General features: G+C 37.8%; 46 protein-coding genes, 5 tRNA genes and 3 pseudogenes. 12 read left to right on the top strand and 42 right to left on the bottom strand.

What is annotated here, in order from left to right:
• From tuf to sat, 11 genes are all read right to left on the bottom strand, one after another.
• On the bottom strand, window positions 1-1,200 hold the full coding sequence (tuf, locus tag H529_RS0105290; protein WP_022855495.1) for an elongation factor Tu: 1,200 nt from the start codon (window positions 1,198-1,200) through the stop codon (window positions 1-3).
• A 36-nt stretch (window positions 1,201-1,236) separates the two neighbouring features.
• A tRNA-Thr gene (locus H529_RS0105285) sits at window positions 1,237-1,312 on the bottom strand.
• 21 nt (window positions 1,313-1,333) lie between these two features.
• A tRNA-Gly gene (locus tag H529_RS0105280) sits at window positions 1,334-1,406 on the bottom strand.
• A 25-nt stretch (window positions 1,407-1,431) separates the two neighbouring features.
• A tRNA-Tyr gene (locus H529_RS0105275) sits at window positions 1,432-1,514 on the bottom strand.
• Between the two features lie 57 nt (window positions 1,515-1,571).
• Window positions 1,572-2,768 carry a quinone-interacting membrane-bound oxidoreductase complex subunit QmoC gene (gene qmoC, locus H529_RS0105270; protein ID WP_022855494.1) on the bottom strand — a complete coding sequence of 399 codons (1,197 nt, stop codon included), beginning with the start codon at window positions 2,766-2,768 and terminating at the stop codon, window positions 1,572-1,574.
• Between the two features lie 12 nt (window positions 2,769-2,780).
• A complete protein-coding gene (locus H529_RS0105265; RefSeq protein ID WP_022855493.1) occupies window positions 2,781-4,982 on the bottom strand; it encodes an FAD-dependent oxidoreductase in 2,202 nt (733 codons plus the stop codon).
• A 3-nt stretch (window positions 4,983-4,985) separates the two neighbouring features.
• Window positions 4,986-6,224: a CoB--CoM heterodisulfide reductase iron-sulfur subunit A family protein gene (locus H529_RS0105260; RefSeq protein ID WP_028843072.1), complete on the bottom strand. Its 1,239-nt coding sequence runs from the start codon at window positions 6,222-6,224 to the stop codon at window positions 4,986-4,988.
• 115 nt (window positions 6,225-6,339) lie between these two features.
• Window positions 6,340-8,340: an adenylyl-sulfate reductase subunit alpha gene (gene aprA, locus H529_RS0105255; protein ID WP_022855491.1), complete on the bottom strand. Its 2,001-nt coding sequence runs from the start codon at window positions 8,338-8,340 to the stop codon at window positions 6,340-6,342.
• Window positions 8,341-8,380: 40 nt separating this feature from the next.
• Window positions 8,381-8,872 (bottom strand): adenylyl-sulfate reductase subunit beta, encoded by a 492-nt coding sequence (gene aprB, locus H529_RS0105250; RefSeq protein WP_022855490.1) that lies wholly within the window; start codon window positions 8,870-8,872, stop codon window positions 8,381-8,383.
• 204 nt (window positions 8,873-9,076) lie between these two features.
• Window positions 9,077-9,436, bottom strand: coding sequence for a DUF6955 family protein (locus H529_RS0105245; RefSeq protein ID WP_022855489.1), 360 nt, complete (start codon window positions 9,434-9,436; stop codon window positions 9,077-9,079).
• 33 nt (window positions 9,437-9,469) lie between these two features.
• Window positions 9,470-10,843, bottom strand: coding sequence for a sulfate adenylyltransferase (gene sat / locus H529_RS0105240; RefSeq protein WP_022855488.1), 1,374 nt, complete (start codon window positions 10,841-10,843; stop codon window positions 9,470-9,472).
• 265 nt (window positions 10,844-11,108) lie between these two features.
• Here sat and H529_RS0105235 point away from each other — a divergent pair, with 265 nt between their 5' ends.
• Both H529_RS0105235 and H529_RS0105230 read left to right on the top strand, forming a co-directional pair.
• Window positions 11,109-12,068 (top strand): polyprenyl synthetase family protein, encoded by a 960-nt coding sequence (locus H529_RS0105235; protein WP_022855487.1) that lies wholly within the window; start codon window positions 11,109-11,111, stop codon window positions 12,066-12,068.
• A 6-nt stretch (window positions 12,069-12,074) separates the two neighbouring features.
• On the top strand, window positions 12,075-12,713 hold the full coding sequence (locus tag H529_RS0105230) for an HAD family hydrolase (protein WP_022855486.1): 639 nt from the start codon (window positions 12,075-12,077) through the stop codon (window positions 12,711-12,713).
• Here the strand turns inward: H529_RS0105230 and H529_RS0105225 are convergent.
• Complete coding sequence (locus tag H529_RS0105225; protein ID WP_022855485.1) at window positions 12,644-14,953, bottom strand: UvrD-helicase domain-containing protein; 2,310 nt, start codon at window positions 14,951-14,953, stop codon at window positions 12,644-12,646. The two genes, H529_RS0105230 and H529_RS0105225, sit on opposite strands and share 70 nt — an antisense overlap.
• A 25-nt stretch (window positions 14,954-14,978) precedes the next feature.
• Between H529_RS0105225 and H529_RS0105220 the strand changes: the two genes are divergently transcribed.
• The 5 genes from H529_RS0105220 (at window position 14,979) to H529_RS0105200 (ending at window position 19,357) form a co-directional block, all read left to right on the top strand.
• Window positions 14,979-15,725, top strand: coding sequence for an RsmE family RNA methyltransferase (locus tag H529_RS0105220; RefSeq protein ID WP_028843071.1), 747 nt, complete (start codon window positions 14,979-14,981; stop codon window positions 15,723-15,725).
• A gap of 67 nt (window positions 15,726-15,792) precedes the next feature.
• Complete coding sequence (locus H529_RS0105215) at window positions 15,793-16,281, top strand: hypothetical protein (RefSeq protein WP_022855483.1); 489 nt, start codon at window positions 15,793-15,795, stop codon at window positions 16,279-16,281.
• 3 nt (window positions 16,282-16,284) lie between these two features.
• On the top strand, window positions 16,285-17,121 hold the full coding sequence (locus H529_RS0105210; protein ID WP_022855482.1) for a DUF4198 domain-containing protein: 837 nt from the start codon (window positions 16,285-16,287) through the stop codon (window positions 17,119-17,121).
• 148 nt (window positions 17,122-17,269) lie between these two features.
• Window positions 17,270-18,268, top strand: coding sequence for a ketol-acid reductoisomerase (ilvC, locus tag H529_RS0105205; RefSeq protein ID WP_022855481.1), 999 nt, complete (start codon window positions 17,270-17,272; stop codon window positions 18,266-18,268).
• Between the two features lie 228 nt (window positions 18,269-18,496).
• The gene (locus tag H529_RS0105200; protein ID WP_022855480.1) at window positions 18,497-19,357 is read left to right on the top strand and encodes a universal stress protein; all 861 of its coding nucleotides are present in this window, start codon (window positions 18,497-18,499) and stop codon (window positions 19,355-19,357) included.
• Here the strand turns inward: H529_RS0105200 and dnaB are convergent.
• The 7 genes from dnaB to purB all read right to left on the bottom strand — a co-directional run bounded on the left by dnaB (window position 19,338) and on the right by purB (window position 23,686).
• Window positions 19,338-20,720 carry a replicative DNA helicase gene (dnaB, locus tag H529_RS0105195; RefSeq protein WP_022855479.1) on the bottom strand — a complete coding sequence of 461 codons (1,383 nt, stop codon included), beginning with the start codon at window positions 20,718-20,720 and terminating at the stop codon, window positions 19,338-19,340. The genes H529_RS0105200 and dnaB overlap by 20 nt on opposite strands.
• Before the next feature lie 9 nt (window positions 20,721-20,729).
• Window positions 20,730-21,176 (bottom strand): 50S ribosomal protein L9, encoded by a 447-nt coding sequence (gene rplI, locus H529_RS0105190; RefSeq protein ID WP_022855478.1) that lies wholly within the window; start codon window positions 21,174-21,176, stop codon window positions 20,730-20,732.
• Window positions 21,177-21,195: 19 nt separating this feature from the next.
• Window positions 21,196-21,447, bottom strand: a complete 252-nt coding sequence (gene rpsR / locus H529_RS0105185) for a 30S ribosomal protein S18 (RefSeq protein WP_022855477.1) — start codon at window positions 21,445-21,447, stop codon at window positions 21,196-21,198.
• 13 nt (window positions 21,448-21,460) lie between these two features.
• A complete protein-coding gene (gene rpsF, locus H529_RS0105180) occupies window positions 21,461-21,805 on the bottom strand; it encodes a 30S ribosomal protein S6 (RefSeq protein WP_022855476.1) in 345 nt (114 codons plus the stop codon).
• A 63-nt stretch (window positions 21,806-21,868) separates the two neighbouring features.
• Window positions 21,869-21,940, bottom strand: a tRNA-Val gene (locus H529_RS0105175).
• A 27-nt stretch (window positions 21,941-21,967) separates the two neighbouring features.
• Window positions 21,968-22,360, bottom strand: a complete 393-nt coding sequence (locus H529_RS0105170) for a (deoxy)nucleoside triphosphate pyrophosphohydrolase (RefSeq protein WP_022855475.1) — start codon at window positions 22,358-22,360, stop codon at window positions 21,968-21,970.
• Window positions 22,361-23,686 (bottom strand): adenylosuccinate lyase, encoded by a 1,326-nt coding sequence (purB, locus tag H529_RS0105165; RefSeq protein ID WP_022855474.1) that lies wholly within the window; start codon window positions 23,684-23,686, stop codon window positions 22,361-22,363.
• A 159-nt stretch (window positions 23,687-23,845) separates the two neighbouring features.
• Here purB and H529_RS12160 point away from each other — a divergent pair.
• A pseudogene (locus H529_RS12160) lies at window positions 23,846-25,015 on the top strand (MFS transporter).
• 87 nt (window positions 25,016-25,102) lie between these two features.
• Window positions 25,103-25,783, top strand: coding sequence for an HAD-IA family hydrolase (locus H529_RS0105145; RefSeq protein WP_022855470.1), 681 nt, complete (start codon window positions 25,103-25,105; stop codon window positions 25,781-25,783).
• On the opposite strand, the gene H529_RS0105140 is transcribed toward H529_RS0105145, so the two are convergent.
• Complete coding sequence (locus H529_RS0105140) at window positions 25,766-26,218, bottom strand: putative metalloprotease CJM1_0395 family protein (RefSeq protein WP_022855469.1); 453 nt, start codon at window positions 26,216-26,218, stop codon at window positions 25,766-25,768. The genes H529_RS0105145 and H529_RS0105140 overlap by 18 nt on opposite strands.
• 105 nt (window positions 26,219-26,323) lie before the next feature.
• Between H529_RS0105140 and H529_RS0105135 the strand changes: the two genes are divergently transcribed.
• Both H529_RS0105135 and H529_RS0105130 read left to right on the top strand, forming a co-directional pair.
• A tRNA-Leu gene (locus tag H529_RS0105135) sits at window positions 26,324-26,406 on the top strand.
• A gap of 275 nt (window positions 26,407-26,681) precedes the next feature.
• Complete coding sequence (locus H529_RS0105130; protein ID WP_022855468.1) at window positions 26,682-27,200, top strand: hypothetical protein; 519 nt, start codon at window positions 26,682-26,684, stop codon at window positions 27,198-27,200.
• A gap of 167 nt (window positions 27,201-27,367) precedes the next feature.
• Here H529_RS0105130 and H529_RS0105125 read toward each other — a convergent pair whose 3' ends face one another.
• From H529_RS0105125 to ruvB, 13 genes are all read right to left on the bottom strand, one after another.
• Window positions 27,368-27,919, bottom strand: a complete 552-nt coding sequence (locus H529_RS0105125; RefSeq protein ID WP_155984466.1) for a hypothetical protein — start codon at window positions 27,917-27,919, stop codon at window positions 27,368-27,370.
• A gap of 3 nt (window positions 27,920-27,922) precedes the next feature.
• Complete coding sequence (locus H529_RS0105120) at window positions 27,923-29,407, bottom strand: hypothetical protein (RefSeq protein ID WP_022855466.1); 1,485 nt, start codon at window positions 29,405-29,407, stop codon at window positions 27,923-27,925.
• Between the two features lie 3 nt (window positions 29,408-29,410).
• The gene (locus H529_RS0105115; protein WP_022855465.1) at window positions 29,411-30,307 is read right to left on the bottom strand and encodes a PilW family protein; all 897 of its coding nucleotides are present in this window, start codon (window positions 30,305-30,307) and stop codon (window positions 29,411-29,413) included.
• An 11-nt stretch (window positions 30,308-30,318) separates the two neighbouring features.
• The gene (locus H529_RS0105110; protein WP_022855464.1) at window positions 30,319-30,678 is read right to left on the bottom strand and encodes a hypothetical protein; all 360 of its coding nucleotides are present in this window, start codon (window positions 30,676-30,678) and stop codon (window positions 30,319-30,321) included.
• Window positions 30,679-30,721: 43 nt separating this feature from the next.
• Window positions 30,722-31,246: a GspH/FimT family pseudopilin gene (locus H529_RS10255; RefSeq protein WP_022855463.1), complete on the bottom strand. Its 525-nt coding sequence runs from the start codon at window positions 31,244-31,246 to the stop codon at window positions 30,722-30,724.
• Window positions 31,247-31,668: 422 nt separating this feature from the next.
• Window positions 31,669-32,025, bottom strand: coding sequence for a MerR family transcriptional regulator (locus tag H529_RS11230; protein WP_022855462.1), 357 nt, complete (start codon window positions 32,023-32,025; stop codon window positions 31,669-31,671).
• On the bottom strand, window positions 32,015-32,308 hold the full coding sequence (locus H529_RS0105095; RefSeq protein WP_022855461.1) for an HU family DNA-binding protein: 294 nt from the start codon (window positions 32,306-32,308) through the stop codon (window positions 32,015-32,017). Before H529_RS0105095 ends, H529_RS11230 begins: the two co-directional genes overlap by 11 nt.
• Window positions 32,305-34,707, bottom strand: a complete 2,403-nt coding sequence (gene pheT, locus H529_RS0105090; protein ID WP_022855460.1) for a phenylalanine--tRNA ligase subunit beta — start codon at window positions 34,705-34,707, stop codon at window positions 32,305-32,307. Before pheT ends, H529_RS0105095 begins: the two co-directional genes overlap by 4 nt.
• Before the next feature lie 38 nt (window positions 34,708-34,745).
• Window positions 34,746-35,759, bottom strand: coding sequence for a phenylalanine--tRNA ligase subunit alpha (gene pheS / locus H529_RS0105085; RefSeq protein ID WP_028843067.1), 1,014 nt, complete (start codon window positions 35,757-35,759; stop codon window positions 34,746-34,748).
• Window positions 35,759-36,115 (bottom strand): 50S ribosomal protein L20, encoded by a 357-nt coding sequence (rplT, locus tag H529_RS0105080; protein WP_022855458.1) that lies wholly within the window; start codon window positions 36,113-36,115, stop codon window positions 35,759-35,761. Before rplT ends, pheS begins: the two co-directional genes overlap by 1 nt.
• Before the next feature lie 33 nt (window positions 36,116-36,148).
• Entirely contained in the window at window positions 36,149-36,355 is a 207-nt protein-coding gene (rpmI, locus tag H529_RS0105075; RefSeq protein WP_022855457.1) for a 50S ribosomal protein L35, read from the bottom strand.
• A 70-nt stretch (window positions 36,356-36,425) separates the two neighbouring features.
• Window positions 36,426-37,265, bottom strand: a complete 840-nt coding sequence (gene panB, locus H529_RS0105070; protein WP_022855456.1) for a 3-methyl-2-oxobutanoate hydroxymethyltransferase — start codon at window positions 37,263-37,265, stop codon at window positions 36,426-36,428.
• The gene (gene ruvB / locus H529_RS10245) at window positions 37,247-38,245 is read right to left on the bottom strand and encodes a Holliday junction branch migration DNA helicase RuvB (protein ID WP_022855455.1); all 999 of its coding nucleotides are present in this window, start codon (window positions 38,243-38,245) and stop codon (window positions 37,247-37,249) included. Before ruvB ends, panB begins: the two co-directional genes overlap by 19 nt.
• Before the next feature lie 200 nt (window positions 38,246-38,445).
• Between ruvB and H529_RS12000 the strand changes: the two are divergent.
• Window positions 38,446-41,664, top strand: a pseudogene (locus H529_RS12000) (ribonucleoside triphosphate reductase).
• 229 nt (window positions 41,665-41,893) lie between these two features.
• On the opposite strand, the gene xth reads toward H529_RS12000, so the two are convergent.
• From xth to H529_RS0105000, 9 genes and pseudogenes are all read right to left on the bottom strand, one after another.
• Window positions 41,894-42,697, bottom strand: coding sequence for an exodeoxyribonuclease III (xth, locus tag H529_RS0105045; protein ID WP_022855452.1), 804 nt, complete (start codon window positions 42,695-42,697; stop codon window positions 41,894-41,896).
• 11 nt (window positions 42,698-42,708) lie between these two features.
• Window positions 42,709-42,879 carry an RCKP-type rubredoxin-like domain-containing protein gene (locus H529_RS11580; RefSeq protein WP_022855451.1) on the bottom strand — a complete coding sequence of 57 codons (171 nt, stop codon included), beginning with the start codon at window positions 42,877-42,879 and terminating at the stop codon, window positions 42,709-42,711.
• Window positions 42,880-43,092: 213 nt separating this feature from the next.
• Window positions 43,093-44,244 (bottom strand): carbohydrate porin, encoded by a 1,152-nt coding sequence (locus H529_RS0105035; protein ID WP_022855450.1) that lies wholly within the window; start codon window positions 44,242-44,244, stop codon window positions 43,093-43,095.
• A gap of 90 nt (window positions 44,245-44,334) precedes the next feature.
• Window positions 44,335-46,479, bottom strand: a complete 2,145-nt coding sequence (feoB, locus tag H529_RS0105030; protein WP_022855449.1) for a ferrous iron transport protein B — start codon at window positions 46,477-46,479, stop codon at window positions 44,335-44,337.
• Entirely contained in the window at window positions 46,476-46,706 is a 231-nt protein-coding gene (locus tag H529_RS0105025) for a FeoA family protein (RefSeq protein ID WP_022855448.1), read from the bottom strand. The genes feoB and H529_RS0105025 overlap by 4 nt, the downstream gene beginning before the upstream one ends.
• A 16-nt stretch (window positions 46,707-46,722) precedes the next feature.
• Complete coding sequence (locus tag H529_RS0105020; RefSeq protein WP_022855447.1) at window positions 46,723-47,397, bottom strand: HD-GYP domain-containing protein; 675 nt, start codon at window positions 47,395-47,397, stop codon at window positions 46,723-46,725.
• A gap of 5 nt (window positions 47,398-47,402) precedes the next feature.
• Window positions 47,403-48,160: pseudogene (locus H529_RS10985) on the bottom strand (GGDEF domain-containing protein).
• Window positions 48,161-48,180: 20 nt separating this feature from the next.
• Window positions 48,181-48,513, bottom strand: a complete 333-nt coding sequence (locus H529_RS10225; RefSeq protein ID WP_022855446.1) for a FeoA family protein — start codon at window positions 48,511-48,513, stop codon at window positions 48,181-48,183.
• A 61-nt stretch (window positions 48,514-48,574) separates the two neighbouring features.
• Window positions 48,575-48,853, bottom strand: coding sequence for a DUF2325 domain-containing protein (locus H529_RS0105000; protein ID WP_022855445.1), 279 nt, complete (start codon window positions 48,851-48,853; stop codon window positions 48,575-48,577).
• Between the last annotated feature and the right edge of the window lie 205 nt (window positions 48,854-49,058).

The following is a 49,058-nucleotide window of genomic DNA, read 5'->3' as shown; positions in this document are numbered from 1 at the left end:
TTATTCTATTATTTTAGTTACTACGCCAGCACCAACTGTCCTTCCACCTTCTCTAATCGCAAACCTCAAACCCTCTTCCAACGCAACAGGCTTGATCAACTCAACCTCTAACTCCACATTGTCACCTGGCATCACCATCTCAACCCCATCTGGTAACTTAACCACTCCTGTCACATCCGTTGTCCTAAAATAAAACTGTGGCCTGTACCCGTTAAAAAACGGTGTATGCCTTCCTCCCTCCTCCTTCTTCAACACATACACCTCTGCCTTAAACTTTGTATAAGGCTTAATACTACCAGGCTTTGCCAACACCTGTCCCCTCTCTACCTCATCCTTCCCTATACCCCTCAACAACACCCCTACGTTGTCACCAGGTAATGCCTCGTCCAATATCTTCCTAAACATCTCCAAACTCGTTGCCACCGTCTTCACCGTAGGCCTAAGCCCTACTATCTCAATCTCCTCCCCAGGCTTAAGCACTCCCCTCTCTACCTTCCCTGTTACCACCGTTCCCCTTCCAGATATGCTAAATACGTCCTCAACTGGCATCAAAAACGGCTTGTCTATATCCCTAACAGGCTCAGGTATATAATCATCCATCGCCTTGATCAACTCCCATATCCTACCACACCACTCACATTCCTCCTTACCACATCCACACTCAAGAGCCTTCAACGCACTACCCCTAATCACCGGCACATCATCCCCTGGAAATCCATACTTGCTAAGCAACTCCCTAACCTCTAACTCCACCAAATCCAATAACTCTGGATCATCTACCATGTCCACCTTGTTCATAAACACCACTATCGCAGGTACGTTAACCTGCCTCGCAAGCAACACATGCTCCCTCGTCTGTGGCATAGGACCATCTGTTGCCGCAACCACCAATATAGATCCATCCATCTGCGCCGCACCAGTTATCATGTTCTTTATGTAGTCAGCATGCCCAGGACAGTCTATATGTGCATAGTGCCTCCTGTCACTCTCATACTCAACATGGGCAAGCTGAATCGTTATCCCCCTTGCCTTCTCCTCAGGTGCCTTGTCTATGTTGTCAAATGGAATCCACTGCGCATAACCCTTCGTAGACAATACCCTCGTCATCGCACTGGTTAATGTGGTCTTACCATGGTCTATGTGCCCAATCGTCCCCACGTTTAAATGCGGCTTCTTCCTCTCAAACTTTTGCTTGGCCATCTTCCCTTCCTCCTATCCTAAAATAGGTTTAAAAACTGGAGCCCACGACCGGACTCGAACCGGTGACCTCTTCCTTACCAAGGAAGTGCTCTACCTCCTGAGCTACGTGGGCACCCAAAAACCTCTATTCAAGAGCGGGCGACGGGACTCGAACCCGCAACCCTCAGCTTGGAAGGCTGATGCTCTACCACTTGAGCTACGCCCGCTTCAACTTCTAAAAATAAATAAAAGTGGAGGGGGGAGGATTTGAACCTCCGAAGGCGAAAGCCACCGGGTTTACAGCCCGGCCCCTTTGGCCGCTCGGGTACCCCTCCTTGTTTTAGTCTCTATAAAATTAACTTAATTTTACATTTTGTCAAGAGAATGAAACACTATTGAGCCATCTTTTGATTTATGTCCTTATAGTATAAATCAAACATAACTGCAGTTGTTCTAAAGGCTAAATGAGCAAACTTAGAATAGGCTACCCCTAAAAATAAGATAAACACCGCAACCAAATGAGCTAAATAGACTAAAGATACTATAGATTCTAAAGAAGGTATACTACGTACCACCTCTATACCAAAACCGGTTAAACCGATAATTAAGATAAGATTGATCAAGAAACTGTCAGCATAGCTTGTCTTTACACTCTTTTCAGCCTCAGCCTTACCTCTTCCCACCATTATAGCTATGATGGAATAAAGAAGCAAAAGACCTCCAAAATTGCCTAACCATTTAACAGGATGGGTAAGAGGATTCCAGGGAGTATGGAAACCTAAAACATCAGCCATAAAGAAAACAATCGCTGTAGTAATGGCTAAGATAATAAAAGCATAAACCAACAACATATGAGGATTTGCCCTCCAGTGGTTAGAATTACACTTTTTAAACCTTGCATGAGATAAAATCTCTACTATAGCAGGAATAAAATAATTTTTTAAGATAGTCCACATCCCATACCTGTAGGCCTGAGGTATCTTATACGTATCCACATAGGCATTCCATACTTTGTTTATCGCAGAGGCAAGCATTATAACCACAAAAGCTGCAAGAGGTAAAAATACAACGTCTATCATCAACACCCTTGCTGGCAAATGAAAAATCCAAATATCATAGGTAGGACCACCGTAAGGGAAGGAGTTGGCATCAAAAAAGTTGGGAAGTCCTTGAAAAGTAGCCAAAGTTGCTAAAAGAATAAACAATAAAGCAATAGCAGGTAAAACCAAAATCCCCCAGCTGTTGTTATAAAAGGTATGCAAAAACTTTAGAGGCACTGCTTCTTTAATCACCATCAACCTTAAGGCTCCTAAAACATCTCCTGGTTGAGCCTCTCTTGGACAATATTTACTACAATCACCACATTGGTGACACAACCAAACTGCAGGATCATTTAAAAGTCTTTCTTTAAACCCCCATTGGGCAAGGATCATCTGTTTACGAGGAAAAGGAGCCTCTTCTGGAGAAAGAGGACATACAGTTGCACATGTAGCACATTGATAACATTTTTTAACAGTATCACCACCTATTTCTTGTAGCTTTTGAATAGCCTTTAAATCTGGATCTACTTTTAAAATACCATTACTCATAGTCTATCCTCCTTACCAGCCTTTAAATGGGTTTTCACCAAATCCTTTAATTTCTTCAGTAAATTTTTGCATCTTCTCTACTACTAAATCTACTTCATCTATCGCTACCGTATGTATTGTAACCCTTTCTGACTCTAATGCAAGCTGTTGTAATGTTTCAGCTACATTTTCCATACGTCTATTAGCAAGTTCACTACCCTTTATAAAGTGACACTGATAGTTTTCCCCATACTTACAACCTAAAAGAAGAATACCATCATATCCTTTACTCATAGAATCCTTTATAAAAGCTACGTTAACCGCTCCTAAACATCTTACAGGAATGATCCTAAAAGCTACAGGAAGAGGCTTTTTGTTGTAAGCAACCATGTCTAAAGCTGGTAAGGCGTCATTTTCACAAACAAAAGCCATAAGCCTGTATTGTTCATACCCCTGTTCAGGCATCTCTGTAGCCTTGATCATCGTTGAAACCATATCGATAGAATAGTCTTTGAAATTAATAATCCTTTGAGGACATGCACCAAAACAGGTCCCACAACGACGGCACCTGGTAATATTAGTAAGAGGGTTTCCTTTCTCATCTTCATTTAAAGCACCAAAAGGACACTCCTCAGTACATCTTTTACATTGAGTACACATCTTTAAGTCCCATTCAGGATAAGCATAATCCCAAGTCCTTGGATGGACTGCGTGACCTTCTTCAATGGCAACCAAACACTGAATAGCCTTCAAAGCCGCTCCCTTAGCATCCTCTATCGCCTGTTGAATGGTCATAGGTTGATGGATAGCACCTGCAGCATAGATTCCTGTTCTTCTGGTTTCATAGGGGAAACAAATAAAGTTTGAATCTGCATAACCATAGAAAAGTTCAAGTTCAGGCAATCCTGGACCTTGTCTGTATTCTAAATTAAGCACAGACTCTTCAGCTGTAACTGGAACCATACCTGTAGCTAATACTACCAAATCAACCTCAACCTCGATCTTCTCTCCTAATAAGGTCTCATCTACCAATACCTTAACCTTACCGTTTTCTCCTTCAGTTATAGAGACTACCTTACCTTTGGTTAAAAACACCCCTGGGTCATTTTGTAAAGTTTTATAGAAATTCTCAAAAATACCCATGGTTCTCATGTGATCATAAACGATAAAAGCTTTGGCTTCTGGGTCTGCCTCTCTTACATATTGAGCCTGCTTAAGAGAAGCTAAACAACAGAAACCAGAACAATAAGGAAGATGGTTTTCATCCCTTTGACCGGCACATTGAATAAAAAGGACACTCTTTACTGGAGCGCCATCTGAAGGTCTTACCAAAGCTCCATTCTTAGCCATTTCTTCAAACTTAACGTTAGTCACTACGCTTGGGATAACCCCATAACCTAAATCTGCAAGCTTGCTTGCGTCATATGGTTTAAAACCAGCTGCTAAAACTATAGAACCTATCTTTATCTCTTCCTCTTTGCCACCCTGTTTTATCTTTACCTGGAATAAACCAGGAGCACCTGCGATGTTGGTTACAACTGCACCTTTATATACTTTTATCTTGTCATTTGCCTCTACCTGCGCAATCAAATCTTTTACTACAGGAGGAACGAGTTTTTGAAAAGGAGGATTTACCTCACAATGGGCCTTCATCTTGGCCACAAAACCACCAAGTTCCTTTTCCTTCTCTACCAAAACCACCTCATAACCTGCTTTTGCTGCCTCTAAAGCAGCGGTTAACCCTGCGACACCACCTCCTATAACCAAGATAACCTTAGAAATTTCTTCCTCAGGTTTAAAAGGCTCTGGCTTTTTGTAGGTCTGAAGTTTAGCCACACTCATTCTCACATAGTCTTTAGCTAAAGCCATCAATTCGTCTTTAAAAGTAACCCCGCTAACATACTCAGCAGTATCTTCTAATATCTCCCCGTTTTCTCCTAACAAAAATCTACTCCAAACCACTCCCTCTCTTAAACTTACCCTATCAACCGCTACTTGATCAAAAGAAAAGACCTCGTAATTTACCCTTTGAGAACAAGCACATATAGAAACAGCATCTAACCCATCTTGAGCTATCTTTTCTTCGATAAAAGCTTTTCCTTCTTTTGAACATAAAAATTCTTTTGTATAAACAACTGCGGCACCTTGGTCTTTAGCTGCATTTTCTAAATCCGCCAACTCCAAACGATCACCTATATTACAAGAAGAGCATATAAAAACTCCTATTTTTTCCATTTTTTACCCCCTTTTTATGATTTGAATGGCTTTTAAAGCTGCGCCAGTAGCAGTCTCATTAGAAGTCATAACATCTAAAGGCATTTTCGCACAACCACAACTGATCATACCTTCTTCCTCAACCACAAATCCGTTTTGATCGATCTTTATACCCTTAATCTCAGCAGAAGCTAAACTTGGTTGCATTCCTAAGGCTAATACCACTAAATCAACCTTCTGACTGATCTTTTTACCAGAAAGGGTATCCTCTGCAGTAACGATCAAGTCATTGGTTTCAGGATCTTCCTCTATTTTGGCTACTTTCCCCTTGATAAAATTAATCTTAGCCTCAGCTTCAGCTTTCTTTAAAAACTTTTCATATCTACCAGGGGTTCTAAGGTCTATATAAAAGATATAAGATTCTGCTTCAGGGTCTTGTTCTGCCAAATAAAGGCTATGTTTTAAAGATGCCAAACAACAGATGTAAGAACAGAAGGGCAGATGATTTTCATCACGAGAACCAGCACACTGAACAAATGCCACCTTTTTAGGTGGTTGATTATCAGAAGGTCTTACAATCTTTCCTTGCGTAGGTCCCCAAGGAGAAGCCATTCTTTCCATCTGCATATTAGTGATTACATTAGCATATTTTCCATAACCTAAATTATCAAGTTTGGTAGCATCATAGGGCTTCCAACCTGTAGCCCAGATGATAGATCCTACCTCTAACTCCAAAATCTGTTCTTTCATCTCTGGTTCTATGGCATTATATTTACACGCTGCCATAATCCTTTCTAAATCCCCAGGGGCCAAAGCATCTTTATCTAATACATATTTCATAGGAAAAGCTACAGGATGAGGAAGATAGATGGCCTTTGTTTTAGAAAGGCCAAAATCAAAGTCACTTATCCTTTCTCCTTCACAAACCTTCTCACACTCCCCACAGGCAGTACAGTTATCATTCACATACCTGGGAGCTATCTTGATTTTAACATTATAATTTCCAGGTGCCCCGTTTACCTCTAAAACCTCTGCCATTGTATATACTTTAATCCTGGGGTTACTCTTAATTCTCCTGTAGTTGATCTCTAAACCACAGGTAGGAGGACACAACTTAGGGAAATAATACCTAAGTTGAGCTACCCTTCCACCTAAGGTAGGTTGTTTTTCTATTAAAACAACCTCAGCTCCAACCTCTGCTGCCTCTACCGCAGCGGTTACTCCACTTATACCCCCACCTACCACCAATATAGGTTTACCCATGTTATAACCTCCTAAACACTTTTTCAGAATAAAACCCTTTTTCCTAAAGGGCTTTATTCTGAAAAAATAAAAAAAGAGGGGGACCAAGCCCCCTCCCTTATTACTATTTAACTATTTACGGTCCAAGTGGATCAGGAATGATCTGGACATAAGGATAGGTTTCTAAGGTCCATTCTTTGGTTTCAGGATTCCAGCTGGAAAGGGTGAAACATCTCCAGTTAGCATCATCAAGGGCGTTAAAGTCAGTTCTGTAGAAGTAACCAGGATAACGGGTCTCTTCACGGAAGAGGATATGCAAGAGGTGAGCCTCAGCAGTCCATACACGGTGCCTGTTTTCCCAAGCTCTCATAAGTTCATGCAAATCTCTGGCTGCAGCATATTCCATGTCTTCTTTAAGCATTCTGAGAAGGTCAAGACCTCTCTCGAGCATGACCTTGTTGGTCTTGTAGAAAGTAGAGGCACCAGCCACATATTCGTCCATAAGCTTCATAAGCCTGGCCTGAATATGACGAGGAATGAGATAGTTGGGGTTGATTTCATAGTGGGTAGAAGTATTCTTAAATTCTTCAAACCTATACCAAGGACCATAGATCTCTTTCTTTAACTCTTCAGCAGTTTCCTTGATGGTAGGTGTATAGTCTTTATTGTCAAGACAGTACTGAACCATAGCCTTGGCTGCAATACGTCCTTCTACGTGAGAACCAGAGGAGAACTTATGCCCAGAAGCTCCAACGGTGTCACCAGCACAGAAAAGACCTTTTACAGTAGTCATTCTGTTGTAAAGACCGATTTCTTTCCAAGGAGCCTTGTATTCCTCAGGTACCCAATCTTCATTAGGACCGCATACCCAAGCACCGGCACAACCAGCATGGCTACCGAGGAGATAAGGCTCAGTAGGCATGATTTCAGAAGGCAATTTTTCAGGTTCGATGTTCAAACAAGCCCACAATCCAGCCTGGGTTACACACATGTCTAAGAAGTCTTCCCAAGCCTCAGCAATGAGGTGTTTAAACTCTTTTTTGTCCATCTTTTCAGCGGCTTCCTGAAGAGCCCATTCAGTGTGCATATAAATAGGACCACGACCCTGTTCCATTTCGATAAGCATTGCATGGTTTCTCAAACAGGTACCGATGTGAGAAGCCTCTCCATAAGGAGCAAACTTCTTGAGTTCATCCTTATGTTTGGCTACATAGTCCTCACCAAAAGCATTGGTTGCTCTGGCCTTGAAAAGCAAGAACCAAGCACCCACAGGACCATAACCATCTTTAAAACGGGCAGGGATAAACCTGTTTTCCATAAGTACAAGCTTAGCACCAGTCATAGCACACATAGCATAACCAGTTCCAGGGTTCCATACAGGATACCAGGCACGACCCTTTCCTTCGTCTATAGACCTAGGACGGAAAATGTTAACTGCCCCACCAGTAGAAAGAAGGGTAGCCTTGGCCTTGATGATGTAAATCTTGTTTTCTCTGACAGAAAAACCTACTGCACCAGCACAGCGGCTCTTATCATTTGCATCCAACAAAGGCCTTACGATAAAGCATCTTTCGATGATCTCAGCCTTATCATAGCTGGTAAGAGCATTTTTAGCAGCCTCAGCCACGATAACTTTATAAGACTCTCCGTTAATCATGATCTGCCAACGACCAGAACGAACAGGCTGAGCACCACCCTTTAAGGTTAAACCCTTGGCCTTAGCCTCAGCTCCGTCTAAGGTTTTACCTGTGTTAGGATCTTTTTTCCAAATAGGAAGACCCCATTCTTCAAAACACTGAACGGTATCGTCTACATGACGACCAACATCAAAAACCAAATCCTCACGAACAATACCCATCAAGTCACAACGAACCATTCTTACATAGTCATCAGGCTTGTTTTCTCCTATATAGGTGTTGATAGCAGAAAGACCCATAGCCACAGCACCAGATCTTTCCATAGCAGCCTTATCACAAAGGATAATTCTTAACCCATGAGGCTTAGCCCACTGAACTGCCTCTACAGCGGCACCGCAAGCAGCCATTCCGCCGCCAACAAACAAAATATCTGTTTCTTTTTCTACTATTTCAGGCTCTGCACAAGCCAAACCAGGATTATAAAACCAAATCTTAGGCATAGCTGCCACCTCCTTTTATTTTTAAAATTTTTTAAATTTTTTAGTATTTCGCAACCTTACCAAGGGCACCAACTTCAAATTTCTTATTAAGAACAGCTTCAGGTTTCTTGGGCTCTACCCCATCAGCTATCTGAGTAAAGAGCTGGTTGGTGTTGATCTTAGATGGATCAGGAGCAGGTTTACCAACTGTAGGATCGGCAGAACCTTCGGGTGTAGTTCTGATAGGAAACTTAAACCTTACTACCACACCGTTTCTAAACTTGATGGTCCACATAATGTCAGTGGTACCGCGCATAGGCTGACAAGTTCCGTTTAACGGAGCAAAATCAGCATAGTGCCTGATAGCTATAGCACCCTGAGGACAGCTTTTTACACAGCTGTAGCATTCCCAGCACTGATCAGGCTCCTGGTTGTAAGCCTTCATAGCCTCAGGGTCAAGGATCATAAGGTCGTTAGGACAAATGTACATACAAACTGTCCTGTCACCACCCTTGCAACCGTCACACTTTTCAGGGTTCACATAACTTGGCATAGCCAACCTCCTTTTTAGTTTTATTCTTATAAACTTTTATATCTTTATAAACAACTTTAATTAAAAGTCAACTTGAAAAAACAACCAAATTTTTCTAAAATTTTCTATAAAAGCCTTTAAAACTTATTTTATCTCTTTTTTTCTCTTGTTATCTTTTTAAAGAACAAGGGAAAGGATCGACCCCTTTCCCCAACAAAATTTATTTTACTCAGTTTCTATTTCAGGAGCAGGAAGGTATTCAGCTTCCTTAGCAGCTAATTCTTTGATTTTGTCGATGTTAGCCAAAACTGCCTTAACTACCTCTTCACCTAAACTCTTCTGATTAACAATCTCTTCAAAAAGAGCTCTTTTGAAAGCTACAGGAGTATCGGTGATACAGGCACGAGAATCAATCCTTGCGGTTTCAAAAGCTTTTAAGATATCGTTTTTAACCTCCTCTCCTACTTTTACTCTAACTACCTTTAACTCTCCACCAAAAACAGCCTCTATATTGGCCTCTACAGGAGTGCCCTTAAGTTTTGCCAACCTGTAATCATCTAAAAATACTTCTAAAATGTATTCCATGTTTTCACCCCCTATGTTTTTAAAAGTTTTTAACTAATCAATATCAGGAACATCAACTTCTAAAGTCTCTTCTTTATATTGTACATATTTTTCGTTAACAAAAGGATAGTTAAACTTTTTCCACCATTTAACGATGGTCTTAAATACCTCAGGTCTCATGATAATAGCTGGAGGCTGAACACCCTCAGCAACCAATCCTCTTATCAAGCTACCGCTGAGTTTTTGTTTTTCTTTGTCATGCCCACAGTTTTCACTGTAAGCCATTTCCTTACATTTTGGACAATACCAGAATTCTCTCATGTTTTGAGGCCTAATCTGCAAGCCACCTTCGACCTCTGTAGGAGGTTTATCAAAACCGTAGCTAGGAATACCCTTAAGCCATAGAATCTGGGTAGCAAACTTATCATAGTATTCACCTACAGCTGCATGGTCTCTACCAAACATGTGGTGAGTACAACCCATGTTTTGCCTGATGATACCATGGAGCAAACTTTCTAAGGGGTTACCATATCTCATATCCCAAAGGGTAAAGGAAACAAGATGTCTGTTAGGTTTGATGTATCCTGCCTTATTAACCATGTCATGGGCTTCTAAGATAGCCTCATCAGGATAATCTCCTCTTCTTTTAACACCGATGATAGCATTTACCAGAATACCATGACAAGGCTCCACATCACCGGTAAAAGCAGCAGCCTTCATAAGCATCTCGTGTCCAACGTGAGGAACGTTTCTTGTCTGGTGAGCGATGGCAGTTCTCCAACCTCTTTCGTCGAAAATCTCCCTACATTTTCTTGGAGGAATCCAAAATCTGTCAAAAGGTGGTTTAAAAATAGGCTCGTTGATAATGGTAAACTTCCCAGCCAAAATGATAGGCTGATGGCTTCTATAAATAACCCAACCAGGATGTTTATCGTCAAACTTTTCTTTTACTACTTCAGGATTGGTTTCAGGGGTACCAAAAGTTCTGTCCGCAAGCTCAGCAGGGTCAATCTCATAAACTTCTTCGATGTCTAAAATTGCAAAAGGCTTACCCTTAAGCCTAAGAAGCAATCTGTCTCCAGCATCAACCCCAAGTTTTTGATAGTCTTCTTTGGAAATGTCAAAAAGAATAGGATAAGGAAAAACCCATCCGCTTAACAACCTTCTTTTTGAAAGAACAGACTCTAACTCAGCAGAGGTCATAGAACCTTCTACAGGGCTAAAAAAACCATAACAAACAGACATAATCTCACGATAAACGTTTCTTACAGGTGTGCCTCTTTTGTAGTGCAAGGTAGGCTTGATGTCATAAACAGCACCAGCCTTTTCACAAGCCTGGACGATCTTTTTAGCTGCCTTCTTGTCTTTAAGAACCCTTTCTACCAACCGCCCACCATGAGGCATAGGCCTGTTAAAATAAAGCTCCATAGCAACCCTCCTTTCAGTTGAATTATTTTACCTACATTATTGAATTATTTTCAAATTATTAAACAATTAAGAATTAAAGTCAATGGAGTTAAAAGGCGTTTAACCTGTTTTTTTGTTTAATAAAGACGATTATTTTTATTAAATATTCTTTTTTTTAAATTTTCAAAAATTTTCTTTCTTTTTTTATTTTTCAAAATTATGAAAATTATGATTGTCAAAAAAGAGTTTATACTTTATAATTCCACAAAAAAGTTTAAAAAGCAAAATGGTTGTTGAAGAAATCAAAAAAGAACTTCTTTTGATAGAAGAGGCTCTAAAAAATTTTCTTAGTTCTCAAGTACCGTTTATCAATCAAGTAAGTGAATATGTCCTCTTTGCAGGAGGAAAAAGGATAAGACCTCTTCTTGCCGTAATCTGTGCTAAGCTTTTCTCTCCTTCTGTTTCTGAGGTTTTATATCGGTCTTCTATTCTTTTTGAGTATTTACATGCAGCAACCCTTCTTCATGACGACGTAGTAGATTCAGCAGAGTTTAGAAGGGGGAGAAAGGCTGCAAGAAATCTTTGGGGCAATCAAGCCACCATTTTAGTAGGCGATTATCTTTATGCCAAGGCTTTAAAACTTGCCAGTGAGCTAAGAAACCCAGAGGTGATGGAAATCATTACTGAAACCACCCTTATCATGAGCGAAGGAGAGGTCCTTCAGCTCTTAAACCTTTATCAAACAAACCTCTCGGAGGAGGTGTACGAAGAAGTTATTTTCAGAAAAACAGCGGTTCTTATCTCTGCTTGTTGTGAAGTAGGGGCGATTTTAGGAGGTGCCTCTGATAAGGAACGAGAAAGCTTAAAAATTTTTGGGAAATACTTAGGTCTATCTTTTCAAATCATAGATGACCTTTTAGACTACTTAAGCACTGAAACAGGAAAAGACTTGGGACGAGATTTTAAGGAAGGGAAAATCACCTTGCCGGTAATCTATGCTTTAAAACAAGCCTCAGAGGCGGATCAGAAAAGGCTCTTAGAGTTGTTAAATCTCCCTGAGCCTAAGGAGGAATTTTTTGAAGAAGCTAAAAACCTTATAGAAAAAAATCAGGGGTTTAAGCTTGCCCAAGAGAAAGCCTTATCCTATATAAATAAGGCTAAAAACGCCCTAAATGGATTACCAGAAAACATCTACAAACAAATGCTCTTTTTCATTACAGATTATCTGACTAACAGAAAAAAATAAAGGGTTATGAATACACTCAAACTTTTGGTTTTAGATTGTGATGGAGTGCTTTTTGATTCAAAACAGGCCAATACCTATTTCTATAATTATATCCTTGAAAGGGTAGGAAGACCTCCTATGAGCCCTGAAGAGATAGAATTTATTCATATGCATTCAGTAAACGAATGTTTAGCCTATCTTTTCAGGGACATACCAGACAAACTTGATTTAGCTAAAGATATCCAAAAAGAGATTTCTTACTCGCTTTTTTTTGACTACTTAGTTATGGAAAAAGGTTTAAAGGAGTTTTTAGGTTGGGCCAAAAATTACTTATACATTGCTTTATGCACCAACCGTACTACTTCTACCTATCCTTTGTTATCTCACTTCAACCTTACCGATTATTTTGATTATGTTATGGATGCAAGCATCGTTCCCAAAAACGACCCTCGAGCCCTTCTCCAGATTTTAGAACATTTTAAAACTGCCCCTTATGAAACTCTTTATGTAGGAGATTCTAAGGTAGATGAAGCCCTTTGTAAAGCTTGTAAAGTTCCCTTGGTAGCGTTTAAAAACCGAAAACTTGATGCAGATTATTACGTAGAAAGCTTTGATGAACTTAAAGAATTGCTGCTTTCCAGATTTTCGCTTTCCAAAAGGTCGTAAACCTTTCTAAAGATCTTTACTAAAGGAGAAAACTTAGTTTTTTCTATATGGTCTGGAAGGAGAACAAACAGATTTTTCTTAGCCCTGGTAAGGGCCACATAAAGTAGGTTTAAAAGTTCAAGCCGGTTTTTAGCTTTTTCCAGATACCAACCTAACTTACCCTCTTCAGCAAGGTCATTTTTTTTCCCGTAAAATACTTTTCCGTTATGAAAAACCAGCTTTAGGTCTATAACAAACCTTTTTTCCTTCCAAATTAACGGAAAAATCACCGTTTCAAACTCTAACCCTTTGGCTTTATGAATGGTTAAAATTTTTATGCAATCTTCCATCTCGGGGATGTCCATTTCATCTTCTGAATATTTTTCCCAGTATAACAAAAATTCTTCAAGTCCCTCCCCTTTTCTGTCTAAGTTAAAAACTACCGTCAAAAATTTAGAAAGTGCTGCTATTTCTGTCGAAAATTTCTTTTCTATTTCCAAGTTTTTAACTATTTCTATACAGATTTTATACAAAGAAGCATCTTTCTTAAGGTCCAAAAGAGGCAATATCTGCGTTTCCCAAAACTCTTTTCTATGTTCTTTCAAAAACGCTGCAATACTTAAATAGGATTTAGTTAAAATCCAATTTAGGTATTCTTCTAAAATTTTTTTTCCTTCTGGAAGGATAGCACTTGAAAGGAAACCTGCAAGGGCAACCTCATCCTCTGGATAGGCTATAAACTTAAGTAAAGATGTCAAGGCGTTTGCTATCAGCGACTCTTTAAGATGCAAAGAAGAAGTGGCTAATACATTAAAACCCTGAGAAATAAGAAAGGAAGAAAGATCTGCTACTTCTTCGTTTTCTAGCATCAAGATAGCTACATCCTTTAACTCTCCTTGAGATTTAAGCTCGTTTAAAATTTTGAGAACCTCTTCTTTTGTTTTTTCTATAGCTTTATCTTTAGATGATTCATCAATATTAAACCTTCGTATCTCAACTCTACTTTTATCTTCTCTCTGTTGTGTATTTGATGGATTTTGAAGGACATGCCTAAAATTGTTTTTAAACTCATCTACAAGTTCATCTACAAGTTTTTTAAGAACTTTATCCTTTTCCTCTTCTTTATTTGATTTAGAAAAAACAAGTTCTATCAAAATCTCATGGGCATGGCTTATAAGTTTGCTAAAAAATCGGTTATTAAACTCTATTATTGTTTTACTACTACGATAGTTGTAGTCTAAAACTTCTTCTTTAACATTGTAAGAACGCAGCCTTAAAACCTCTTCAAACAGTTTAGGATCTGCCCCTCTCCATTGGAAGATAGATTGTTTAGGATCTCCGGCACAGATTAAAAATCCCTGTTTACTTATTAAATCCTCTACAATAGGGTTTAACGCTTCCCACTGAAGGCGGTCTGTATCCTGAAACTCATCTATGATAACCCCTCTAAGGCTTCCAAGCTTGACATATACCCAAGGAAGAAGTCCATCCTCTTCTTTAAACAAAATATCTGCTATCTTTTCTTTCCAGAGTCCTATAACAAGCTCTTTTTCTCGAAAAAAAGTTCTTTCCAAGAAGTTTTTTAAGACAGAATAAAACCCAAAATAGGTTTTTATTTCTCGATCTAATTCGTTCTCATCCTTGTTTAAGCTATTCAAAAGGGTTAAAACCTCTTTATGATAAGTAAGTTTTGCCAGAAGTTTTTTTAATTCAGAAACAAGGCTGTTCTTAAAATTAATTTTAAGCGATTCCTTCTCTGTAATTAAGGTGTTCACAAAATTATCTAAAATGCTTTTTAACGACTGGTCCTTTTCTGTCTGTTGGTAAAAATCGGTAAGAGCCTTTTCTATAAGTTCTTCTCTAAGGTAGGTACTTACCCTGAAATTTGGTTCCAAACCTACCTCATAAGAAATAGCCTTATACAAGGTTAGCAAAAAACTATCTATGGTTTTAACCTGAAGATAGTCGTAGTTTAAAAAAAGGTGATTTAGGATTTGTTCTGCTTTTTCAGGTGAGAGATTAAGCTGAGAGCTTAAAGTTTTTCCTTTTTCTGTTTGTTTTATTATTTCTTTCAAAAACACTATTATCCTTTGTTTCATCTCAAAGGCGGCTTTGTTGGTAAAAGTGATCGCAAGAAATTTTTTGAGTGAATCCTTTCCTTCTTGAGAGATGAACTTAAGATAGTTTAAAGCTAAATTATAAGTCTTTCCGCTTCCTGCACTGGCTTTGTATATGATGATATTAGGCTCTTTTGACTCCATCAAAATTTATTGTATTATAGATTTTATGAACCTTCAAGGAGGAAATAGGTTTTTTTTTGAATTTTCTGGAGAAGAAGGCTTCCTTTCAGAAGAAGAAAGTTTTCACTTAATTAAAGTACTTAGGAAAAAACAAGGGGACAAACTTTTTCTAATAGACGGACAAGGCAAAGAGTTTGAGGCTAAAATTGAGGAAATTTTAAAGGATGGTAAAAACTTTAAGGCCAAGGTTAAAATCTTAAAACTTTTAAGAGAAGAAAAACCAAGGATACCTAAGATTATTGGGATATTACCTATTTTAAAAGGGGAAAAAACCGAGTGGTTAGTAGAAAAAGGAACAGAGCTTGGGATAGACATTTTTATACCTTTTTACAGCAGTTTTAGTGTAGCTAAGCCTTCTAAAAACCTAATCCCCCGTCTTATAAATAAGGCTAAACAGGCATTAAAACAGTCGGGACGGCTATTTATGCCTGAAATATTGGCTCCGGTAGAACTGAAAACTTTCTTAGAAGATTTTCCCTGGAAGGAGAGTCTTAAACTGTTAGGAGGCCTTGGGGCTTGTCTGAAAGTAGAAGAGCTGCGCCTGAAGTTTAAGAAAAACAATACCGTGGTTTTTATAACCGGGCCTGAAGGAGGTTTTGAAAAAACCGAAGAGGAGCTGCTATCTAAAGTTGGATTTCTATCCTTATCTCTTGCTCCTTATGTATTAAAAGCAGAAACTGCTTTTTTAGGGTTAGCAAGTGTTATCAGCTTTTTATCTACATCTATGGATTAACCAGTTGAAAAAAAACTAAAATGTGGTTTTATAGAAAAAGGGTTAATTTTTTAAAGAGGGAGAGATTATGGGTGGACGCTCACGAAAGTCTATATTAAAGCAAAAACTGGCAAAATATTATAGAGAAAGGGAAAATCCGTTAGCCTTGCTTGCCCTTCAAGACGAAATCATCAGACAAAACCAAGATAAACTGGTTATTTTAGAAAAAAACTTAGAGGCCTTGAGAGAATTAGAAGAAAAAGAGGGGAGTAGACCAACCACGGTATCCAAACTTAACATCAGAAAGATCTCAAGCGAACAAGATAAAAAGTTTGCTAACCGTGCTTTTTATGAAGTTCTTTATCCTATTACCTTGGAATACAGGTTTATGCCTCTTCAAGCTATTTTTATCTGGTATCTAAAAGCCTTAGAACTAGTCTATGGAGACAAACCTCCCAAGCTTCATGTCAACCGACTACAAAAATGGATAAAATACTGGTTAACAAGTCTTACCCCTGAACAGGAACTTCAACTAAAGAGTGCGATCATCTCCTGGATACTTAACAGGTTCACCTAAAAAATGCCTTTTTTAGGTTTAATTTTTCTTTTTATCTTTTTATTTTTTCCTGAGATAAGTTTTGGATATAAGATTTTTTTGATCAGCCTTCCTGATAATTATGGAGCCTTAAAAAAAGAGAAAACTTTTTATGTAGGGGCAGCAGAGCCTGCCTTTGGTCTAATCTTAGATCTTAAAACCCCTAAAAACCTTTATGTTTTACTACCTAACGGGACTACAGAAAAACCTACTTTTCTAAAAACCGAATTTTTTGACCGTTCACTTAACACCAAAAGGGTAGGTTATAATTTTAAGTTTACCCCTAATAATGAAGGAGACCATCTCGTTTGTTTAGAAAGCGATTATACTTTGTTAAGAGACAAAACCGTAGGTAAATTTTTGGTAAAAACCCCCTTACATGTGTTAAAGGAAAATAAGGAGCCAACCCTTTGTGGTTTTGACTTAGAAATCAAACCTTATACCAGACCCTATGGGTTTAAAAAACATGGAGTTTTTTGGGGACAGGTTTGGTATCAAAACAAACCCCTATCCTCAGGTGAGATAGAAGTTGAATATTTTTCTCCGGTGTTTTTACGCGAAGAAGATCTTCCCAAAGACAGCTATGGTCAGATAAACTATCCTTACCTTAAAAATAAGGTTCGCCTTTCAAAAAACGGATTTTTTGTGGTTTCCTTCGAGAACCCTGGATGGTGGGTTATAACCGTTAAGGTCCGTTCTGGAGAAAAGACCTATGGCAATCAAAAATATCCTTTTTATCTGATACATCATCTCTGGATATATGTATTTTCTGACAAAAAAGAACAAAATACCTACGAATACTTTGAGCCTCGTTCTAATTAAAAAACTCAAAATTTTTATAGCCTATTTTTTAAGAAAATCTATATTTTAAACTTCCTCTTTTTACACTTCAGTGGATTTAAAATTTTCAAAAAAGGATTAAGTGTTAAAATATAGTTCAGCATCTTAAAACTTATTTAGGGGGTGTTTTATGAAGGTCTACAAAGACGAGGATGTAAGTTTGGAGGTTTTAAAGGGGAAGACCATAGCGGTTTTAGGTTATGGGAGTCAAGGGCATGCTCATGCCTTAAACTTAAGAGATTCTGGATTAAACGTGATAGTTGGTGTAAGAAAAGGTGGAAAAAGTTATGAAAGGGCTAAAAAAGATGGGTTTGTCCCTCTTTCAGTTAAGGAAGCTTGTGAAAAAGCCGACATTATCATGATCCTTCTTCCAGACCAAGACCAGCCATTGGTTTATAAAAACGAAATAGAACCGGTGTTAACTCCTGGCAAAATGTTACTTTTTGCTCATGGATTTAACATTCATTACAACCAGATCGTTCCTCCGGCTGATGTGGATGTAGCCATGGTTGCACCTAAAGGTCCAGGGCACTTAGTTAGGAGAGAATTCACCAAGGGGGCAGGAGTTCCTTGCTTAGTAGCCATTCACCAGGATGCCTCAGGAGAAGCCTTCCAAAAAGCTTTAGCCTATGCAAAAGGAATAGGAGGAACCAGAGCTGGGGTGATAGAAACTACTTTTAAAGAGGAGACAGAAACAGACCTGTTTGGAGAGCAGGTTGTGCTTTGCGGTGGAGTTACCGCGCTTATAAAAGCTGGTTTTGAAACCTTGGTAGAAGCTGGATATCAGCCTGAGGTGGCTTATTTTGAATGTCTTCATGAACTTAAGCTTATCGTAGACTTGATCTATGAAGGAGGGCTTTCTTTCATGAGATATTCTATCAGTGATACCGCTGAATATGGAGACCTTACCAGAGGTCCAAGGATCATCAACGAGGACGTAAGGTTTGAAATGCAGAGAATCCTTGAAGAGATTCAAACAGGTGAGTTTGCAAGAGAATGGATTCTTGAAAACCAAGCTGGGAGACCTGTATTAAACGCTCTTCGCAAAAAAGAAAAAGAACATCTGATAGAAGAGGTAGGAAAACAACTCCGTGCTATGATGCCCTGGATTAAGAAACCTGAAGAATAACAACCATTTACTTCTTAGCCCCTAAGGAGGCCCCTTAGGGGCTTCAGTTTGTCTCCTTTCCTTTGTTTCCTATCTCAAACCTCAACTCATATTTTTTTCCGATGAATGGTATGAGGTTAAATAATAAAACTCAAGATTAAACTTCCAAATCATTGTTGCTATCTTGACTATTTTTAAATTTTTTATAAAAATAAAAAGTATACAACAATTAAAAAGAGGAGGTAGAAAATGTGTAAGTTTAAAAGAATACTGGTTGCACTTGATGGATCAGATGCAAGTAAACATGCCTTTGAAGAGGCTTTAAACTTTGCTAAAAACGAAGGTATAGAGCTTATGGCTATAAGTGTTATACCTCCCTATAAAGGTTTAGTGAGTTCTCTTTCTATCTTTGGGCATGTTAAAGAAAACATCAAAAAAACATATATAAAAGCTTTAGAGGAGGCTAAAATTTTTGCTGAAGAAAATCAGATAGAACTTAAAACCTTTTTAGAAGAAGGGAGACCTTGTGAAAAAGTAATAGAAGTAGCCATCAAAAACAACTGTGACCTTATAGTAACAGGACGTAGAGGGGTTACCAGTTTTGAAAAAATCCTTATAGGAAGTACTGCAGCTAAAATCATCAACGACAGTCCTATAGACGTACTTATAATACCCAGAAAAACCCTTTTAAAGATTCAAAAAATACTGGTAGCTACAGATGGTTCGATCCCTGGTAACAATGCAGTTAAACGGGCAGCAAAGATAGCTAAGGCGTATGGCGCTACCTTGGATATTGCTTCAGTTATTCAACTTCCTCCTGAAACTATCATAGGAGAAGAAGAACTTTTAAACATATTAAAAGAAGAAATTTCTAACCAATTAAACCCTGTTGTAAAGGAAATCGAGGCATTAGGCCTAAAACCTCGGGTCTTTATAGAAAAAGGAGAACCCTATGCAGTTATCGTAAACATCATTAAAAATCTTGGGGCCACTCTACTTGCGATAGGAGCTGACGAAGAGACGGGGAAGAAACTTATCGGGAGTGCTGCTCAAAAAATAATTGCTAACTCCCCGGTACCTATTTTAGTCATTAAGAAAAACGGAGATTAGGGTCTAAATTTCCAAAAGAAGTATACTGGGGAAAGTAGGCAAGTTTTACTACGCCCATTGGGCCATTACGCTGTTTACCGATGATGATTTCAGCTATACCTTTTTCTGGGCTTTCTTTGTTATAAAACTCATCTCTGTAGATAAAAAGAATTACATCTGCGTCTTGCTCGATAGCCCCTGATTCTCTTAAATCTGCAAGCTGGGGCCTTTTATCTGGACGTTCTTCTACCTTTCTGTTTAATTGAGAAAGGGCAACCACCGGAACGTTAAGTTCCTTAGCTAAAGCCTTTAAACCAGAAGATATTTCTGATATTTCTTGTTCTCTTCTTTCCTTTCTTTCAAGTCCTTTCATCAACTGAAGGTAGTCTATCACGATCAGCCCTAATGGGGTTTCTTTAAGCAGTTTTTTGGCCTTGGCTTTTACTTCTAAAATGTTGATCCCTGGAGTTTCGTCTATATAGATAGGCAGTTGACTTAAGGTGGAAGCTGCCTGAGCTATCTTTTGCCATTCTTGAGGCTCCAGTTGTCCAGTCCTAAATTTTTGGAAATTTACCTTGGCTTCAGCACAAAGCATCCTTGCACAAAGCTGTTGTTTACTCATTTCTAAAGAAAAAACCGCGGCCCCTATGTTTGCTTGTTTGGTAGCGTTTCTCACTATGTCTAAGGCTAAGGCTGTTTTACCCATACCAGGACGAGCAGCTATGATAACAAGGTCTCCTTTTTGCAACCCCGCGGTCATTCGGTCTAACTCATAAAAACCTGTAGGTATCCCGGTTATAAGATCTCCCTTTTGATAAATGTTTTCTAAATACTTGATGGTATCTTTTACAATATCTTTTAAAGGAGAAAAACCCTCTTTTTTGCCATAATGCGACAATTCAAAGAAGGACTTTTCTGCGTAACTTAAAAGTTCTTGAGAATCTTCTGTAGAATAATAGGCTCTATAGATAAGGTCTTGTGAGATGTTGATGATTTCTCTTAGAACGCTTTTTTCTTTTACTATTTTAGCATAATAGAGAATATGGGCAGAGGTAGGAAGAAGACTAACCAGCTCAGCTAAATATACCGCCCCACCAACTTTATCTAACTCTCCTCTCTTTTCAAGCTCGTTATGTACGGTTACGATGTCAATAGGTTCATCCCTTTCAAAAAGAGAAAGAAAAGCACTATAGATCAACCTATGGGACAAGGCATAGAAATCTTCAGGTTTGATGATGTCAAGAACTTTTACTATTGAGGGAGGATCTACAAAAATACTTGCTAAAAGATGCTTTTCTGCCTGTAGGTCTTGAGGGGGCAAGAGCTCAGGTGGTAAACCCTCCCCAAGCTCTTGTTTAGATTTTAAGTTTTTTTTGGGTGGCATTTAAAAATATTACTTTTCTTCTACTACTTCTAACTTTATGTTTACTACCTTATCAGAAGAAAAATTCACAGGTACCTCATAAACTCCTAATTTTTTAATAGGCTCGTTTAGGTGGATAAACTTTTTATCTACCTCAAACCCTTTTTCTTTTAAGGCATTTACTATGTCAGCTACCGTAACTGATCCAAAAATTCTATCCTCTTCTATTTTACGCCTATAAATTACCAATTCCAATCCTTCAAGTTTTTCAGCCAAAGACATAAGTTTTTTACGTTCTCTTTCTGCCTTAGCCAAGATAATCTGTCTTTCTTTTTCTAAGGCTTTTATGTTTTTCTGGTTGGCTGGGATGGCAAAGCCTTTTGGTATTAAATAATTCCTGGCATATCCATCTTTTACCCTTACGATATCGCCTGCTTTACCTAATTTGGGAACATCGGTTCTCAATATTACTTCCATCGGTTAGCCTCCTATCTGATTATTCTACCTCTACATCAGCTACAAAAGGCAAAAGAGCCATTATCCTTGCTATTTTGATAGCGTTAGTAAGACGCCTCTGGTGGTAGGCACAGGTGCCAGTTTGTCTTCTATGAATGATCATCCCCTTTTCGTTTAAAAACTGTTTAAGGAGGTCTGCGTTTTTATAATCTATCTTAACGCTTGGGTCAGCGCAAAAACGACAAAACTTTTTCTTAGCAAAGGCCTTCTTTTTTATAATCGTGTTTTCCATTTTATCCCTCCTGTTAACCTTCGTTCGCTGCTGTTTCTGGATTATATCTATCTTCCAACTTAACCACGATAAATCTTACTACACGTTCATCTATCCTAAAGTAATCCTCTAATGCCTTAGGGGTATCTGCTAACCCGTAAAACTCCATCAAGACATAGTAACCATTTTTACGCTTGGCAATAGGATAAGCAAGTTTTCTTAAGCCCCATTCATCCACCTTAAGTACATCTCCTTCTTTAGAGTTGATAATTTCTTTGACCTTTTCTAAAACCTGGTCCTTTTCAGGTACCCTATCAGGATGGATGATAAATAGGGTTTCCCATTTACGAAACCTTTTAACTGGTCGCCACAAAGCCATCTTTACCCTCCTTTTGGTCCTATTTTTGGGCCCCTTGAATCTTCAAGGAGCAAGGAGGCAAAATGGGCGGTGCAGGATTTGAACCTGCGACATCCACCGTGTGAGGATGGCGCTCTACCCCTGAGCTAACCGCCCAAAAAAGCCTCAGTCTATAAAATTAACCTATTTTTTGTTTTTGACAAGGGTTAATTTTGATAACAAAACCTTATCAGCAGGACACAGCTCTAAATGTTCTAATTCTTTTAATTTTAACCATTTAACCTCAAGCGATTCTTTTAAACCAAGGTCTCCGTTTACAGCTGCTGACAGAAGATAAAGCTCTATTTCTTCATCAGGATAGACATATTTTATTTTTTCTAAAACCTCTCCTACCCTAACCTCTAATCCCAGCTCCTCTTTTAACTCTCTCTTTAAGGCTTCTTGTAAACTTTCACCAGCTTCTACCTTTCCACCAGGAAACTCCCAAAGTCCTCCTCTCTTTTTGTCTGTAGGCCTTTTTACTACTAAAACCTTACCATCTTTTTCTATAAACCCTGCTACTACCTTAACCGCCATCTATCCAAAAACTCTTTCAAAAATCTGGTCTACATACCTTAAGTAATATTTTACGTCAAAAATATGCTCTATTTCTTCTTGGGTTAAAAAGTTTCTTATTCTTTGGTCTGACAACACCAAATCTTTAAAGTTCAAATTCGTATCTTTCCACACATTCATAGCCAACTCCTGTACGATCTTGTAAGCCTCTTCTCTTATCATCCCCTTTTCTACCAAGGCTAACATCACCTGTTGAGAAAAGGTAAGTCCTCTTAAAAGATTAAAGTTTTTTATCATGTTTTCAGGATAGACCACTAAATTTTTTAACAAACCTTCTAAACGGACTAACATAAAATCTGCGGTGGTGGTAGCATCAGGCACAATCACCCTTTCAGCAGAAGAATGACTTATGTCTCTTTCATGCCATAGAGCAACGTTTTCAAGAGCAGGAACCAAATAACCTCTAAGAAGTCTTGCAAGACCACAAAGGTTTTCAGAAAGAATAGGATTTCGTTTATGTGGCATGGCAGAAGAACCCTTCTGTCCAGGAGAAAAAAATTCCTCTGCTTCAAGCACCTCAGTCCTCTGCAGATGTCGGATCTCTGTAGCTATTTTTTCTACCGTGGTTCCTAAAATAGCCAAAGAAGCCATATACTCAGCGTATCTATCCCTTTGGATTATCTGATTCGATACAGGAGCAGGCTTTAACCCTAATTTTTCACAGACATAAGCCTCTACCTCAGGGGGTACATGGGCAAAAGTGCCTACAGCTCCAGATATTTTCCCATAGGAAATACACTCAAGGGCATTTTTTAACCTTCTTTCGTTTCTTTTCATTTCTTCATACCAAAGCGCAAGTTTTAATCCAAAGGTAATAGGTTCTGCATGAATCCCATGGGTTCTTCCTATCATTAATGTATCTTTAAATTCATAAGCCCTTGCTTTTAAAACCTCCTTTATTCTCGTCAGGTCTTCGAGGATTATTTCCATGGCTCTTTTCATCAACCAAGCCATGGCAGTATCAAGCATATCAGAAGAGGTCATACCAAGGTGAAGGTATCTGGCTGATGGACCTATGATCTCAGCCAGATGGGTTAAAAAAGCTATCACGTCGTGTTTAGTTTCTTTTTCTATCTCTTCCACCCTTTTTACGTTGGCTTCGGTAAACCCTCCTTCTTCTAGATAAGGAAGAAGCTTCTCTTTAATCTTTTGATAGTCCTCTTCTGGCACTTTGCCCAACTTATACCAAGCCTCGCAGGCATAAAATTCTACCAACCCCCAGGCCCTCAATCTCTCTTCTGGACTCCAAAGCTTAGCCATAACCGGACGTGTATACCTTGGTATCATGTGCCTCCCCCTTCTTTCTTTAATATTCGTATTATAACATGATTTGAAGACGTTGCCATCATAACAACCATAAAACTTAAATTATTCAGTGTTTAAGTTGATTTTTCTATTTTTTTTAGCTATATTCTTACGACTAACTCCTTTATAAAGAATGACAAAATGTTAAAGATTGATTTCAAAAAACCTGCTTTTTTCATAATCTTACTTGGTTTTGTAAGCCTTTTTTCAGACCTAACCTACGAAGGGGCAAGAAGCATTACAGGGCCTTTTCTTTTAACCCTTGGTGCCTCAAGCTTGGTTGTAGGTTTTATCGCTGGATTAGGCGAGTTTTTAGGGTATGGGCTAAGGATTATTTCAGGGTGGATAACTGATAAAACAGGTAAATACTGGGAGATTATAATAGCAGGTTATCTTATCAACCTGCTAAGTGTACCGGCTTTGGCGTTGGTAGGACGATGGGAATTGGCGGTTATGTTGCTTTTTATGGAAAGGATTGGTAAAGCGATAAGAACTCCGGCAAGGGATGCTCTACTTAGTCATGCAGCCGGGAAAATAGGATATGGATAGGGCTTTGGGCTTCACGAGGCTATGGATCAAATAGGAGCCATGCTTGGTCCTCTCATGATAGCCCTCGTTTTTTACTTTCAAGGAGGTTATAAAGAGGCTTTTGGGGTTTTGTTGATACCGGCGGTTTTAGCGATTTCAATCTTAATGATAGCCAGGTTTTTATACCCTTCGCCTTCTTATTTAAAAATCAAAACCATCTAGGTTAAAACTGAAGGATTTAAAAAAGTCTACTGGATCTATCTTATAGCAGTTAGTTTATACGGAGCAGAATATGCAGACTATCCCCTGATTGCTTATCACTTTAAAAAGGTAGCTACCGTCTCAGAAACCTGGATCCCTGTTTTTTATGCCATAGCTATGGGAGTTGATGCCTTGGCTGCCATCTTATTCGGCTATTTATTCGATAAAAAAGGTTTCTTTGTCCTTCTTTTTTCGGTAATAATCTCAGCGGGATTTACCCCTTTATGCTTTTTAGGAGGATTTTACGGAGCAATCTTAGGGATGATTTTATGGAGAATAGGTATGGGGGCCCAGGAGTCTATCATGAGGGCAGCGGTTGCCCTATTAGTACCTCAGGAAAAAAGAGGGACAGGATATGGTGTATTTCACACAACCTACGGGTTCTTCTGATTTTTAGGTAGCACCATCTTAGGGGTGTTATATAACTTTTCTGTTTATGCCCTTATCATGGTTTCGGTAATTCTTCAACTTTCGGCCATACCTTTACTGTTAAAGATAAAAAAGGCCTGTACCCAGAACTAAAAGAGTTTTTTTTAACTACAAAAGCTACTATGAGATTTCACTTAATCAAAGGTTGAAAAAATCTCAAAGGTATGAGAAAATAAGTTTATGGAGAAAAAGATAAAAGCAGTGTTTTTTGACGTAGAAGGTACTTTTTTACATATCTCTCCGTCGGTAGGTGAGGTCTACGCCAGATTTTGGAAAGAAAAGGGATATGAAGTGTCTCCTTCAGAGATAATGCAAAGGTTTATACCAGCTTTTAGGGATAAATTTAAGCACGACAAGGTTGAACGTTGGACCCAAGAGCTTTGTAAGAAAAGCTGGTATCAAATATTTGAAAAAACCTTTGAGCCTTTGAAAAAAGCCCCTTGTTTTGAGGAGGTTTTCTGGAAAAGTTGGGAGTTCTTCGCAACCAAGGACTGTGTGATTTTAGCCCAAGATTTTCCAGAGATGTTATCCCTTTTGAAAAAACAAGGTATTAAGACAGCGGTTATTTCTAATTGGGATGCCAGACTAAGAAACATTTTAAAACAGCTTGGGTTAGGCGAACTTTTTGATGAAATTTTTATAGGGTGTGAAGTAGGATATCTTAAACCAGATTTAAAGCTTTTTCAAACAGCCTTAGAAATCTTAAAAGTGGATCCACACGAAGCCTTGATGATAGGAGACTCTTTAAAAAACGACATAGAACCTGCTAAAACCATAGGGATGCTTACCTATCACTACCAGGGAGAGCCTTTTTTTGAGGTTTATCGTAAAATCTTTTATGATTTAAACTTTGATATCTAAAATTTTTCCTTTAGATAGGTATTGTTCCTTTTCTTTCAAAAGACTCAATTCTCTTCTTGCTTTTATTTCTTTAACTGTGGCAGTTTGTGCTACCTGTAGGTCTTGAGGGGAAGGGTCTGCCGGAGCTAAGGCTGCAGCCCTTACGATTTCCATTTTTTGAATGGTTTTTTCAGGGGAACTTTCTTCAGAAACATCTATGCTTACTTCTCCTCCAGAAATGTAAAACTTTCCGTATGGGCCTCGTGTATACTGATAATGCACACTTCCTGCATACTTTCCTCCCACGATTTTATGAGCCATCTCGTGGGCTATAACCTGTTTTTCTCTGATTTTAAGTTTTTCTATCAACACCCGGATTTTAAGTTCTTCGAGGTTTTTTTCTTTAGGAGTATTAAAAGATTGAATCGAAGTTGAACCTACAGGCGCAACGTTCATGTTTTTATTATAACTCTAAAATCATTTATGGGAAAGGTAAAGTAAATCAATCTTGAAAAGAGCGGTTTTATCTATTAAAATATGGTTAAAATGCTTGAAATTTTTGCGGGAGTGGCGGAACGGTAGACGCTCCGGACTTAGGATCCGGTGGGGATTTCCCCGTGAGGGTTCAAGTCCCTCCTCCCGCACGTTTTTTTTAATTTGAGTTTATCCCTGTAATCATCCTAACTACCTTACCACACCACATAAAATTTAATAAATACAAATATAATCAAAAAGTGGTACTTTATGAAACAACAAACTATTCATTTGAAAAGATCCCTCAAATTTTTTCTTAGGCAAAACTTCCTGTCAACTCTATTGCCTATATTTGCCAGAAGGATTCTATATCGAGAAACACTTTTGACAAATGAAGACAAAAACATAGGATTTTCTACTTGCAATTTTAAGTTAAAATATAGGTATGCGTAGAGAAAAACTTTTGTTTTTAGTAGTGTTTCTCCTTTTTATAGTGTATGGTATTTATTGGGTTATCATATTTTATAGCCCTAAATATGCAAATGTAAGTTTTGAGGTAAAGATTGCCAATTTTATATCTACAATTTTATCCTTTTATGTAAGTTTTCTGGTTTGGAGGTTCAGGGTAAAACAAAAGATAAGAGAGATAGGACATCCAGATATGCTATCTAAAGTTTACTCTCCCGAAGGTATGTGGGGTGCTGTTGGCTTTTTTGTAACTTACAGTGCTTTTACCCTGATAAATATAAAGTTATTTGGTTTTGTCATACGTCCTTTACCTCCCAAAAGAAGCCATCAATGGAAGCACGTTTTAATAACCCCGGATGATGCAGTAACTGTGGTTACTCTGTTACTTATCTTTTCTGTCTTTCTTCTTTCAATGTATTTCTTTCTTAGCAAATGGTTTTATAAAAAAGAAAGGATAGATAAAATAATCTCAAAAGAAAAAAATCTGTCCCTATAGGAACCTTATAGGGAAGATATAGAAACCTTATAGGGAAGAGTTTTAGCTATTTTTTCATTTTGTGAGACCAAACATTATCAAGAAGTACTTAATTTGTATATCCTTTCTCAAGGCAGGTCTTTATACTACAAATTTAGAAATCACTTATATATAACAACCTATACCATCTACCAAGTAGTCATCCTGGTTATTATAGAAAAATAAGCTGGGGTTGATTTTTCTCTAATACAGTTAACCTTCCTTACAAACCAAAAACCGCTTCGAGACACAGGGTCATATCTCATGGAGTTGATTGCGTCTAACTTAAACTGAAAATTAGTATTATCTGTAAAACCTATTTGAAGTGAAAGATTGGAGGGGAAATTTCTCACAAGAAATCCTTTTATAACGTTTGTACTCCCTACTAAATAATTAACGTCCTGACCAAAATAAATTCCAGCTATATAAAAACTGGAAGATCTAACGATAGAGTTGTTGTTTATAACAAGAGAAGTCAAGGGAGTCCCATCTGATAACACATAGGTTCCGTTTCCATACATACCTACATAGGCGTTATAACTACCTCCATACCAGCCACATCTGTAGGTATTACTTCCTGTATAACTACTTCCTGTATAACAGGGATTTTGATTGAGATCACTTGTGTTTCTCACACAGTTAGGACAAGCATGGGCGTAGAGGTATAAAAGGGTCCTGAAAATTAATAAAAGTTCTATCAAATTCTAATAAATTTTAATAGTGGTTAAACGATACAGATTACCTATATTACCCTCACCGCAAGAAGGAGATTTTAATATGTTAAACCCTGTATTATGAAATAAACTATAAAGCCTCTTTAAAACTTCAAAGTTAAAACGTACTTCAAAGTTACCTGAAATATTGATATTATTGTTGTTTAAAGAGTTGCTTATAACCGCTCCATGGATTTTAAAATTACCATTTCCTGAACCTATATTAAAATTGTTATTAGCATCAGTAACAAAAATAACTCCCCAAATATCTGCATTCCCATTTCTTGTTACGTTTATATTATTGTCAGAAATAATAAGTACAGGACTATTTTGTGTCCCCAATTGAGAATTTGAACCTAAGTTTATATCTAAATTTCCTACACCCTTTCCTCCACTATAAATTAGTGAATTTTCTATCTTTAAATTATTAGAGTCTATTAAATAATTTTGTGAAAACATATAAACATTGGCAACTTCTATATTGTTTGTACTCATAACTATTTGATTTTTTGCAACAAGAACAATAGGTTTCGCAGGTTTTATATCTCCTTTAAAGTTCATTCTATTTGCTAATATATAACCTCCTCCTGAAAAGTTATCAAAATCTATGTTAGTATTTTGTCCAAAATTAATCTTAGGTTTACAATTACTTGGATTATTATAATAATAGCAAGAATCATTAGAATTCCAGGTTATATTTATACTACCACATTTTATTGTAGTACCTTTTGCTTCACAGGAGTTTAAGTTTTCTCCTGAAAAATCTATTATATCATTGTTGTTTTTTAAACCTACAGGCGTTCCATCTTGAAATTCTACTTGAAAGGCTTCATTAAAATCATAAAATAATGCCGTTCTGTTTTCAGCATTAAAAAGTTTCGAAGTTAAATCTGTATAATTAAGGGTGGGATCATATTTATATGGTTCTACCATAGATATAAGTCCGCTTCCAAGATTATTTGGATTTATATAACAAGCTTGTACTATATTTTGTGGAGAAAGGGAATTCCCTGTCATAAGCGCTGGAGCGATGCAAGAATTAGGATCATCACAACTATTTTCTGGACTATCATACCCTACAATAGCTGCACTCCCTTGCATCCCAGACAGGTTGTCTAATTTTCTAAACATAGCAGCTGCCCAATTAGAACCTTTTAAGGAAAACAAAGATACTTTCACTACTCTCGCACCGTTAAAAGTCCCTTCTGACCATACAAAACATAAATTATATCCTTCATCCTTAATAGTTTTTACATTAATGCCTTCATCTTGATAATTGGTACACTTTCCATTTTCTAAAACTACCATTAAGCCCTTGTTTGCTTTTTTTTCAGCAATTTGATACTTAGCTTCCGCATTTATAGAAAAATATCCTATTTGAAGTATATAAAAGATACCTGTACTTATTAAAATAAGAACTAAAGACAAAATTAAAACATATATAAGAGCAAAGCCTTTGTTGGCCTTTTTCCTCATTTTTTATCTCCCAAAATATCTTTCTATTTCTAAAGTTTGAGTAGGATTTGATTGACTTTTAAAATTCACTTTAACTTTTACAGAAGTTCCATTTGTTACATATACCTGAAAAGATTTAGCATTTGCAATATACTGTTTTCCTTCTGTTTGATTATTAGCTAAATCGTATAACTCCATTTTTATAGCCTCGTCTTCCAAAAAAATCCTTACTTGATGAGGAACTCTTGTAATGAGGTCTCCTGTTTTAAGAATATAAGATTCATTACAATTATAACTATTAAGATTTCTATCATATTTACACATTTTTCGAGAATTCAACATTAAATTAGTAGTGCCTGCAAAATTTATACAATCTATAGAAGAAAATTTAGATTCAAATCCGTAAACAGTTGGTAAAGTTGAGTTATAATTAATTACTTTTTCTCCAGTCCATATGTAATAAAAATTTTGATAAGAAGATTTCGAATCTAATCTACAACTTACTAAACTTATAGTATCGTTTGTAGCATTAACAACAAAACCTATTCCATATAAATTAGCATAGAACATAACTTTAGAGCAGCCAGAGGAAAAATTCCCTTCTTCACAGGTCATACACATAGGATTCGTAGGAGGATAGCCATCACAAGAAGATATAGTTGTACTGTAGGAAGGACAACTATTATTTTTACATGGAACTCCCACTCCCCATCTCGAAAAAACAAAATCTAAAGTTGTAATCCCACTTCTTATTTCTTCAATAACATCGGAAAGAGGTCGATTTTTCCTAAAAACTTCCGCTGAAACTAAATAAATAGACACAATAGCACCTACAATTATAGTTGCTAACACTGCTATTACCAAAAGCTCAATAAGAGTAAATCCTTCTACTTTAATCTGGTTTTTTTTATATATCTTCATTCTATCTCCTTTTAGAACTTACATACCTTATCTTTCAAACTAAAAACTTTTCCTTGAGAACTTGCAATCACCTCAATATCTGAACATAAATTAGTGGCTAAATTACAAGTACCATTTACACTTATGTTTACAGTAAAGCCTCCACAACGAATTTCATTTATTATATGTCCGTTTTTACAAGCTTCTATTCCTGATGCAGCCCCCTCAACTAAACAAGTTAAAAGAACTCTATTTCTAATGTGCAACCCGAAAATAGTAATTAGACTAGTAATACTTATTATAACTATAAAAAGAATAAATATAGAAATTAAAATTTCTATAATAGTACTTCCTTTATTTTTAAATATATTTAATTTTTGCTTTCTATCCATTTAATTCCCCTTAGTAATTTATTAGCATATTATTACCTAAACTTTAATCTCCACAATTTCTACACTCTCCTTGCCCTGTCTCGACCCTTATCCCGCCAAACCTGCTTATACAAACTAAAAAATAAACGTTTTTTTCTGAATTATGAACACAAACATTTCCATTAAAAATAGCAAAACCTCTGGGGTCTAACGATGCACTACTTCCAGCAAACCTAACAAAAGAGGTATCTCCTGGTTCTATCTGAAGAATTCTTAAAGTGGTTCCTACACAAGCCCCTGCTCCCCTATTTGTACCCATATCAACAATCTTTACCGTTCTTTCGTCATACACACAAATACCTATGTTGGTGCTTCTTTCCATCGCAAGGATTTTAGCCTGTTTTATGAGAAGCTCTAAAGAATTACAGTAGTTTTGGTACTTAGTATATCGAATAAACTTAGACATAGAAGGTATAGCAACACTCACCAAGATGGCTATAATAGAAATAACTGCAATAAGCTCTATCAAGGAATAACCTGAAATAGAAACCCTCGAAACTCCATATTTTTGAAACTTAACTCTATTCAACCCCAAAACCTCAAGTCATAAAATCATTTAAAGTTTAACTCAAATCTTAATTTTATTATTTTTTTATTTTTTGTAAAAGTCAAGATTACGCATCAGATCAAAAAAATGTCCCTGAAATAAGGGTTGTTAAATCAAAAATTCTGTCCCTGAAATTAAAATTTCCTCCCTGACACCCAATTTTTTAGGTACAGGGAGGAAAAAATGATTACAGAAAAGGAGTTTAAAATGAAGTTAGTTGAAAAATGAGCCCTTAAACACAAACAAGATAAATCCAAAAATCAAATTATCAGCTTATTTGATGATACCTCTTTAAAAGTCAAGCCATTGCCTATCACCAAGTCCTTTATATCAGCTGAGTTTGACAAGTATGCTCAAGTTGGTCAAGGATGGGGAGTTTGAGGAAAATAAATATTGCAACGTATTTATAAAGACTTGTAGATCTCTTTAAGTTCTTTGATTACTTCCTTGATAAGCTTTCTCAGGGCTTTTTCTTTTGTAAGGACCTCTTTTGGAGTGAAAAGGGCTGGTTGTTCAAGTTTATAAAGGTTCAAAGACTTTCTAACCCCTTCTAAGGTATATCCTTCTTCTATTAGTTTTTTTACCTTAAACAAAAGCTCAAGTTGGTCTTTTTTGTAAAACTTTCTGTTAGAAATTCGATAAGGTTTAAGCTGGGGGATCTTTTTTTCCCAGTAATAAAGCACATGAGGTTTGATTTTTAAAAGCTGAGCGACCTCAGAAAGAGGAACATAGAGGGTTTCTAAAGGTTTTTTAGGTTTCATCTTGGAGTTCAGCTTTAAACTGAGGGGCTATCTTAAACCTTACCTTTTTAAACGAAGGTATCTTGACGACCTCCCCAGTTTTTAAGTTCCTCCCTATTTTCTCCTTGGTTTTATAAGGAATAAAACTTCCAAACCTTACTATCTGAACCTCTTCCCCTCTTTCTAACCCAAGTTTTATTTCTTCTAAGATTTCTTCCACAATCCTACCTAAGGTCCTCTTAGAAAGACCAGTCTTTTCAGCCAAAACCTTTATTACTTCTTTTTTGGTTATCGTCTTTTTCATCGTGGTTTAGCGTTAAATTTATCAAAAATCTTTTTAGCTACCTCATCTTGAATGTGATTGACCTCTTCATCGGTTAAGGTTCTATCTTCAGCTCTATACCAAAACCTCAAACTTACGCTTTTTTGACCTTCTGGAATAGGTGGGCCTTCATAAACCTTCACACAGCTGACCTTCTCTAAGTAAGGAATAGATAAATTTTTAATAAAAGCTAATATCTCTCCCACCTCAAAATTTCTATCAACTACACAGGTTACATCCCTGGTGGTAGAAGGAAACTTAGGAGGCTTTTTAAGCTTTTTAATGCTACCTAAAGAAGGGAAAATTTTCAAAATCTTTTCTAAGTTTATCTCCCCCACCAATACGTTGGTCTTAAGGTCAAAACTCTTTAATATAAAGGTTTTTACTTCTCCTGCAAAACCGATTTTTTCTTCTCCAAGATACAGGTCAAAAGAAAGCCCGCGTCTTAAAAATGGCTCTACAGAATAGGGCTTAAACTCAACTTCAAGGTTTAGGATCTCAAAAAACTCCTCCAAAACCCCTTTAAGGTCATAAATATCAAACTTTTCTGGTTGACTATACCAGCTCTCAAGATTCTTTTGACCCATCAATAAAATTCCCAGGTATAAAGGCTCGTCTGGGAGGAGCTCTTGATTAGGGATAAAAACCTTTCCCGTTTCAAAGATAGCAAGAGAATTAACCTCTCTAAAAAAGTTAAAACAAGCAGTCCTGAGAAGCCCAGGGATTAAAGTAGTTCTCATCACAGACTGGTTAGAGGCAAGAGGATTAGCTATCTCTAAAGGTTTAGACCTAAGGTCTTCTGGATCGAGATGAAGTCTGTCTAAATCCTTTGGGTCTATAAAACTATAGGTAATTACCTCAAAAAATCCAAAGGCTCTAAAAAGCTCCTTTACCTTTTCTTCTAACCTTAAAAATGGGCTTTTCCCTTTAGCCCAAAGGTCTGCTTTAGGAAAAGTAGTAGGTATTTTTTCGTATCCATATACTCTGGCGATCTCTTCGATCAAGTCCTCTGGTATCTTTAAGTCCTGTCTGTAGGAAAAAGGTTTTACTTCAAAACTATCTCCTATAGACCTTACCTCACCCACCTTCGAAAGAATACCTTTTATTTCCTCTACAGGAAGAGAAAACCCTAAATATTTGGTTACCTTTTTTTGTGATAACACGATTTGGGGATACACATAAGGCTTGGGATAAAGGTCTACCATCTCAGAAAAACGCTCGGCCTTAGCTATCTCTAAGATTAACTGAGTCGCCCTTAACACCGCTAACGGTATACCTTCAGGGTCTATGTTTCTTTCAAACCTGTAAGAGCTTTCAGTTGAAACCTTGTGCCTTTGAGAACTCATCCTTATCCATTTAGGATTAAACCAGGCAGCCTCTAAAAAGAGATTTTTTGTTTCCTCAGAAACCCCTGAATCCTCTCCTCCCATGATACCTGCAAGCACAAGGGCTTTCTCTGCATCAGCTATCACCAAATCTTCCTCTGTAAGAGTTCTCTCTATCCCGTCAAGCATCATTAATTTTTCCTGAGGATAGGCTCTACGAACGATTATCGCATGCCCATTTATCTTGTCCCAATCAAAAGCGTGTAAAGGCTGTCCTAATTCTAAAAGAACATAATTGGTGATATCTACCACGTTGTTGATCGGTCTTAAACCACATTCCCATAGTCTCTTTTGAATATAAAAAGGACTTTCCCCTATTTGAACGTTTTCAAAGGTTCTCCCTATATACCTAAAACAACCTTCAGGCTCTAAAATCTTGATCTCACCTTTAAAATATTTACCTTCTTTTAAGTAATCCTCAAAAAGAAGAGGTTTTAACTCCCAGGAAGTTAACAAATGAAGTTCTCTTGCTGCACCCAAGATAGAAAGCACATCTCCTCTGTTAGGAGTTACCGCAAGTTCTAACACAGCCTCCTTTATTCCTAAAATTTCATAAACAGACCTTCCTAACGGAGAACCCTCTGGTAAAACCAGTAAGACCTCCTTTTCAGGGCCTGTCCCAGCTTCATAAGGAGAGAGAAACATCCCCTCAGATTGATACTTTTTTACCCTCTTTACTTCTACCTTATCTCCGGAAAAAGTATTACTCCCAGGTTTGGCTAAGGCTAAAATAAGTCCTGGTTTTACCTGATCTTTCGCTGTGGTAAAGACTGTAAAGACCTCTTTCCCGTCGGTAACTTTACAAAGAGCTACTTCCTTAAGGTCTTCTGGAGTTAAAACTTCTATGATTTTTACCGAGATTATCTCTCCCAAACGTTGGTATGGATCTTCTACTGCTTCAACCTCGATACCACCCATCGTAAAGATTTCAGCAATCTCTTCTGGAGACTTTTGAAGGTCTATGAACTCTGAAAGCCAACTGACGGGGATTTTCATAAGGTCTCTCCTGTCTTAGGCTAAAGATTTAAAGGTCTTTACTTAAAACTTTCAAGGAAATATAGATGGTTATCAAAAAACAGCCTGATGTCATCTATCTCATATTTTATCATCGCTATCCTTTCGATACCAAGCCCAAAGGCAAAACCTTGCCATATAGAAACGTCATAATTAACCGACTTAAACACCTCAGGATGCACCATCCCAGCCCCTAAAATTTCTAACCAACCCGTACCACTACAAACCCTACATCCCTTTCCATTACAAATCACACAACTGATGTCCATCTCAACACTTGGTTCAGTAAAAGGAAAATAGCTTGGTCTAAACCTAACCTTGGTCTTTTCTCCAAAAACCTCTTTAGCAAAATAAGTAAGGACTCCTTTAAGGTCAGAGAAACTCACCTCTTTGTCCACCATCAAGCCTTCTATTTGATGAAACATCGGGGAATGTCTTACATCGTCATCGCATCTATAGACTTTACCAGGAGCGATGATCCTTAAAGGAGGCTTTCTCTCAAGCATAGTCCTTATTTGAATAGGGGAGGTGTGGGTTCTGAGGATACTTCCGTTTTTAAGATAAAAGGTTGCTTGCATATCCCTTGCTGGATGCCATTCTGGGATGTTCAAAGCGGTAAAGTTATAATATTCTGTCTCTACCTCAGGGCCCTGAACCATATCAAAGCCTAAACGCCCAAAAACCTCACAGATTTCCTTAATAACCTGGGTTAATGGATGAAGACCCCCTACTACAGGCCTTCTTCCAGGAAGCGTAAGGTCTAAGCCTGGAAGAATATCTTCCTGTTTAAAAAGAATTTCCTGCTCTTTTTTGACTAAAATTTCTTCTAAGAGATCTTTGAGTTCGTTTAAGATGGTTCCAACTTGTTTTTTTTCTTCCAAAGGGAGGTCCTTAAGCTTTTTAAGATAGCTGGTAAGGACCCCTTTTTTTCCTAAATATTTTAGACGAAAAGCGTTAAGTTCTTCAAGAGTAGAAAGGGTTTCAACATTTTTTAAAGCTTCTTGTTTAAGTTGTTCCAGTTCCTCGATTACCATCATTGCCACTGAGCTTTAGCCACTTCTACCAGCTTAGAAAAGGTTTCAGGCTCAGTTACCGCAAGATAGGCAAGCACTTTTCTGTTAAGGTCAACCCCTGCCTTCTTAAGACCTCCCATAAACTTGCTGTAATTCAAACCATAAGGTCTTACAGCAGCATTAATTCTTATCTGCCAAAGTCTTCTAAAATCTCTTTTCTTTTGGCGTCTATCCCTATAAGCATAAACCAAAGCCCTTTCTACGGTTTCCTTAGCTCTTCTGTAGACGTTTTTCCTCTGTCCCCAGTAGCCTTTGGCTAATTTTAAAAGTTTTTTATGCCTTCTTCTGGTCTTAAAACCACCTTTAGCCCTTGGCATAAACTTTTACCTCCTGTAATTTAAAGATTCAAACTAAAATTTATATGGGATAATCTTAGCCACGTGATCATAAAACCCAGCAAAAATCTCTTTGTATTTTTTAAGGTGCCTTTTGGTTTTTCTGCTCTTTTTCCTAAGAAGGTGACTTTTGCCGGCTTTTTTATGCATAATCTTACCATTAGCAGTAACCTTAAACCTTTTGGCAGCTGAACGGTTAGTCTTCATCTTAACCTTAGCCATAAGACAACACTCCCTTATAAAATTTTTATAATTTGAAAACTTTACACCAATTTTTTATAAAAACAACCCCTTAATCTTCTAACAATTCTTTAAGAATCTCTTGAGAAAGGGAAAAACTTTCCTTTTCAGAAGGGAACACTTTTTCTTTACATTCCTTTATATATTGCTCTAAAGCCTTTTTAAAAGCACCAAATCCATCAAAATAAGCCTTAACAAACTTAGGTCTGAACCTTTTAAAAAGACCTACTATATCATGAAAAACCAAGATTTGTCCATCCACAAAGGGACCTGCACCTATACCTATGGTAGGAACGTTTACTTTTTCGGTTATCACCTTAGAAAGCTCTGCAGGCACACATTCTATAACTATAGCAAAAACTCCTGCCTTCTCTAAAATCTTGGCATCCTTTATCAACTTTCTGGCACTTTCTATGGTTTTACCCTGAACCTTAAGGCCACCTAACTCCGCCGCCCTTTGAGGGGTAAGGCCTATATGCCCAAGCACAGGTATCCCTGCCCTGACGATAGTTTCAACTACCTCTGCCACCTCTTCTCCACCCTCTACCTTAACTCCATGACACCGTCCTTCCTTGATCATCAAACCTGCATTATAAACTGCCTGTTCCTTTGAAACCTGATAGCTTAAAAACGGCAAATCACCTATCCTTATAGTATTAGGAGCCCCTTTACTTACTGCCCTACAAAAAAGAAGCATCTCTTCCATCCCAATAGAGAAGGTATCTTCATGTCCTAACATCACCATCGCCGCCGAATCACCAACAAGGATAAAATCTACTCCTGCAGCCTCAGCAATCTGAGCAGAGGTATAGTCATAAGCAGTTGAGGCCACGATAACCTCTTTTCCCTTTTTTTCCCTAAGACCATAAGGGCTTATTTTGAAAAGAGACATAAACCTTCCTCCAAGGGATTTATACCAAACCTTTCTTTAAGATAAAGATAGCCTTTTTGGGTAAGCACCCTTCCTTTTCTTGTGCGAGCAAGCATCCCTAACCTGATGAGGGCTGGTTCATAGATACTTTCTAACTCTTCAACACTTATACCTGAAGATAAAGCAAGGGACCCTAAACCCACCGGACCACCCTTAAACTCTTTATATAATGTTAAAAGGCACTTTCTGTCCTCAGGAGTAAGTCCCCATTCGTCTATGTCTAAAAGCTCTAAAAACTCTTTTACCAAGCCTTCGTCTACCTTTATATGTTCTTCTGGCTGGCTACGAGTTAACCAGGCAAAATCTTTCAGCCTTCTTAACAGGTTTAAAGCCTGCCTGGGGATGCCCTTTGAAGCCTTGGCTAAACTTAAGGCTGGCTTTTCGTCTATGTAAAGACCGTAAGCTTTACCTACTTTAATGATAATCTCTTTTAATTCTTCGTCAGTATAAAAATTAAGTTTAAAAATAAGCTGAAACCTGTCTCTTAGTGGTGCCAAGCAAAGATTAGGTTTATTGGTTGCGGCAATCAGCGTAAACTTAGGAAGGCTTAACCTGATGGTTTTGGCCACCTGACCTTTACCGATCACGATGTCTAACGCAAAGTCTTCCATGGCTGCATAAAGCACCTCTTGACATACCTTAGGCATACGATGTATCTCATCTATAAAAAGTATATCCCCTTCCTTAAGGTTTGTAAGGACTGCGGCTAAGGTGCCTGTTTTATCGAGGACAGGACCTGAGGTAATCTTAAGGTCTCTTCTTAACTCAAAAGCTATAATCCTTGCTAAGGTTGTTTTCCCAAGACCTGGGGCACCTACAAAAAACGTATGAGGAAAAACTTCTTGCCTGCTTTTTACAGAAGGAATGTATATCTTAAGTTCCTCTTTTATTCTCTTTTGGCCTATAAACTCTTCAAGACTTGCCGGCCTGTATGAAACCATATAAAATTATTATACCACAAAAGAAAACTCCAAATAGTATCAAAAAACATCATTAAAAAAAATTCAAAGCTTAAAATTTCTTTAACAAAAACAAACTTGACAAAAAAGATAGAAGCTGTAAATTTAAAATTAACTAAATATTGTGGTATCTCCAAAGAAAAAACACAATATATTGTATGTAAACTAACAGGAGGATCTTGATGGAACCGTTAGTCAGAAAAAGAACTGGTAAGGTTGTTCCTTATTCTCGTTTTAGGATCATAAACGCTATCCATAAAGCTATGAAGGCTACCCAAATAGGCACCAAGGCTGATGCTGAAAAAATAGCTGATGCTGTGTCTATCTTTCTTTACAGAAATTATTTTAAAAAGGGAGACATTCCTCATGTGGAAACCATCCAGGACATCATAGAAAGAACTTTGATGGAAAGAGGGTTCCCCGAGGTAGCTAAGGCTTATATTCTTTATCGTGAAAAGAGGCGTCAGGCAAGAGAAATCGGGCAAGCCTTAGTTGACGGTATTAACCTTATAGAGGAGTATATAAGCAATGAAGACTGGAGGGTAAAGGAAAACTCTAACATGAGTTTTAGCCTTCAAGGGCTCAATTTTCATGTAAGTTCTTCTATCGTTGCCCGTTATTGGTTAGAAAAGCTTTATCCTAAGGAAATAGCTGAAGCTCATAGAGAAGGAGACTTTCATATTCATGACCTTGGTTGTCTTTCAGCCTACTGCATGGGTTGGGATTTATATGATCTTCTTTTAAGAGGATTTGGAGGGGTTAGTGGTAAGGTTGAAAGTGCCCCTCCTAAGCATTTTAGGTCTGCCCTTGGACAGATAGTAAACTTCTTTTATACCCTTCAAGGAGAAGGGGCTGGAGCTCAAGCCTTTTCTAACTTTGATACCCTCCTTGCTCCTTTTGTAAGGTATGACAAACTAACCTACCCTGAAGTAAAACAATGTATGCAGGAATTTCTCTTTAATGTAAATGTGCCAACCAGAGTAGGTTTTCAATGCCTTTCTGAAGATACAGAAATTTTAACTCCAAATGGTTGGAAGAGGTGGAATGAAGTTAATGAAGGAGATTTTATCTATACTTTTAATCTTGAAAAGGGGACTATAGAACCTGCAAAGGTTACTTATGTGTTTAGAAGGAAGTATGAAGGCATAATGTATAACTTAAAAAATCGCAACCAGGATCAGCTTATCTCACCTGGCCATAGAGTTGTAAGACAAATATTTAATACAGATAAATTTATCCTTCAGCCTATTGAGGAGATACTTGGGTTTAAATCTCCTATTCCAATACCTGTTACAGGAGAAAACTCAAAAGAAGATTATCCCATTTCAGATGAGGAATTAAAGCTTTGTGCCTGGGTTCTTTCAGAGGGTTCAATAGAAAAAGACGGATCTAAAAGAGTTAGTATTTATCAGTCTAAGGAAAAACATCCTGAAAATTACGAAGAAATCAAGGCTTTACTTGAAAAATTGAACCTTGAATATACGGAAAGAGAACAGGAATCCTGGGGGAAATGTATCCATATAAGACTTTCTCCAGAGTCAAGCAAGTTTGTTCATGCGGTAATGGGAAATCCAAAAAAGATATTCCCTTTTTATCTTTATCAGTTAAGTAAAAGCCAGGCTCGTCTTTTCCTTGAAACTTATGCTAAGGGTGATGGATGGATTGATGGAGGGAGGATAAGAATTATAACTACTGATAAAGATTTTGCTGATGGACTTATGGCAGTGGGAGTTCTCGCAGGATACAATGTTTCCATAAGAGAACGTAAACCCGAAATAAATAATAAAAAATTAAGATATGAGCTAACCTTTACTCAGACTAAAACTGATTATATCCAACAAATAGATAAGGTTCCTTACTGTGGTATCATCTGGTCAGTTCATACCGAAAATGAAACTGTAATTGCAAGAAGAGCTGGGCAGGTGTTTATAACTGGAAATACACCTTTTACCAATCTTACCTTTGATCTTAAGCCTTCAAAGCTTTATGCCAAGGCAAATGTCATAATAGGTGGAAAACCTCAAGAAGAAACCTATGAAGAATTTCACAAAGAAATGTCTATGATAAACAGGGCTTTCTGTGAGTTAATGATGGCAGGAGATGCTAAGGGAAGGATTTTTACCTTTCCTATTCCTACTTATAACATCACCAAGGATTTTGACTGGGATAATCCTGAGTATGAACCTCTTTGGGAGATGACCAGAAAATACGGGATACCTTATTTTGCAAACTTTGTCAACTCAGACATGGACCCAGAGGATGCTTTTAGTATGTGTTGTAGGCTTCGTCTTGACAAGAGAGAACTGAGGAAAAGAGGAGGAGGTTTGTTTGGGGCTAACCCACTTACCGGAAGCGTAGGAGTGGTTACCATCAACATGCCAAGACTTGGATATCTTGCTACCTGTGAAGAGGATCTTTTTGAAAGGTTAGAAAGGTTGATGGAACTTGCTAAGGTATCCCTTGAGATCAAAAGAAAAATGATCGAGGATTTTACCGAAAAAGGACTTTATCCCTATTGTAAGGTCTACTTAAGCTCGGTAAAAGAGGCGAAAGGTGCTTACTGGGCTAACCATTTTTCTACCATAGGGCTTGTAGGGTTGAATGAGATGTGCATAAACTTTTTAGGGAAACCCATCTATGATCCTGAGGCTAAAGAGTTTGCGATAAAAGTTTTAAGATTTATGAGAGAAAAGATAAGTCTTTTTCAAGAGGAGACAGGAAATCTCTACAACCTTGAGGCCACCCCAGCAGAAGGAACAAGCTACAGACTGGCAAAAATTGACAAGAAAAAATTCCCCAGGATCAAAACCGCAGGTACTGAAGAAGCCCCTTATTACACCAACTCTTGCCATCTTCCTGTTAACTATACAGACGATATTTTTGAGATACTTACCCATCAAGATGACCTACAGATACTTTTTACTGGTGGAACGGTCGTTCATCTTTTTATCGGAGAAGAAATCCATGATACCAAAGTGGTAAAGGACCTGGTAAAAACTGTGGTAGAAAACTTTAGGCTTCCCTATTTTTCCATCACACCCACCTTTTCTGTCTGTCCTATACATGGTTATCTACCTGGGAGACATGACTTTTGCCCCTATCCTCATTCTGAGGCTGACTTAAACAGGTTTGGGGTAGAGATGGAGCTTCCGATTAGTCTGGCTAAAAATTTTGTTAATGCAGCTGCAGGTTAAAACTCACACCCAAGGAGGATTGAGATGAAAGAAGAAAAGACTCAAAAGGTAAAAGTGGTGCCTTGTGAGGTTTATAGCAGAGTGGTTGGTTATTTTAGACCGGTACAGAACTGGAATAAAGGTAAACAACAAGAGTTTAACGAAAGAAAAACTGTAAGGCTTGACGGTTCTTTCAAAGTAAATTTTTCTCCTGTAGGAAAACATTAATGGAAGACCAAAAAAGGGAGTGTTACCTCTCTTTAGTAAAGGAAAAAAGCTTAAAGAAAAAGGTTGGGGCTGGGGTCTGTGATTTTTGTGGAAAATCCCAGTCCTTTTGTTATCTCTGTACCCACTGCGGTCTTACCATTTGTCAAACTTGTTTTATAGAAAATCAGAGAATGTTTACCAGAAGTGGGGTAACCTGGGTTTGTCCTTCTTGCCTTAACTGGGAAACTCTTTAGACTAAAAATTTAGCTATTAAAGGGGCATGGTCTGACGGCTTAGGTTTAGTTCGAAAACTTTTTTCTACATAAACGTCTCCTAACTTTTCTAACAAAGGCCTAGTGATAAGAATATGGTCAAGACGCATCCCCTGATTTTTCTTAAAAGCCCCAAACTGATAATCCCACCAGGTAAAAACCCCTCGGGCATCGGGATACTTCTCTCGCAAAGTATCATAAAAACCAAAAGAAAGAAGGTCAAAAAAAGCTCTTCTTTCCTTTTCAGTAAAACAGATATGTCCTTCTAATAAACCTGGGGCAAACACATCCTTATCTTCTGGGGCTACGTTAAAGTCTCCCATAAGGATGATAGGGTCCTCAGGAGAAAAGGTTTTCTCAAAAAACTCTTTGAGCTGCCAGAAAAAACTTAGTTTGTAGTAATAGTAATCTGACTCAGGTTGACCTCCGTTTGGTATATACACCGAAAAAACCCAAAGAGAAGCGAAACCAAAGCCCTCAACCTCTATCCCAATAAGCCTTTCTTCTGCATCAGGAAAACTCTCAGGCTCTGAAGTATTTTCGAAACCCCGTTTTATAATCTTTGGAGCCACCTTTGAAAGTAAAGCCACTCCATTTCTCCCCTTCCCTCCAGAATGAACTACATGATAACCTATCTCTTGATAGGGTTTAAAAGGGAAATCTTCAGTCTTTACCTTGGTTTCTTGTAAAGCAAGGAGGTCTGGACCGACCTCCTTTAAAAATTCTAAAACCTGTTCTTTTCTAACTTTTATAGAGTTAACATTCCAGGTAGCAACTACCATGATAAATAGAATTACCCAGCTTTTTTCTTACATCCTCTTTTCTTAGGCTCACAAGAAGAGGATGAATTAGCTTCTGTCCCTTCTTTAACCATCGTGTTCATCTCTCCACATTTAGGGCATTTTTTAGGCTTACACCTTGATTCTTTTGTTTCTCCGCAGTTACTACATTTCCACAACCCCATAGTCCACCTCCTCCTCAAAATAATATAAAACTTAACTTTTATTAATACTCATTTTAGAAAAATTTCAAGACCTTTAATACGAAATTTTCTACCTGTTTTTATCTGAGGGAAATTTTTTTTTTACTGAACATCAACTTAAATATGGTTAATATTTAAAAGTTAAGAGGGATAACCTTGAGGGGTTATCCCTTTGTACTATTTGTCTTACAAAGCTTAAAAAGTTAAGTTTAGCCTTACCCCGAAGATATGACCTTTATTTTCTGGGTTTTCCTCGTACTTAAGCCTATCTTTCATCCATTGCCAGTCAAAGGTGAGATGTGAGGCAAAGAGTTTTTCTTTTTCGTATATAGGAACAGAAAGATAGGCTTCTACAGCTTGTGTATGTTTTAGTTCTTCGTTTTTGGAAGAGGCTTTAAGGTAAGCGTAACCTACCCCTAATTCAACGTTTTTTACACCAAAGGGTTTAAACTTATAGTTCAACCCTAAGGAATACATGCTTTTGTAGTCTATTTCTGCGTCATCATCCTGAAAACCAGCTCTTGCAAAAACCCCAAGGGTATCTTTGATTATATCCTGGTCTATAGAAATACCCCAGCCTTTTAAGGCCTTTTTCTTTTCTCCATCCCAATCAGGGAAACGCTTGTTGGTAGTAAAGGCAAAAACCCGATAGTTTCCTTCTCCAAGAGAGGTCTCCAATTTATAGCCTACCTGAGCAGCATAATAATTATAAATTTTCTTGTCAAACCTCGGGTCCTCATTCTCGTCGGTTTTGCTTTGCATCCCCACTAAGCCTAAGCTAAAAGGCCCTTTAGACCACTCTAAAGCTACTCCATAGTCATAACTTATGAGATTAGCCAGTGGGTTGTTTACAAAGGCCTCATTCATAAACTGTGTCAGCTCATCGTTTGCAAACCGGTTTTGGTCGATGAAAGCGGTTGCGTCTATAATTCCCAAGGTTGTCTTAAGGGTTGAGTTGCCTGGCAGATCAAAGGTTCTTGCATACCAGAGTTCTTGCAAATGGTCTCTTGAACGGTTGTTGATGTTGTGAAGGTCATCCCTGAGGTCATCTGAATTAGGGGAGAGTTTAAAAGGACTAACCTTTTTTAATCCATTTCCTTTGGCAAAACTACCTCTTACAGAAAATTCATCCTTTTCTGTAGGTTTAAACGTAACCCTTGCGTCAAGAACCACAGACCCTTTTTCCTCGTCCTTAAAATCTCCCTTTCTCTTATCTAACCACTGGTAAACCCCTGTCAAGTTTGCCTCGATAGAGAGTTTTTCGTTTACCTCATAAGCCTTAGCCTTAACAGGAACTCCAAAAACCAAAAGACCTAAGGACAAGGTCGTAAAAACCTTTCTTATCATAATCTCCCCCCTGATTTAGTTTTAGCTACATGTTTTTACAATTTTAACATAAACTTTAAAGTTGTGCCACCTTTATCATAAAAATAATTTTTATAAAATTAACCTTGCAAGATGATAAACTACAAAAGATACTATCCAGGCAACGATAAAGGTAACCAAAATTATCTGACAAACGAACTTAAAGGATCCTGCTTCTATCCTCACGGTTGCTGCATAAACCATGCATGGAAAATATAGGAGTACAAAAACCATAAAAGAAAGAGCTGAAGCAGGGGTAAACCTATTTTGAAGTTCAGATAAAATACCTGTACCTTCTTCTGATACCTCTGCCGTGAGGGTAACTATCCTAAAAGTAGAGATCAGATTAACCCCTACTTCTTTTGTTTTTTCAGCAAAAAGCAAAAGCAATTCTTTAAGGTCTTCTTTAAAAGAAAGTTCCTCTTGGGGGTTATCTTCAACATCTCCGCCATAAATTTGTGCCATCGTTGAAACTATAACCTCTTTTGCAGGAAACCCTGCCAAAAGGCTGGCACTACTTGCCCAATCTCCAAAACCTAAGGGTTTAAAAATAGGGGCTATCAGATATCCTGTTTTGCCTAAGATTGAGTCTTCAGGTTTTTCAGGCTTCCAGGGAAGGTTTAGTGCCATCCATATGAGAACATTAAAGGCCAAAACCAAAGTCCCTGCTTTGATCACAAAATGTTTTAGCTTAAGCCAGGTGTGGACGGCAAGATTTTTAAAGGTAGGGATACGATAAGGCGGTAATTCCATGATGAAAGGTCCGCTAACCCCTTTAAAATAGGTTTTGTGAAGAATAACAGCAAGGCTAAGAGCTACAGCTATACCCAACAGATAGATGAAAAGAAGCACCGCTGCCGAGTGAGTTGCAAAAAAAGCTGCCACAAACAAAGCATAAACTGGCAGTCTTGCTCCACAAGACATAAAAGGAACTATAAACATCGTAAGTTTTCTCTCATGCTCCTGTTCTAAAGTTCTACAAGCATATACAGACGAAACATTACAACCAAACCCCATAAGAAGAGGGATGAAAGCTTTTCCCTGAAGACCAAAGTATCTCATGATTCTATCCATAAGAAAAGCCGCCCTTGCCATATAACCGGTAGCTTCAAGAAAGGTTATCATAAACATAATCATCCCGATGATAGGAATAAAAGACAACACAGTCCCTACTCCTACCCAAATCCCATCCACTATAAGAGAATTTAACCAGTCTGTTACCCCTACAGAGGAAAGCCCTGCCTCTATCCATCTTCTAAAAACCTCATTTACAGCTTTGTCTAAAAAATCTATGTAAGGGTTAGCTACATCAAACGCAACCTTAAAAGAAAGCCACATCACCAAAAGAAAAAGAGGTATCCCTAAAATCCTGTTTAAAACTATCTTGTCTATCTTTTCTGTAAGGGTCTCCCGTCTGATTTCTGGGCGTTGAAGCACCATTTTGGCAATTCCGGTTGCTAAACCATACCTGATATCAAGCAAGTAATCGCTAAACTCTACCTCGTGGACTGTCTTAATGTGTTTGAGGATGTTTTCTATTTCTCTTTTATCAAGCTCAATACCCAACTTTTTTAAAAGATCCTCCTCTCCCTCTAACAACTTAAAAACCACAGCCAAGCTTACCCTTTCTAAATCCGGTTTTACCGCTTTTATCCGGTATAAAATCGTTTTTATTAAATCCTCTAACTCCTCTCCATAAGGAAGCTTAGTTGGCACGATTGCCCTTTCAAAGACTTCGATCAAGGCCTCCTTAATTTCTTCAACTCCCTGTTCTTTCACCGCTACCGTTGGGATTGCTTTTACTTTAAGGATGTCTTGTAAAAGTTTTATGTCTACCTTATATCCAAGTTTTTTTGCCTCATCAAACATATTCAAGGCAATTACCATAGGCTTCTCAAGTTCTATCAGTTGTACCACAAAATAAAGGTTTCTTTCAAGATTAGTAGTATCAACCACGCATAAAATAACGTCGTAGTCTTCAAGAAAGAGAAAATCTCTGGTAATGGTTTCGTCTACGGTATAAGGGGTTAAACTGTAAGTACCAGGTAAGTCGATGAAGTGCAAAATATAATCTTTGTAAGATAGTTTTGCCTGTTTTTTTTCTACCGTTACCCCAGGCCAGTTGCCAACTTGAAGGTTAGCCTTGGCAATGGCGTTTATCAAACTTGATTTACCTGTGTTAGGATTACCAACCACTGCTATCTTTATTTCTTTCATCCTATCACCTCCACCTCTATCAACTCTGCCTCTTTTTTTCTGATAGAAAGATGATATCCTCGCACTTCTACATCTACAGGGTCAGCAAGAGGAGCAATCCTAACTATTTGAAGCTCAACCCCAGGGGTTATACCCATTTCCTTTAGGCGTTGTTTTACCGAGGGGGGGCCTTCAACAGAAACTACCTTAACTCTCTTCCCTAAATTAACCTTAGAAAGTTTTAGCATCGTTTTTCACCTCCTTTTAAGATTTGTTTATCAACCCTAACCAATCCCTTATTCTTTCTTCCATGCTAAGAAAAATGTCTACTATTTCTGGGTCAAACTGAGAACCTGAGCCTTTTTTAAGTTCCTCCAAGGCCTCTTCAAAACTTAAAGGATTTCTGTAGGGACGCTTGTCTGTCATCGCAGAAAAGGCATCAGCTACAGCTATTATCCTTGCTCCAAGAGGTATTTCCCGTTTTTTAAGACCTGCAGGATAACCCTTTCCATCCCATCTTTCATGATGATAAAGCACCATCTCTATAACCCCTCCTTTGCCTTGAAAAATTCTGATATCCTTGAGATAATCTGCCCCAATCACTGGATGTTTCTTGACTATCTTCCACTCCTGCTGTGTTAAGGGACCTGGTTTTTTCAAGATTTCATCAGGTAGAGCAAACTTTCCGATATCATGGAGATGTCCTGCTATATGAATAAGGTCTTCCAGTTTAGGAGGAAGTCCTAAGGATAAAGCAACCATGTAGCTTAACACCGCTACTTTTTCTGAGTGGTATTTGGTATGCAGGTCTTTACTTTCCATGAGATTGGTCAAGACTTCGCAGATTTGATGAACAGTAACCATCAAAGGCTGACATTTTTCTATCTGACAACATAACTCTACGATTTCAGGGTCATAAAGGCATTGTCTGGCCAACATCTTCCCTACTCCTCGCATAGAAAAACCAAATTTTTTCCAGATCTTTTGGCCTGATAAAGGGCCTTATCAGTCATCTCAAAAAGTAGTTCTAAAGGTCTAACCGGAGGAGCTCCACAAACCCCGAGACTTAGAGTAACTCCTAAGGTCTGTCCTTGCCACCAGACTATATGATCAGCCACAGCCCTTCTTATACGTTCTGCTATCAATTGTCCTATCTCAACGGTTGTGTTCCTCAAAAATAAAACAAACTCCTCTCCACCCATCTAACAGCCAGGTCTGTTTTTCTTAAGTTCCTTCTGATAACTTGAGAGATGTCCTTTAAAACCTTATCTCCTGCCTGGTGCCCAAAGGTGTCGTTGAATCTTTTAAAATCATCTACATCAGCTAAAACCAAGCAATACGGTGGGTTGGCTAACTCTTTTTTTAAGAGATTTTCAGCAAACTGTCGTGTTAGAAGACCTGTCAACTGATCAACCCTTGCAAAATCTCTCAACATCTCATAGGAGGTTTTCAATGGTCTAACCAAGATATGCTTTAGGAATGCTTTATCTAAAGCCACTCTACTTTCGTTAAACCTGACTACCACCCTATCTCCAGAAGGGTCCTGATGGATAATTTCTACCAAAGTTCCCTCCTGAACGCCAATGCTTTTTAACCTCAGGCTTAAGTCAAAGGAAGAAATACATATCACCTCAGCCAATTCTCCTAATGGGAAGTTAGACAGGGGATAAACGGTAAATTTTTGACATTTTCGTATACTCATCCCTGCCTCCCTCCTTTAAACTATGATTTATGGTTTGTTTTAAGAACCATTATTTTCATCGCCAGTTTTCGGCTTAGCGCGATAAAAGTTTCTTCTACCCTAAGAAGAATAGGATTACCTGGTCTGTTTTGTTTTACCTCTACTACCTGCCCGGGTTTAAGACCCATAGACCCAATCTTTTGGTTAACAACATCTTTTTTACCTTTTAGACAACACTCAACACCACCACAACCTCTACAGGTATACCAAGAATCAACCTTTAAGTCTGAAGAAAGAGAATAGATTTTGCCAAGCTCTCCTTCTCTAAGAAGAGCTAAAGGAATTAATCCCTTTTCTTTTAAACCCTCAACCATGTCTGACCTCCCTTATTTAATTTATTCTGCATTTCATTTTCAATAAATCTGCAAAAAAAATTTAGGCATCCACCTTTAACTGGTCGATGAGCTTTTTGAGTCTACAGAGCCCTTTGGCACGGCAAAAGATACATTTTTTCTTACCGCAACTTTTAGCCAGCTTAACGAGTTCATGAGATACACATCCCGTTATTATGACGATGTAATCAGCTGATGAAAGGGAATGAGGAGCTTGAGGAGACCATCTGTTGATAAACCTGAGTTTCAGCTGGTTTTCTTTAGCATATTCTTCTAACTGAGGTTTTAACCTATCGTGCCCTCCTACGACTGCAACTGTCATACCTGGCCTCCTGTTTGTTTTTACCATCCTGCTTTTTAAAATTGCAATTGAAATTAAATCTCAATTTACTCATATTTTTTATTTTGTCAAGTCTTTTTAGGGTGTTTGAATTTTAAATTTTTAAGGTATTTGAATTTTTACCCCCTTGACAAAATTTTATCCTGCATTATAATTTTTATTAAAAATTAGTTTTAATTAAAAATAA

It is taken from the genome of Thermodesulfobacterium thermophilum DSM 1276, from assembly GCF_000421605.1.
Taxonomy (GTDB): Bacteria; Desulfobacterota; Thermodesulfobacteria; order Thermodesulfobacteriales; family Thermodesulfobacteriaceae; genus Thermodesulfobacterium; species Thermodesulfobacterium thermophilum.
Note: the sequence above shows the minus strand (reverse complement) of the source record. Positions and strands in the feature narration are given on the sequence as shown.

Bases quoted from the DNA above. Each gene is read 5' to 3' on its own strand.
- H529_RS0105235 (WP_022855487.1), top strand. From the start codon at position 11,109: ATGGTTGTTGAAGAAATCAAAAAAGAACTTCTTTTGATAGAAGAGGCT.
- H529_RS0105035 (WP_022855450.1), bottom strand. From the start codon at position 44,244: ATGATAAGAAAGGTTTTTACGACCTTGTCCTTAGGTCTTTTGGTTTTT.
- H529_RS0105265 (WP_022855493.1), bottom strand. From the start codon at position 4,982: ATGGAAAAAATAGGAGTTTTTATATGCTCTTCTTGTAATATAGGTGAT.
- H529_RS11230 (WP_022855462.1), bottom strand. From the start codon at position 32,025: ATGAAACCTAAAAAACCTTTAGAAACCCTCTATGTTCCTCTTTCTGAG.
- H529_RS0105215 (WP_022855483.1), top strand. From the start codon at position 15,793: ATGGGTGGACGCTCACGAAAGTCTATATTAAAGCAAAAACTGGCAAAA.
- rpsF (WP_022855476.1), bottom strand. From the start codon at position 21,805: ATGGCTTTGTGGCGACCAGTTAAAAGGTTTCGTAAATGGGAAACCCTA.
- sat (WP_022855488.1), bottom strand. From the start codon at position 10,843: ATGGAGCTTTATTTTAACAGGCCTATGCCTCATGGTGGGCGGTTGGTA.
- H529_RS0105220 (WP_028843071.1), top strand. From the start codon at position 14,979: ATGAACCTTCAAGGAGGAAATAGGTTTTTTTTTGAATTTTCTGGAGAA.
- rpmI (WP_022855457.1), bottom strand. From the start codon at position 36,355: ATGGCTAAGGTTAAGATGAAGACTAACCGTTCAGCTGCCAAAAGGTTT.
- pheT (WP_022855460.1), bottom strand. From the start codon at position 34,707: ATGAAAATCCCCGTCAGTTGGCTTTCAGAGTTCATAGACCTTCAAAAG.
- H529_RS0105200 (WP_022855480.1), top strand. From the start codon at position 18,497: ATGTGTAAGTTTAAAAGAATACTGGTTGCACTTGATGGATCAGATGCA.
- aprA (WP_022855491.1), bottom strand. From the start codon at position 8,340: ATGCCTAAGATTTGGTTTTATAATCCTGGTTTGGCTTGTGCAGAGCCT.
- ilvC (WP_022855481.1), top strand. From the start codon at position 17,270: ATGAAGGTCTACAAAGACGAGGATGTAAGTTTGGAGGTTTTAAAGGGG.
- feoB (WP_022855449.1), bottom strand. From the start codon at position 46,479: ATGAAAGAAATAAAGATAGCAGTGGTTGGTAATCCTAACACAGGTAAA.
- purB (WP_022855474.1), bottom strand. From the start codon at position 23,686: ATGATACCAAGGTATACACGTCCGGTTATGGCTAAGCTTTGGAGTCCA.
- panB (WP_022855456.1), bottom strand. From the start codon at position 37,265: ATGTCTCTTTTCAAAATAAGCCCTTATGGTCTTAGGGAAAAAAAGGGA.
- H529_RS0105230 (WP_022855486.1), top strand. From the start codon at position 12,075: ATGAATACACTCAAACTTTTGGTTTTAGATTGTGATGGAGTGCTTTTT.
- H529_RS0105025 (WP_022855448.1), bottom strand. From the start codon at position 46,706: ATGCTAAAACTTTCTAAGGTTAATTTAGGGAAGAGAGTTAAGGTAGTT.
- ruvB (WP_022855455.1), bottom strand. From the start codon at position 38,245: ATGGTTTCATACAGGCCGGCAAGTCTTGAAGAGTTTATAGGCCAAAAG.
- xth (WP_022855452.1), bottom strand. From the start codon at position 42,697: ATGGTAGTTGCTACCTGGAATGTTAACTCTATAAAAGTTAGAAAAGAA.
- H529_RS0105115 (WP_022855465.1), bottom strand. From the start codon at position 30,307: ATGAAGATATATAAAAAAAACCAGATTAAAGTAGAAGGATTTACTCTT.
- H529_RS0105120 (WP_022855466.1), bottom strand. From the start codon at position 29,407: ATGAGGAAAAAGGCCAACAAAGGCTTTGCTCTTATATATGTTTTAATT.
- H529_RS0105145 (WP_022855470.1), top strand. From the start codon at position 25,103: ATGGAGAAAAAGATAAAAGCAGTGTTTTTTGACGTAGAAGGTACTTTT.
- H529_RS0105095 (WP_022855461.1), bottom strand. From the start codon at position 32,308: ATGAAAAAGACGATAACCAAAAAAGAAGTAATAAAGGTTTTGGCTGAA.
- tuf (WP_022855495.1), bottom strand. From the start codon at position 1,200: ATGGCCAAGCAAAAGTTTGAGAGGAAGAAGCCGCATTTAAACGTGGGG.
- H529_RS0105170 (WP_022855475.1), bottom strand. From the start codon at position 22,360: ATGGCGGTTAAGGTAGTAGCAGGGTTTATAGAAAAAGATGGTAAGGTT.
- rplT (WP_022855458.1), bottom strand. From the start codon at position 36,115: ATGCCAAGGGCTAAAGGTGGTTTTAAGACCAGAAGAAGGCATAAAAAA.
- H529_RS0105260 (WP_028843072.1), bottom strand. From the start codon at position 6,224: ATGGGTAAACCTATATTGGTGGTAGGTGGGGGTATAAGTGGAGTAACC.
- H529_RS0105225 (WP_022855485.1), bottom strand. From the start codon at position 14,953: ATGGAGTCAAAAGAGCCTAATATCATCATATACAAAGCCAGTGCAGGA.
- qmoC (WP_022855494.1), bottom strand. From the start codon at position 2,768: ATGAGTAATGGTATTTTAAAAGTAGATCCAGATTTAAAGGCTATTCAA.
- H529_RS10225 (WP_022855446.1), bottom strand. From the start codon at position 48,513: ATGGTTGAGGGTTTAAAAGAAAAGGGATTAATTCCTTTAGCTCTTCTT.
- H529_RS0105110 (WP_022855464.1), bottom strand. From the start codon at position 30,678: ATGGATAGAAAGCAAAAATTAAATATATTTAAAAATAAAGGAAGTACT.
- pheS (WP_028843067.1), bottom strand. From the start codon at position 35,759: ATGGTAATCGAGGAACTGGAACAACTTAAACAAGAAGCTTTAAAAAAT.
- H529_RS0105020 (WP_022855447.1), bottom strand. From the start codon at position 47,397: ATGTTGGCCAGACAATGCCTTTATGACCCTGAAATCGTAGAGTTATGT.
- H529_RS0105245 (WP_022855489.1), bottom strand. From the start codon at position 9,436: ATGGAATACATTTTAGAAGTATTTTTAGATGATTACAGGTTGGCAAAA.
- H529_RS0105140 (WP_022855469.1), bottom strand. From the start codon at position 26,218: ATGAACGTTGCGCCTGTAGGTTCAACTTCGATTCAATCTTTTAATACT.
- H529_RS0105000 (WP_022855445.1), bottom strand. From the start codon at position 48,853: ATGACAGTTGCAGTCGTAGGAGGGCACGATAGGTTAAAACCTCAGTTA.
- dnaB (WP_022855479.1), bottom strand. From the start codon at position 20,720: ATGCCACCCAAAAAAAACTTAAAATCTAAACAAGAGCTTGGGGAGGGT.
- H529_RS11580 (WP_022855451.1), bottom strand. From the start codon at position 42,879: ATGGGGTTGTGGAAATGTAGTAACTGCGGAGAAACAAAAGAATCAAGG.
- H529_RS0105130 (WP_022855468.1), top strand. From the start codon at position 26,682: ATGCGTAGAGAAAAACTTTTGTTTTTAGTAGTGTTTCTCCTTTTTATA.
- aprB (WP_022855490.1), bottom strand. From the start codon at position 8,872: ATGCCAAGTTATGTGAACCCTGAAAAGTGTGACGGTTGCAAGGGTGGT.
- rpsR (WP_022855477.1), bottom strand. From the start codon at position 21,447: ATGGAAAACACGATTATAAAAAAGAAGGCCTTTGCTAAGAAAAAGTTT.
- H529_RS0105210 (WP_022855482.1), top strand. From the start codon at position 16,285: ATGCCTTTTTTAGGTTTAATTTTTCTTTTTATCTTTTTATTTTTTCCT.
- rplI (WP_022855478.1), bottom strand. From the start codon at position 21,176: ATGGAAGTAATATTGAGAACCGATGTTCCCAAATTAGGTAAAGCAGGC.